This is a genomic window from Acinetobacter sp. YH16051, assembly GCF_013417135.1.
In the GTDB taxonomy this organism is placed as follows: Bacteria; Pseudomonadota; Gammaproteobacteria; order Pseudomonadales; family Moraxellaceae; genus Acinetobacter; species Acinetobacter towneri.
The window spans coordinates 1-57,671 of sequence record NZ_VPEN01000010.1; the positions used below are offsets into that span (position 1 = coordinate 1).

Below are 57,671 nucleotides of genomic sequence, written 5' to 3' on the forward strand. Positions count from 1 at the left end.
CCCTTCCCGAACTCAGAAGTGAAACCTCTTCGCGCTGATGGTAGTGTGGGGTTACCCATGTGAGAGTAAGTCATCGCCAGCTCATTATTCAAACACCCTCAACTAGCGTTGGGGGTGTTTTTTTATGTGGAAAAGAAAATATTAAGAAGAATAATCACATTTTATTGTGTTTAAAATAACAATAAACCCATAATTAATAAAATGTTTTAGACTAATGTTGAATTTTTATTTTTTGTGTTTTGTGTGAAAGTTACACAATCTACTTGAATGGCAAAAGTGGACATGGATGACTGATAAAAATGAAAGTCTTCACTGTAAAAATTGCTATTCAAGCTTACTGAAACACAAACTCACAGGAGGTGAGGAATGGCACATCAAGCAATTAACGTGAATGATGTCATCGATCACGCAAAATTCAAACCATTTCATTTCAATGTCGTGGCATGGTGTCTACTGATCATTTTATTTGATGGCTATGACTTGGCAATTAATGGGGTCGTTTTACCCTTATTGATGGATGAGTGGGGCTTGAGTGCTGTTCAGGCGGGGATGCTCGCGAGTACTGCATTGGCAGGTATGATGTTTGGCGCGATGATTTTTGGTTCTTTGGCCGATAAAATTGGTCGTAAGAAAGTCATCATGATCTGTATCGTTCTGTTTAGTGGTTTAACCTTTGCAGGTGGCTTTGCTTCTAATCCAACTGAGTTTGCAATTTTACGTTTCTTAGCGGGTTTAGGCATTGGTGGTGTAATGCCAAACCTTGTGGCCTTAACTTCTGAATATGCACCTAAAACCATGCGTAGCACCTTAGTGACTACTATGTTTAGTGGTTATGCTGTAGGTGGTGTAATGGCAGCCTTACTTGGCTCATGGTTTACCCCAAGTTTTGGCTGGGAAATCATGTTCTTTATTGCGGGTATCCCATTGTTTTTATTGCCTGTGATTTGGAAATTCTTGCCAGAATCTTTAACCTTTATTGTCAAAGAAAATAAGCAAGATCAAGCCCGTCCAATCGTAGCGCGTTTAGCACCAGATTTAAAAATTACCGAAGACACCACTTTTGAATTGTATCAGGTTGGTGTGCCTGAAGCTGCTAACGTGGTGAGCTTGTTCAAACGCGGTCGTGCAGTGAATACTTTATTGTTCTGGTTAGCGTTCTTTACTTGTCTATTAACCATGTATGCACTCAGCAGCTGGTTGCCAAAACTGATGATGGCGGCAGGCTATTCTATGGACAACAGCTTAATGTTCATGATGGTGATGAACGTAGGTGCAGTCGTTGGTATCGTGGGTGGTGGTATTTTAGCAGACCGTTTCCACTTAAAACCTGTATTGATGTTCTTGGGAATCATGGGTGCATTGGTGATGAGCCTCATGGGCTTCCAATCTAATCAATTCTTGCTTTACATCTTAGTATTCTTGGCGGGTGCAGCATCTATTGGTTCACAAATGTTGTTGTATAGCTATGTGGCACAATATTACCCACTTGCGGTACGCTCAACAGGTATTGGCTGGTCATCTGCCATTGGTCGTATGGGTGCGATTGTGGGTCCAATTTTAATTGGCGGCTTATTGGGTATGAATTTACCTGCACACTTCAACTTTATGGCAGTAGGTTTGCCAGTGTTGATCACTGCAATTGCGGTTGCCTTGATTATGAGTGAAGATGAAGCTGAGCAAATTAAAGCAGGCAAAGCAGTTGCTGCCAAAGCTTAAACTTGTAATGTGCTAAGTTCAAAAGTCCTCAACCTTGTTTGGGGACTTTTTGATTATGGGGTGTGTAAATAGAAAGTGATGATAGATAAAGTTATATACTCAAGACACAGATAAAAAGAAACCCCATCATCCTGACGGGGTTTCTTTGTATTTCGTGTTTAGGTATAACTCCTGTCGTACCTCACGATCCTGGTGCTCAAACCTATTATTGTTGTTTTCTGTTTGGGAAACATCCTGTCTCCTTATGCTTTAAAGAATACCGTAAGCTCAAAATACTGCCTAGCCTCATTTTGCTTCAGTGCATGTAAGCAAAAAATGACAAAGTGATGAATGATACTGACGCTGTTTTTGAGCAAACGATAAAATACCGAGCTTATTTTTGTCCATAAACAGGCGTATACTGATTGCGTGATTGGAGTAAATATGTCTGATTTAGCTGCAGCATCTCATGTTCAGTATGGTACTAAGCCGTTTAAAGCCATTCTTTTTTCGTTGTTTCTAGCGGGTTTCGCTTCTTTTTCGACCTTGTACTGTGTGCAACCGATGATGCCTATTTTGGCCGATTTTTTTACGGTTACACCAACCCAAAGTAGTTTCCCGCTGTCATTTTCTACTGTGGCTTTGGCGATAGGTTTGCTTTTCACAGGCTTTATTTCAGATCGTTTTGGGCGTAAACCTATTATGGTTTTGGCTTTATTTTTAGCTGCCATTTTATTAATTCTGAGTGCCTTACTTCCAATCTGGTCATTCTTTTTAACCACACGAATTTTTATTGGCATTGCTGTGAGCGGTGTTGCTGCGGTCGCCATGACCTATATTGGTGAAGAAATTCGACAGCAAGACATTGGTTTTGCCATGGGGCTGTATATTTCGGGTACGGCCATTGGTGGCATGGGTGGACGTTTAATTGCTGGGGTCTTGGTCGATTTTATATCTTGGCAAGCGGCAACCTTAATTATTGGGGGTTTGAATTTACTGATTGCAATCACCTTTTATACGTTACTGCCCGCATCGAAAAACTTTACAGCGTATCCGATTCGTTTCTCGCGGTTCAGAGATGCTTTTGTTGCCAATTTGGCAGATCGTAAATTAAGAATCCTGTTTTTACAGGGCTTTTTGCTGATGGGCTGTTTCGTCAGTGTTTTCAATTACATCAGCTATTATTTACTAGCTAAACCATTTGAGCTTTCCCAAGTTTGGATTGGGGTGATTTCAATTGCCTATTTGGCGGGTATTTATAGTTCACCGCGTGCGGCAAGCTGGGGCAATCGTATTGGACGTGAACGTGTGTTGCCTATGGTGATTGTCCTAATGTTGATCGCATTATGGTTGATGTCGATTGCACATTTAGCCGTCGTATTGGCTGCATTGGTGCTATTTACCTTTGCTTTTTTTGCCGCACATTCTACTGCCAGTAGTTGGGTGTCGATTCAAGCACTGCAGTATCGTGCAGTGGGATCATCATTATATTTATTTAGTTACTACATGGGTTCGAGTTTGCTCGGTAGTGGTAGCGGTCTGATTTGGGAACAATGGGGCTGGTCTGGTCTGACATGGGTGATGACTGCAGTCTTGGGTGTGGCGCTTTATGGTGCGTGGCGTTTAAAGATTAAACCAACAGCGCTGCGATAAGCATTCAGGATTATTGCTTTAGGCTTATCCCTTTATGCTTTTCTTATTCAGATACCAACTTAGGATATAAAAATAGTTTGCTGATTTTGTGTGTTTTTTAATCAAGCAAGATGAATGGAATTCATGCTAAAATAGTCGGCTTTCATCTTTGATCGACTTTTGATCTTCCACTTCCCAGCCGAGAATTGCAAGCCATGTCTACTGCTTATACTGCTCAGACCGCACCCAAAGCGTTGTTTGATTACGACAAATATTGGGCGTCATGTTTTGAGCCTGCGCCATTTTTGCCGATGTCACGCGAAGAAATGGATCAGCTTGGTTGGGATGCCTGCGATTTTATTTTGGTTTGTGGTGATGCTTATATTGATCATCCCTCTTTTGTATCGGGCGTGATTGGTCGTGTGCTTGAGGCGCAGGGCTTTCGTGTCGGGATCATCGCCCAACCAGACTGGACCAATGTGGAATCTTTTCGGGTACTAGGGAAGCCGACCATTGCTTGGGGTGTTACCGCGGGCAATATGGACTCGATGATCAACCGCTATACTGCAGACCGTAAAATCCGTTCTGATGATGCTTATTCACCAGACAATCAGCCGAATAAACGTCCTGACCGTGCGGCTACGGTATATTGTCAGCGTTGTCGTGAAGCCTTTCCAGATGTGCCTGTTTTACTGGGCGGGATTGAAGGCTCGTTGCGTCGTATTGCACATTATGACTATTGGTCGGATAAAGTTCGTCGCTCAATTTTAATGGATTCTAAAGCCGACTTATTGATGTACGGCAATGGTGAGCGTTCGATTATTGAAGTGATGCACCGTTTGGCCAAAGGCGAAAAAATCCACGAAATTACAGATGTACGTGGTACAGCATTTATTATTAATAAACATAACCGCGCGTCTAAAGCCAAATTTGTTGAAATTGCATCTAATGATGTAGACAGCGTGGGCCGTGTTGATCCAATCATCAACCCTTATGTGATGACCGAAGATTTAGACGGTTGTGAGATTGAAAAAGACAAGGGCAACAACCTCGCACAATATCAAAATTTCCAGAAAGATGTGGTCAGCAATCCAATTGTGCGTGAAGGTGATCAGCTAGATGCAGATACCCAGATTGTGCAATTGCAGCCTGCTTCAAAAGCAATTAAACACAAATTACCCCCACGTGAATTGGCAGTGATTCGTTTGCCTTCTTTTGAGGAAGTGGCGAATGATCCTGTGCTGTATGCGCATGCTAACCGTATTTTGCATTTAGAAACTAACCCGGGCAATGCGCGTGCTTTGGTGCAAAAGCATGGTGAACGTGATGTGTGGTTGAATGCACCGCCTATTCCGTTGACTACGGAAGAAATGGACTATGTATTCGATTTACCGTATGCACGTTTGCCGCATCCATCTTATGGCAATGCTCGTTTCCCTGCTTTTGATATGATCAAGTTTTCGGTCAATATCATGCGTGGTTGTTTTGGTGGCTGTACTTTCTGTTCGATTACCGAACACGAAGGACGAATTATCCAAAACCGTTCTGAAGAATCCATTTTGCGTGAAGTGGAAAAAATTCGGGATACTGCGCCTGGCTTTACTGGCATTATTTCAGACTTGGGTGGCCCGACTGCAAATATGTACCGTTTGCATTGTAAAGACCCTGAAATTGAAAAGAATTGTCGTAAACCCTCTTGTGTATTCCCGGGCGTATGTCAAAACTTACATACCGATCATGCACCTTTAACCCAGTTATATCGTAAAGCGCGTGAACTGAAAGGTATTAAAAAAATTCTGATTGGTTCAGGTTTACGTTATGACTTGGCAGTGTTGAACCCTGAATATGTACGTGAATTGGTGACGCATCATGTGGGCGGTTATTTAAAAATTGCACCTGAGCATACCGAAAAAGGCCCATTATCTAAGATGATGAAACCAGGTATTGGTACGTATGACCGTTTTAAACAAATGTTTGATCGTTTCAGTAAAGAGGCGGGCAAAGAGCAATATCTGATTCCGTACTTTATTGCTGCGCACCCAGGAACGACCGATTACGACATGATGAATTTGGCGTTGTGGCTGAAAAAGAATGGTTTCCGTGCCGATCAGGTACAGACTTTCTATCCATCGCCAATGGCGACCGCTTCGACCATGTATTACACAGGTAAAAACCCACTGGCCAAAGTGGCGCGTTATACCGAAAATGTGGATATTGTCAAAGGCGAAAAACGTCGTCGTTTGCATAAAGCTTTCTTACGTTACCATGATCCAAACAACTGGCCGTTGTTGCGTGAAGCCTTAAAAGAAATGGGACGTGCAGATTTAATCGGGAACTCTAAACAGCACCTGATTCCAACCTATCAGCCGCAAGGCACAGATGGACAGTATCAAACGGCACGTAAGAAAAACTCGACTGTCGCGGGTGATTCACAAAAACGTACGGGGCAAAGTGGTAATCGTGCTCAGAACAGTAATCGTCCGAAGAAAGGGCAAATATTGACTCAGCACACAGGTTTGCCGCCACGTGAAACAGGTGAAAAACGTCCATTTTCACACAAAAAATCTAAGCCAAAATCGAAAGCTTAGTACTTGAAGTTAAGATCCATCAAAAGGCGCTGCAGCGCCTTTTTTGTTTGCTTTTCATTTCATCGGAATTGTCCGACAATCGAATCTGTTAAGCATTGCTTTGTTATTTTTTTGCATGCTATACAGTATTCGTATCTAATGATAAAAACACGCTTAGATGCTACAGCACTTAGACAAAAGGCGGGCTTGTGAAACAAAATTTCTGTTTCTATGATGGTTTTGTCAATGTTTCATGTAGTTTCTTAAATGGAACGTTTAAATATAAAAGCGTGTTATATACTGATTTGATGAAAAAATCGGCATGAAGCCGAAACAACTATAAAAAATGATTTTAAGGATTGAATTATGACCATTTATATTTTGATTGGGGTTTTGATACTGATTTTCTTTCTCTTGATGGCGGTTAAGGGCTTGGAAAATAGAGAAAAACCTCAGGACAGTGCACTAAAGCAACGTGCAATTTTTAACTTAAATGAACAGCTGACGTATACACGTTTGCAGGAAATTTTACCTCAACATATCATCTTGGCGCATGTGTCTTTTGATGCCTTGCTGACCACGAAATTTTCACGTACTCGACATAAATACCGCAATATGATTGCCGATTTTGTGGTGTTGGATGCCAATCATCAGGTCGTTGCAATTGTAGCCTTAGATGATTTGTTGATGCTGAAACGTAGCCGCAATGCGCAATACCAAGATGAATTGTTGCGTTTGGCGGGTTATAAAGTGCTGCGTTATGAAGATGTGCCTGAATATCACGAATTACGCGAAGCTTTTGGGCAATCATCGTCATCTTATGCAGATTTAGAAGATTTGGATACTGCCTTAAAAAAGTATGAATTTTTAGCGCATTCTGTACGCCATAAAGTGAAGGTATTGGGCTAAACGCTTGCCGCTAAAGTCACTAGATAGACAATATGAATCAGCATGTCGCCATGACATGCTGATTTTTTTGGGCATGTTCCTGATCCAATCACATCTGTTATACGTTGGGTTGCTCTTCAGGTTTGACTGCAACCACAGTCATCTCAACTAAAACGTCAGGATGATATAACTTGGCTTCTACGCAGGTACGCGGTAAAGTTTGTATATCTGCCACCCAAGCATCCCAAACTTGATTCATTGCGGCATAATCGCGCTCAATGTTTTTTAGAAAAATCATCACCGACATGATGTGACTTTTATCTGTACCCGCATCTGCCAGTAAACGATCAATCAGGGCAAGTGTTTGTTGGGTTTGCCCCTCAATATCTTGTTGTGTGTCTTCTGCCAGTTGCCCTGCCAAATGGACTAAATTTCCAGAAATTGCAATTTCAGAATAACGTTTTTGAATATGTAGACGTTGAACAGCCATTGGGTGTAATCCTCGCGCCAAGCGATTAGGTATAAAAAGCGTGAGGTATTATAGAGGCAGGCAAGCACGTGGAAAATATGCAGGCAGCAGTCTGCTTAAAATAAAAAGTAGTTGAATGGAAAATACGAGGAAAAGAGAGATGCGGTATTAAAGCGGCGAAGTGCCAAGCGCAGAGTTGTCCTGTAATCTTCGGATTTGATCGTCACGCCAATCACAGGACAAGTATGCCAAAAGTAATGGTGATTTTTGACATCTCAGCGTATGTACGGATAAATACATCGCGCGCATAGATTACTCTAAAAAGCACAACTGTGAAGGGTAAATTGTCTTATTTTTATTCTTTTGGCTGAAATTTATACAAAAATAGCTTTAGTATTCATCGGTAAGCATTGCTTTGGCAGGCTGTCATGCCGTGCTGCGAGTTTATAGCTTTAATATCCGTGATATTTACGAGTCGTGATATTTACAGTAAAGACAGTTGTGCTTGTTCATCGGCAGAGCTGAGTTGATACAGACCGACCCCAATTAAACGGAATTGATCCTGTGCGGGAATATGCATTTCGTGAAGCAAAAGTTGCAGGACTTTTTCAAGATCGTTTTTGCTCTCAAGTGGCTGTTTAAAACTTTTGCTATGTTGTAAGACCTGAAAATTTTTGAGTTTCAATTTGGCCGATACGCCACGTGCAACATATTGTTTTTTCACTAAACTGTGCCAAACCTGATCAATCAAGCTAGACCAGTAAGCTGCACATTCGGCTAAGTTTAAGTCATCATCAAAGGTGATTTCTTTGGAAATTTGCTGGCGCTCACGTTCTGCCTGCACAGGACGTTCATCAATCCCTTGGGCAAATAAAAACAGGCGTTTTCCATATTTGCCAAAATGATGAATCAACAGGTTTTCTTCAATGTGTTGCAAATCGCCTAAGGTATTTAAATTCAAGCTTTTTAATTTTTCCTGCGTGACTTTACCTACGCCTGGAATTTTCTTTAAGGGTAAGTCCTGAATAAACTGCTGCACTTGACTGGGTTTAATCACGCAAATGCCATTGGGTTTATGCCAGTCCGAAGCAATTTTGGCTAAAAATTTATTCGGTGCGACACCTGCCGAGGCCGTTAAACCTGTACTTTGAAAAATATCTGCCCGAATCCGCATTGCGACTTCAGTTGCGCTTGGAATACCTTGTAAATTTTCGGTGACATCTAAATAAGCTTCATCTAAAGACAAGGGTTCAATAAGTGGTGTATAACGCTGAAAAATCTGATGAATTTGTGCGGAAACCTCACGATAGAGCGCAAAATTAGGCTCGAGCACCACCACCTGCGGGCAGCGTTTGCGGGCTTGTGCCATCGACATGGCAGAACGTAAACCAAACTCACGCGCAGGGTAAGATGCCGCAGCAATCACAGCACGAGGATGATGCGAAGCAATCACCACAGGTAAATGCTGCAATTCAGGACGACTGCGCAGCTCAACAGAGGCATAAAAGGCATCCATATCAATATGAATGATTTTCCGCATGGCACAAACTAGATGAAGCGTTTAGATTTCAACAGTATCGCATGTTTAGGAAGTCGGTTGTAGCATCGGAGCAAGCGGATAAGGCGTGTTGCTATTCAGCAAAATCACCTGTGTCGATTGCTGTTCTGCATAGTCGATCAAACGCTGTAAACTCCGTGGGCTATGGTCGGCAATGCGGGGCAAAAACTCTAAAGGGCGCGCTAAAGGCTGGAAAAAATTATCCCAATGAATTGGAATCACGACACGAGGGCGCAACGTTTCCACAGTTTCATCTAAATAATGCTGTTGAAAAGCAACCGATTGTTTAGAGAGCTGTGCAATCCCTAAAAATAAAGTATCTACCTGCAAGTGTTGTAATTGTTTAGAAATCGCGCCTGTACTGGCTTTGACTAAAATGTTCTGTTCAGGATGCTGAATGTAATAATCAAAACTGCCGCCTTCTTTAAATTCATAAAAACGGGCAGGTAAGGACAATGGTTGTTGAATTTGTTCACCTAAATCATTATTCACAGCGGTGGCAGGGGTATGCTGTGATGGAATAGCCGTAATCTTAAACTTTCCAATCTGTATTGGTTGGGCAGGATTGACAAGGCTTAATCGAGATTCAGGAATTGCGGCACCACGGGCAATGTTCAAACTACTTTCTGAACCGATGATTTGACTGTGTTTGAGTTGCTGCGCCAAAAATGGCAAATCTAGCGTGTGATCATAATGCGAATGGGTGATCAAAATCGCACGTGTGCGTTGTAATTGATGCTGTTGAATCAACTTGTGCAATAAGGCTGGTTGGCTGTCTAACTTGTTCCACATGACTTGTGCAAGAGAGGGGCGACTAAAAAATCCATCAATCAGAATTTGGTTTTCACCATCATCAAACAATAGGGTAGATACGCCAAAATAATGTACTTTTAAGTTGGCATTTGCGGTTTTTGTTGAATATTGCCATGCGGAAAATTGTTCTAGTTTGCCTGCGGGTTGTAATAGGTAAAGCAGTGCGAATCCTGCACAAATGCTGAGCGTAAGAGCAGCCCAAAGCAGCCCTTTCATAATTTTCATGACGGTACTTTTTTATTGTGATGCAGCTATCTTGTTATTTTTTCTGGTTCGGTTCAAGTCTTGTGGGTTGAATTGCGTTGTCTGTTAAAAAATGCTGCCATTGTTTGGTATTGCCATAAAAAACATTTAGGTCGACTGGGGTGTGAATACCTTTTATTTGACCCTGATTGGTATGTTGCCAAAATAACCATTTTGGCTGACCTGCCAGTTGTGGTTTACCCTGATATTCTCTGACCCAAAGTGGTGTTTGCTTAAAGCTTTCAGTTAATACCATATTGTAAAAGGCTTTAGATACATAAAAAATCGGTTGTTTTTCATAATGTTGATATAGCGCATCATGCATGATTTGAATTTCGCGCAGTAACTGTTCTTTGGTATAGGTATTGATGCAGTTGCTGTCATACTCCAAGTCAATTACAGGTGGCAAACTGTCGGATTTTTTTGGAACAGTCGCAATAAAGTTTTCTGCCTGAATTGCTCCATCACGGCATAAGCGATAAAAATGATAGGCGCCGACCAAAAAGCCATGTTCACGGGCTTTGAGCCAGTTATCCTGAAATTTACGGTCTTTAAAATCGCCCCCTTCGGTGGCTTTTAAATAGACAAAGGCATATTTTTGTGGGGAAATTTTATGCCACTGAACATCGCCTTGATGATGTGACACGTCAAATCCTTGAATCGGATATTCTTCGGTTGCCGCAGGTTGTTGGCGCAACACACCCAAATACAATAAAACCGCCAAAACAGCACTGCCAAGCATCGCAATGGTCATACGATAGTGCGGTGTAAAAGCTGAGTTTTTAGCTTGATTGGACGGTTTGCGCATGTTGAAAAAGCTTCGCGGAGCAAAGTCATATCATAACGTGCAGTGCGGTGTAGCACCATGCGCTTTCGGTAATGGCGTTTTAAACGGCCGTGTGTTTGGGGATATTCCAAAACACTAAAAATGCCAAAATATTTAATACACCCAAACAAATTAAAGTGGCATGAAAGGCACTGACTAACTGTCCTGCGCCGTAATAGGCACTAAACATATTCACCAAAGTACCTGCCAATGCCACGCCAATACTCATCGACAGCATCATAATCATGGATAAAAAACTATTGCCGCTGCTGGCATCTTGTTGAGGTAAATCTTTGAGTGTAAAGGTATTCATACCCACAAACTGCAATGAATTAAGCACCCCAAATATAAAAAAATGCAAGGCACGTAACCAAGTCGCAGTTTCAGCAGTGGTCAGCGCAAAACTAGCAATACACGCCCCGACCAATAACGTATTGGTCAGTAAAAACTGCCGATAGCCAAAACGTTGAATTAAAGGCCGAATAATTGGTTTAGATACCAAAGAACCGAGCACAGTCGGAATCATCATCAAACCCGTGAGAAACGGTTCAAAACCAAAAGCCACCTGTAGCATGATTGGCATGATAAAAGGCATGGCATTGCCCCCGAAGCGGGCAAAAAAGTTACCTAAAATACCAATGGCATATAAGCGATTTTTAAATAAATCGCTGCGAAATAAGGCATTTTGATGAGTATGGGCATGGCGGGCATAGCATGCTGCGGCAATACCGCCAGCCAAGATTAACGCTAAATTCCAAAGCAGATTATGTTGTGGGTTGGCAAAATTTTCGATGCCTAAAGATAAGCCCGCCATCGCCACAACTAATAGGATAAACCCGAGAAAATCAAAGTTTTTAACTTCAGTTTCAGTCACATTCGGCATGGCTTTAATACAAATCCAACAGCCCAAGATGCCCATAGGAATGTTGATCAGGAAAATCCAGTGCCACGTGGCGACTTCGACCAACCAGCCACCCAGAGTTGGGCCAATTAAGGGGCCAATCAACCCTGCCAGACTCATCAGGCTCATGGCAGATAAAAACTGGGTACGTGGAATGATTTTTAACATCGCCAAGCGCCCGACAGGCAAGAGCAATGCGCCACCAATACCTTGAATCACCCGATAAAACAGTAATTCATTCAGACTCGCTGCTGCAGCACAACCCAAAGAGGCAAGGGTAAAAATGATAATCGCTGCAAAATAGGTATTGCGTACCCCAAAACGATCTGCCAACCATCCACTTAATGGAATACACGCTGCCACCGAGAGCACATACGCCACCACAACACTGTGCATCCGCAGCGGGTCTTCCTGCAGGCTATTCGCCATTGCAGGGATTGCTGTATTCACAATGGTGGTGTCGAGCGCCTGCATAAAAAAGCCAATTGAAACCAGAAATACCAAAAGACGGTATTCAGGATGCAGGGCTTGATGGGTCGGTGTTTGGTTCATAACTCGGCAAAATGGACATTTGGTCTAGTTTAAACCATTTTGCAATCTAGCGGACTGCATCTATAAAAACATGAAAAGTGTTTGAAAATTCAAGGAAATGCAATGAAATTGTCATCTATTTGTCACCGATTATTCACTTTGAGTTTGTAAGTTGGGTGCATTTAGAAAAATGATGAGTAATTTATGAAAACGCAAATTTCTGCATTAATGTTGGCTTTATTGTCTGTGGGGATGGTGGGCTGTAATGATAATAATGATCCTATTCCTGTAAAAGAAGAAGTTGTTGAAGCAACACCTACAACAATTAGTTTGGAGCGTTTAGGGGAATACGATGCACAAGTTTTTGGTGCGAGTGCTGCGGAAATTTCTGCTTATGATGCTGAAAGTAAACGTTTATTTGTAGTCAATGCGAAAAATGGCGTGGTCGATGTACTGGATTTAAGCAACCCAAGTGCACCTGTTAAGCTGAACAGCTTGGATGCCAAGACTCATTTGGCGAATTCTGAAGTCAATAGTGTTGCGGTACATCAAGGTATTGTCGCTTTAGCTGTTCAGGCAACACCTAAAACTGATAAAGGCATCGTGGCATTTTTTAAAGCCAAAGACCTGAGCTTTATCAGCAAAGTTGAAGTCGGTGCATTGCCTGATATGTTGACTTTTACTCCAGATGGCAAAAAAGTCTTGGTTGCCAATGAAGGTGAGCCAAATGAAGGTTATAAGATTGATCCAGAAGGTTCAATCAGTATTATTAATCTAACTGACATCAACAAGCCTACTGTAAAAACTGCAGATTTTCAGGCATGGAATACACGTAAGCAGGAATTGCTTGATGCGGGCGTGCGTATTTTTGGGCCAAATGCGACTGTCGCACAAGATTTAGAGCCTGAATATATTGCGGTGAGTGACGATGGTAAAACTGCTTGGGCAAGTCTACAAGAAAACAATGCTATTGCTGTAATTGATTTGATTCAAGACCAAGTGGTCGATATTTTCCCATTGGGTTATAAAAACTTTGGCTTAGCTGCAAATGCTTTAGATGCAGGTGATCGTGATTGTGTTGTTGGTAAGCAAGACTATAACGGTAAAACGATTACAGCCTGTGCTAAAAATGAGGGGATGATTAATATTCAAGCTTGGCCAGGCTTATATGGCATGTATATGCCAGATGCAATTGCGCAATATCAAGCCAATGGACAAAGCTACTTGGTCACTGCCAATGAAGGTGATGCGCGTGAATGGTTAGTTGATGAAGACTTATATTTTGGTACGGATGAAATAACTCAGGGTTATGCAGAAGAAATTCGTGTTAAACACTTATTCAATAATAAAGGCTTCAGTACCAATGGCGATTATGCAGCGCATTTACGTCTATTAAAGTCAGGGGTTAAAGGCGCAAAGCTTGATTCAAACGTATTTAAAGCATGTACCACTACAGATGCCAATGAAGTTTGTGCAGATAATTTAATTAAAGATTCACAATTGGGTCGTTTGACGATTACTTGGACGCAAGGTTACAAGAAAGATACAAATGGTGAGCCTGTGCTAGACAGCGATGGTTTCATGACCTATGACAAACTATATGCTTATGGTGGCCGCTCGTTCAGTATTGTAGATCCTAAAACCAAAAAAATTGTTTGGGACTCAAAAAATGACTTTGAACGTAAAGCTGCTGAATTATTTCCAGAATACTTTAATACCAATCATGAAAAATTAAGTATAGATGATCGTAGTGACAATAAAGGCCCTGAGCCTGAAGGCATTGCTTTAGGTAAAATTGGTCAAAAAACTTTTGCCTTTATTGGGTTGGAGCGTATGGGTGGCATTATGGTGTACGACATTACCCAACCGACACAAGCATCTTTTGTTGAGTATTTTAATGATCGTAAGTTTGGTGAAACCCGTACATCTTTCGATGCAGAAGGTAATGAGGTTACCGTTGAAAATTCAAATCTCGGTCCCGAAGGTTTGATCTTTATTGCAGCCAAAGACTCGCCTAACGGCAAGCCACTGTTAGTTGTGGGTAATGAAGTCAGTGGAACTACTGCCGTCTACCAAATCAAGCTTAACTAACAGCATTGCAAAATTAGAAATCTATTAAAGAGGGCACTTTGGTGTTCTCTTTTTTGTGCTGTAAAAACCAATGAACAGTGAATTAAAAAAAGCGAGTCACCGACTCGCTTTCACTTTCATTTTTATTGCTATTTCATGTAGCTAAAAAAGTTCAACCCACAAAATGACGTGGAGAATCCAAATTCTTCAAGGCATTAATAATTTTATGGGAGTGGTTACACACGATCAGTTTAGCGCGGTGCTGTGGTGGTAAAAAACCTTCGTGTACCGCATGATCTAACTGCTGAATCAGCGCATCATAAAAGCCATTTACATTATATAAAATCATCGGTTTTTGGTGCTGATTCAATTGCCCCCAAGTGGCAATTTCCAAAATCTCTTCAAAAGTACCCAAGCCGCCTGGCAACGCCACAAAAGCACTGGCGCGATCTGCCATCATCGCTTTACGCTCATGCATGCTTTTGACTACGTGTAACTCGGTTAAATTACTGTGGGCAATTTCATAATCCAGCATAAATTCAGGAATTACTCCCACCGCTTGCCCACCATGTTGCACAACGGTGTCGGCAACCAAACCCATTAATCCAATACTCGCACCGCCGTAGACCATACCAAAGCCTTGCTCGGCCAGTTTTCTTGCCAGTTGTACTGCTTTTTCCTGATAAATCGGGTTATTGCCAGAGCGCGAACCACAGTACAGTGCCACCAAAGGTTGAGAGGTTTGAGGAGATGGATTATTGATATATTGGGTCATTCTTAATTCGCTATTCATTTATTTTCTTCACCATAGCATGTTCTTTTTGTTGGCTCTAGCTTAGTGCTCAAATATGACAAACCCGTCAGTATGCAGTGTTCAATTTGCAAAGATTTGTGAAAGTGCTGCATTGACGTGGATGATGTCGCAAAAAGGGGATGAATCTGAGCGCAAACTTTCCTATACTCAAAGCTTGTCTGACAACTATAGAATCGTCATGGACAGTGGCAGTAGTCGCACCGAACGAATATTTTTAAATTACATGCTGTGCCAACCAGAGCAAGCAAACTTATCTTTTCAGTGTCATCGCCGTGTGGCACGTTTGACCCATGATATTCAGGAGAAGAGTGCATGATCTTTGAATGGATGTCTGACCCCGCTGCGTGGGTTGGGTTATTGACCCTGATCGTACTCGAAATTGTATTAGGCATTGATAACTTGGTGTTTATTGCCATTTTGGCAGAAAAGTTACCGCCAGAACAACGCAATACGGCACGGGTGGTGGGCTTGCTTCTCGCCTTGGGGATGCGCCTGATTTTACTCGCCTCTATCGCGTGGGTCGTCACTCTGACCCAACCACTGTTTCATATTTTTGAACATCCTTTCTCTGGACGTGACCTGATTTTACTGTTTGGTGGTGTGTTCCTGTTGTTTAAAGGCACCATGGAACTGCGCGAACGCATTGAAGGCAAACCAGCACTAAAAGAAGAAAACCCTGTGCACGCGACTTTCTGGATGGTGATTGTGCAGATTGTGGTGCTAGATGCGGTGTTCTCACTCGACAGCGTGATTACCGCTGTGGGCATGGTGCAGCATTTATCGGTCATGATGATTGCGGTGATTATCGCCATTGGCATTATGTTGTGGGCCTCTAAAGCGCTCATGGACTTTGTCAATAAGCATCCTACCGTGGTGATTCTATGCCTGTGCTTCCTGATGATGATTGGTTTCTCATTGGTGGTGGAAGGCTTTGGCTATCACATTCCAAAAGGCTATTTATATGCCGCCATCGGCTTCTCGGTGATGATTGAATTCCTGAACCAAACCATCCGCAGAAATCAGGAAAAAACCGTGACCACCACCGATTTACGCTACCGTACTGCTTCGGCTGTGATGCGGATGTTAGGTGGCAAAAGTCAAAATACGACAGAAAGCAGTCATATCAACGAAGATGTTTTGGCTACCCGCGCCTTTGCTGATGAAGTCTTTGATGCTGAAAATGGCGTCTATCACAGCGTGATGGTACAAGGAGTGTTGGGCTTATCTGAGCGTCCTGTAAAATCGGTAATGACGCCACGTCCTGAACTGGAATGGATTGATTTAGACGAAGATGATGCCTCAATTCGCAGCCAATTATTAAGTATGACCCATTCACGAGTGATTGTGGCACGTGGTGAACTGGACAATATCTCAGGCATTGTCTTAACCCATAAAGTCATGAATCAATACATTGAAACAGGTGTACTGGACTTTGAAACACATTTGCGTGAACCCGTGATTGTGCATGAAAATGCCCAAGTTTTGATGGTGATGGAGCAATTGCGTCAAGCACCGCTGCAAATGGCGATTGTGCTGAATGAATATGGCTCGATTGAAGGCGTTGCCACACCTATTGATATTCTGGAAGCAATTGCAGGCGAATTCCCTGATGAAGATGCTCTCGAAGCCAGTGCTGAAAGTTTGGAAGATGGCACATTATTGCTAGATGGTTCCATTGATATTCGTCACGTATCTTTATTATTAGGTCGTGATTTGGTGGATGAAAGCGAGCAATATTCAACTTTATCAGGCTATATTTTATTCCATTTGGGGCGTTTGCCTGAAAACGGTGAAAAGCTGCTTTCCGATGGTTATGTTTTTGAAATTGTGACCATGGATGGACATAAAATTGAAAAAGTGCATTTGATTCAGCAGGAATCTTCAAGCGCATCATAAACTGAACGCCAAACTGCATTTCAGTCTTGTGCTTCCGCTAAAATAGCCTGCATTGTCAGGCTGTTTTGGGGCTGTTGCCATTGCAAATATAGACGAAGTGTCAACAGACCCTATTATTGATTTAAATTTCTGGAATTTTCTATGCATCACTTGGCATGTCCGTGCGGGCAAGGCGATTATCAATACTGCTGCCAACCTTTACACGTGGGGCAGGCACATGCAGAAACCGCGAGCCAACTCATGCGTTCACGCTATAGCGCTTTTGCCTTGCAACAAATTGATTATATTGTGCAAACTACTGCGCTAGGACAACAGGCAAGTTTGGATGTTGACGCAATTGCAGATTGGAGCAAGTCGAATCAATGGTTAAAGCTCGAAGTGCTGAATAGCAATGAAAAGTTAGATAAAAGCCATGCCCAAGTTGAATTTAAAGCCCATTACCATGATGCTAAGCAGGCGCAAATTCACCATGAAATTTCCCATTTTGTGCAACATCAGGCACGCTGGTATTTTCTAGATCCGACCACAGGGCAACAGCCGACCATGAAACAGCCGTGTATTTGTGGTTCGGGTAAAAAATTTAAGCAATGTTGTGCGCAATTTTTATAACTTTATCTTGGTTTTTCGCTTATTATAACGCGCATCTATTGGCCTAGTGAAAGAAGGGCAAGTCCATGTTGTTGTTGGTCATTTACTTAATCGCGATTACCGCAGAAGCGATGACAGGCGCATTGTCTGCAGGGCGTCGCAGCATGGACTGGTTTGGTGTCACCTTAATTGCCTGTGTCACCGCATTGGGCGGTGGTTCGGTGCGAGATGTATTGTTGGGGCATTATCCGCTGACTTGGGTCAAACATCCTGAATATTTGGTGCTGACCTGTATTGCAGCTTTTATCACCATTTTAATTGCCAAATGGATGCGTCATTTACGTTCCATTTTCTTGGTGCTCGATGCTTTAGGCTTAATTGGCTTCACTATTATTGGTTGTCAAATTGCTTTGGAAATGGGGCATGGCTTTGTGGTGTCTGCCGTTGCAGGCGTCTTAACAGGTGTGTCAGGTGGGATTCTGCGTGATATTCTGTGTAACGATGTGCCTTTAGTGTTCCGCCGTGAGCTATATGCCAGTATTTCTTTTGTGTCCGTGATTTGCTATTGGTTGTGTATCGAAATCGGTTTGTCGCTTGAATTGACCGTGATCTCAACACTTGTTTTTGGTTTTACTTTGCGTTTGATTGCGATTTATTTTGGCTTAGAAATGCCTAAATTTATTTATCAGGACGATGATGAACATTCAGCATCCTCTAAAGATGAAACCTAATTGGTTATAAGAATTGTATTGAATATCTAAATAGAAGCGAACCGATCACCAGATCGGTTTTTTAATGCTATCCACATCCTGTCAATTCATAGTATAAAAATACAACAGCAGTTGTGTTTTAGCCCATATCCTTTTAGCCAACTTAAAGAGTGTGTTATGGATTTAGTTTCGCGTGTGCAACGTCTACCCATTGGAAAATTCCACTATAGCCTACTGGTGGTGATTGGTCTGGGCTGGATGTTTGATGCCATGGATACAGGACTGATCTCCTTTATTTTGGCAAAAATGGCAGAAGACTGGAGCATGACCCCTGCCGAAAAAGGCATGGTGGTGTCGATTGGTTTTGTCGGAATGGCCATTGGGGCAGTCTTTTCAGGTGGTCTGGCCGATAAAATTGGACGTAAAACTGTATTTGCCACCACCTTGGTGATTTACAGTCTAGCTACTGCCGCTTGTGCCTTTGCACCGAATTTAACTTGGTTACTGGTCTTTCGCTTTATTGTCGGTTTAGGTTTGGGCGGGCAGCTTCCCGTAGCGGTGACGTTGGTCAGTGAATACATTCCTGCGCATGTGCGTGGGCGCTTTATTGTATTGCTGGAAAGTTTTTGGGGCTTGGGGTGGTTATGTGCGGCATTGGTTTCTTATTTTGTGATTCCAAAATTTGATTGGCATACAGCATTTTTAATCGGTGGTTTGCCTGCCTTATATGCCTTGGTTATCTGGAAAAAAGTCCCTGAATCTATCCCATATCTGATCAATCGTGGTCGTATTGCCGAAGCACATGCACTGGTACAAAAGTTTGAGCGTCAATGTGGGGTAGAAGTCATTGAACAGATTGAAGTTCAGCCTGTTGCCGCTAAACAGCATATCTCTTTTACCCAACTGTGGTCGGGGCCATTTGCACGCCGTAGTTTAATGCTGTGGCTGATTTGGTTTGGCATTGTCTATTCCTATTATGGCATTTTCACTTGGTTGCCTAGTCTGTTGGTGCAGCAAGGCTACAGCATCGTACAGTCATTTGAATATGTGTTGGGCATGATTTTGGCGCAATTGCCCGGTTATATTGCAGCTGCTTGGCTGGTCGAAAAATTAGGGCGCAAAGCCACACTAGCTGGTTTTATTGGCATGTGTGCCGTATCGGCTTATTTCTTTGGTCAGGCCGACAGTGTAGCGATGATCATGTTCTGGGGTTGTTTGATGTCGTTCTTCAACTTGGGCGCATGGGGTGTGCTATACACTTATACTCCTGAACAATATCCAACCAATATTCGTGCTTTTGGTTCAGGTTGGGCCTCGGCCATTGGACGCATGGGTGGTATTGTCGCTCCAATGGTGGTCACGCACATGATGGTTATGCAAAATGGCTTTAGTTATGTCTTTGTGATGTTTACAGCGGTTTTATTGGCCGTTGCCTTGGTGATTGTGGTGTTGGGTGAAGAAACCAAAGGCAGAACTTTAGAGTCGATAGGTTTGTAAAATAACCACCAGCCATCGTATATTTTGCATTGCTGTTTTTTATAAAATGAATATTTTTACGGCATAAGACACAAATTGTCGCAGAGCATCCTTACTAGCCCTTGTGCAGGATGCTGCTGCGGCATAGCATAAGCCGATTGATACAAAAACAAATGATTTAGGACGACAGGTTTTATGACAAGCCTTGCGCATCATGCAACAGAAAACCGTTCCGTAGCAGAATTTACTGAACGTGCATACCTTAACTATGCCATGTACGTGATTATGGATCGTGCATTACCCCATATCAGCGATGGTTTGAAACCTGTACAACGCCGTATTGTGTACGCCATGAGTGAGCTTGGACTCAAGCACAGCGGCAAACCGAAAAAATCGGCCCGTACCGTAGGGGATGTATTGGGTAAATACCATCCACATGGTGATTATGCTTGTTATGAAGCTATGGTGTTGATGGCGCAGCCGTTCAGTTATCGTTACCCATTTATTGAAGGGCAGGGCAACTGGGGGTCACCCGATGATCCTAAATCCTTTGCCGCCATGCGTTATACCGAAGCCAAACTATCGCAATATAGTGAAGTACTTTTGGCGGAATTGGGGCAAGGTACTTGTGATTGGCAAGATAACTTTGATGGCTCATTAAAAGAACCTGTCAATTTGCCTGCGCGTGTACCGAATATTTTGCTGAATGGCACCACAGGTATTGCCGTGGGGATGGCGACCGATATTCCACCGCATAACTTGCGTGAAGTGGTGAAAGGCACAATTGCCCTGATTCGCAACCCAAATTTAACCGATGAAAAAGTCGCAGAATATATTCCTGCACCAGATTTACCGACCAAAGCTGAAATTATTACCTCGCCTGAAGAATTGCTGAAAATGCAAAGTACAGGTCGTGGTAGTTACCGTATGCGTGCGGTGTACAGCATCGAAAAAAATGAAATCGTAATTACCGAATTGCCGTATCAGGTTTCGGGTTCAAAAATCATTACCCAAATTGCCGATCAAATGCAGGCGAAAAAACTGCCGTTGGTGAGCGATGTGCGTGATGAATCCGACCATCAAAACCCAACCCGTTTGGTGATTGTACTGCGTTCCAACCGTATTGATGCCGAAGCGGTGATGAGTCACTTGTTTGCCACGACCGATTTAGAATCGAGCTATCGTGTCAATATGAACATGATTGGCGCAGATGGTCGTCCGCAGGTGAAATCGATTCGTCGTATTTTGCTGGAATGGATTGAGATTCGTAAAAATACCGTCACACGTCGTTTGCAATATCATCTTAATAAAATCGAAAAGCGACTGCACATTTTGGCAGGTTTGCTGATTGCCTATTTAGATATCGATACTGTGATTCGAATTATTCGTGAAGAAGATCATCCTAAAGCCGAGTTGATGGCGCATTTTGGTATTGATGAAATTCAGGCCGAAGCCATTTTGGAGTTAAAGCTACGCCATTTAGCCAAGCTTGAAGAAATGGAAATTCGCCGTGAACAAGAAGAATTAGAAGCACGTGCTGCCATTATTCGTGAACAATTGGCGAATCCTGAATCATTGAAAAACTTAATTATCAGTGAGTTGAAAGAAGACGCGAAAAAATTTGGTGATGATCGTCGTTCACCGATTGTATTGCGTGCCGAAGCGACTGCAATTAATGAACAAGATATGCTACCTGCCGACCCTGTGACGGTGGTGTTGTCTGAAGCAGGCTGGATTCGTTGTGCCAAAGGGCATGAGGTCGATGCGGAAAATCTAAACTTCCGTGCGGGTGATCAATATCTCAGTCATGCACAAGGCAAATCCAATCAGCGCGTTTATATTTTAGATGATACGGGACGCAGTTATGCGTTGCCAATTAATAGCTTGCCTTCGGCACGTGGCTTGGGAGAACCATTAAGTTCAAAACTCGCTCCTGCCAGTGGCGTTGGCTTTAAACAGTTACTAATTGCCGATGATGAAGCTGAAATTTTAGCAGCCAGCAGTAAAGGTTATGGTTTTAAAACACAGGCCAAACAGCTAGATACCAATGCCAAAGCAGGTAAAGCATTCCTGTCTTTGCCTGAACAATCGACAGTGATGAATTTGCAAATGATTGAACACGCGAGTCATGTTGCACTGCTCAGTTCAGCAGGGCGTTTACTGGTGATTGAACTGTCAGAATTGCCAATTTTGAACAAAGGTAAAGGTAATAAATTGATACAACTTGAAGAAAAAGATCAGTTGGTGTCTATGTTACCTTTAAATTTAGATGAAGCAATTCAAGTATTTGCAGGACAGCAACAACTCAAACTCAAAGGCGACGATTTGCTGAAGTATGTGGCGAAGCGCGGCACGAAAGGTCAGCTCTTACCACGCGGTTACCAAAAAGCAAATAAACTGTTAATTCAAAGATAATACTAGCGTTTTTTAAGCAAAATACGTTATATATGGTTTATATTCGTGAAAATGGATGCAATACGGGACATAAACAAGCAAACAACGACGTCCTGTATTGAGAAAAACAGTTTAAAACTAAGGATTATTGATTGGAGAAATTGGCATTATGGAAAAGATTTGGTTTGCTGAATACCAAAAGACAGGGATTCCAGAAACTGTAGAACTGCCTGCAGAAAATACGTCACTCGTAGACATTTTTGAACGTAATTTCCAAAAATTTGGTTCACGTGATGCCTTTATCTTTATGGATAAGGTTTTAAGCTTTAGTGAACTAGAAGAAGCTAGCCGTAAATTTGCAACTTATTTACAAAGTTTAGGTTTGGCACCTGGCTCGCGTGTTGCGGTGATGATGCCGAACGTACTTCAATATCCTGTGGTTGCACTGGGGGTGTTCCGCGCAGGTTTAGTATTGGTGAACGTGAACCCACTTTATACTTCACGTGAGTTAGAGCATCAATTAAATGACTCTGGTTCTGAAGTTTTAGTCATTATTGAAAACTTTGCATCCGTTTATCAGGCGATTATTGGTAAAACTCCTGTGAAGCATGTTGTTGTTGCTTCTGTGGGCGATATGCTAGGTGCATTAAAAGGCACGTTGGTGAATTTTGTTTTACGTTCAGTGCGTAAGCAAATTCCTGCATGGAACATTCCGGGTCACGTTAAATTTAACGCAGCAATGTCTAAAGTAAGCCCAAGCAACTACAAACGCCCAAGCTTAACTTTAAGTGATACGGCTGTGTTGCAATACACGGGTGGTACAACAGGTGTATCTAAGGGTGCAGAATTAACACACCGCAACCTTGTGGCAAACATGCTGCAATGTGATGGTATTTTCCAGAGTAAATTCGGTGCACAAGATGGTCAGCCAGATGACCGTATTTTCTGTGCATTGCCGCTGTATCACATCTTTGCATTCATGGTGTGTGCGCTTTACGGCATGTACAAAGGTCAGGCAAACGTCTTAATTCCAAACCCGCGTGACTTACCTGCGGTGATGAAAGAATTACGCAAATATCAACCAACTTTCTTCCCTGCGGTGAATACTTTATTCAATGCGCTTGTGAACAATGAAGAGTTTAAACAGCTTGATCACAGCAAATTGAAAATGGCGATGGGCGGGGGTATGGCAGTATTACCATCAACTGCTGAAGCATGGAAAAAAGTGACAGGCACTAACATCATTGAAGGTTATGGCTTGTCTGAAACTTCGCCAGTTGCAACGGCAAACCCGCCTGCATCTGAAGAATTCACTGGCACAATTGGTATTCCATTACCATTAACTGAAGTGGCTATTTTGGATGATGACGGCAATGAAGTTGCACTGGGTGAGCAAGGTGAAATTTCAATCCGTGGTCCACAAGTCATGAAAGGCTATTGGAACCGTCCAGATGAAACCAATAAAGTGATGATTAATGGTTTCTTCCGTACAGGTGACATTGGTGTTATGGATTCACGCGGCTATGTGAAAATTGTAGACCGTAAAAAAGACATGATTTTGGTATCAGGCTTTAACGTGTATCCATCTGAAATTGAAGAAGTGATTGCGAAGCATCCGAAAGTATTGGAAGTGGCAGCCATTGGTGTACCAGATGAAAAATCAGGTGAAGTGCCAAAACTGTTTGTGGTGAAAAAAGATCCATCATTAACCACAGAAGAAGTATTAGCATTCGCTAAAGAGAACTTAACTGGCTATAAACGCCCGCGTTATGTGGAGTTTATGGATGAATTGCCAAAATCGAACGTAGGCAAAATCTTGCGTAAAGATTTGCGTAAAACTGCGTAATTCATTCTGCTTTGAAATAAAAACGCCCCCGAAAATTCAGGGGCGTTTTTTTATATGCTTAGAAAATTGATTGCTTCTTGTTCAACATAGATGAAGTATTAACAGACCCTACTCTTTCATCAGCCAACGGTCAAAGTAACGACGCCCAACACCCACAATACCCAAGAAAATAAACATCGCACCAAATTGGCGGCTAAAACCTGATTGATTAAAACTGCCATAACTTAAAATATTATCAATTAAGCAATACACCACAATCACAATAATCCAGTGCCAGAGCGGTAAGCGCTTAATCCCTACCGCATAAAACGCCACCCAAAGTACAACGAAGGTAAAAATGGTCGACCATACGTTCATGTTGGCGCAAATCACCATCAATAAAAATGCCACAATAGGCAACACAATTTTTAAAACACGATCCACTCGCAGTTGATGTTGGCGCTGCTTTTCAAGTACATCTAACATTTCCTTTTGATCTGGGCTGACCATAATGGATCCTTTATACAATTGCTTAAAACATGCTATTTAACAAAATTTATTCAAGAAATGCCATGTTATGATAAGTTCTCAATACAGTTTATGAGAAAAAATTGATGCAAAGCATAAGTGGAATTGTTTATCTAATTATAATTGCTTGCTTATTGCCGTATGTCTTTGCTGTTGTCGCAAAAATGGCAGGCGGCTTTAAACGTGAAGATAACCAAAATCCACGTGAATTTTTAGCCAAAACCACAGGTTTTGCTGCACGTGCTAACGCCGTACAGCAAAACAGTTTTGAAAGCCTGCCTTTATTTATTGCTGCAGTGCTCATGGCGGAATATATGGTCATCCCACAAGTGGTGGTGATGATGTTTGGTATTGCTTATATTGTGCTGCGCATTATTTATGGAATTTGTTATTTAGCCAATTGGGCGACGCTGCGTTCAATTGTTTGGATGCTGTCTTTACTTTGTCCAATTTGTATTTTGCTGATGGTGATTAAACTGACCTGATCAAGTCATGTCTGAAAATATGTATTTTTGCCTTGCAGATGTATAATCGCGCAGTAATTCAGGACAGAAAACCGTTATAATTGACGCGGTTTTAAAAAGATTTAACTTGTTTAAGAGTGATGCTATGAGCTACAGCAATATCCCTGCGGGTAAAGATGCACCAAATGACATCTATGTGATCATTGAAATTCCTGCCAATGCAGCGCCAATCAAATACGAAATTGACAAAGATTCTGATGCATTATTTGTAGACCGTTTCATGGGTACAGCAATGTTCTACCCAGCGAACTACGGTTATGTACCAAATACACTTTCATTGGATGGTGATCCGCTAGACGTATTGGTTGTGACCCCACACCCAGTAGAGCCAGGTTCTGTGATTCGTTGCCGCCCAGTGGGTAAATTGAACATGGAAGATGACGGTGGTGTTGATGCGAAATTGGTTGCCGTTCCGCACGAAAAATTAACCCCAATTTATAAAGATGTTCAAGAATATACTGATCTTCCACCATTATTGATCAGCCAAATTGAACACTTCTTCCAGCACTATAAAGACTTAGAGCCAGGCAAATGGGTTAAGTTAAGCGGTTGGGAAGGTGCTGATGTTGCAAAACAAGAAGTATTGAACTCAATTGAAGGCTACAAAGCTGCAAATCCATAATTTGCGTGGCCTGTTCAGCGTTCAAATGAAAGCTGAAATGTAAAAAACCTGCACATATTCTGTGCAGGTTTTTTTATTGGGTTTGCTATTCCGAGAAATTAGAATAATTTCACTGGAATATCTAACCAGATACGCCATTCATTGGTATCATTCATATAAATAGATTTGTAGCTATCATTTGCACGGTAATATGAGTGACGTACGCGAAGGCTCGCGTCTTTCGCAAAACCAGATTGAACTGTATATTTCACTTGATTAAAAAATTCACGTTCTTGTCCTTCTTGCTCGTTGCCAAGAACATCAATATCCCATCCATAGACAAATGCAGAAGTCCAGTTTAAACCTGCTAAACCGTGATTCTTAAAGTTATAATTATATTGTAGGCCAAGTGATTTTTCATCTTTGCCGATAAAATCTGAAAGATAAGAGTTCGGTAGGTAAATACTTTGTGCACCGTCAGCGTTGTTGCCATAATCGTAGCCTAAGCTGCCAGTATTTTGTTGATAAGCAAGCATTACGTTATGTACATCTTTACTATACGTACTAGAAATCGCCCAAATAGAGTTCTGTTTATCTTCAGTCAAAGTCTCAATATTTGATAAGCTACCAGCTTCGAATTCAGTATGATAACCACTAAAGCTATGAGTTAAAGTGCTTTCATTTGCCAAAGCATAGCTATAGTTGGCATTGACATAATGACGATCTAATTTATCTTTAACGTCAACACCATAATAAGATGCATTTAAGTCATCATTGAAGGTGTATTTTGCACCCCAAACTACAGCACGGTCTAATTTATTACCATCTGAATTGATTTGGCTTGAATATTGGTTCTCAGTAAATTTACCTGCAACCAAGTTTAAGTTATCAATTTCATTGCTTTGAACAAGTACACCTGTGAAATATTCAGGTACTAAGCGGGCAGTGTTGCTAGCTAGGACAGGTAAATCTAAAACTTGTGTACCGTAAGTTGCTGTAGTATTCGAGATACGTGCTTTGACATAAGCACCACCACGCGCCCAATGGTCATAAGCAGAGCCATCATTATGTGTTGGAATCATTCCGTTGCCCGTATGCGCATTTTCGCCTAGCTTGAATGAAGCATCACCAATAATCCCTGCACCAAAACCGACTACACCTTTGGTAAAGCCTGAATCTAATTTTATGATTGCTGTTTGTGCAAATGAACTGGTATCTGTATCAGGGGCTACATCTTTATAGTCACGAGCTAAATAGCCTGTACGGAATAAAACCGAACCGTTTGCGTCTTCTACAAAGCCTTTAGATTCACTTTGTTCGCTAGCAAATGCAGTTGAAATAAGCGCTGCGTTGATCAATAACGCAAGTGTCAGTTTTTTAGATTTCAGCATTGGGAGAGAGCCTCATGCAGTAAATGTGTAGTTGAAACGTAGCCGAATTGTATCGCTATTTATGCGCGAAAATATCACTTTTAAAGCACTTATGACACTAAAGTTAAGCATTTTTTCGATAAACTGTGGGGTCATTAAAAATATCGACTTTTCAAAAGTTGAATAAATATTTTATTTTTTAGTAAAAACATAAACATATTTAAAACTTACTGAGTCACTGAAACATAGCCAAATACAGCGCATCTGCAACTTGTACATTAAAAATACAGTTTATTCAATTTTTCAACAGCTTGGTGTGTGATCAAAGCGCATAAGGCACAGCATAAATTTTAAAATAGGGTGAAGTTTTTCCTGTGAAATGGTTATCTATGAAGTCGAATTTTGGGCAAGAGATAAGTGGGGAAATAAATTTATGAATCTTTATTTGAATTAAGAGTATAAAAATTACATTTTATTTAAGCTTTGAGTAATAGCTTTTGGCTATTACGGATTTCATGTGAAACATCGGTGTTTAGTTTTGGCATTACGATGAAAACAGAACTGTTTAAGCAGATATTTTATACATAACTTTTATATGGTCTTTGGCTTGCGAAAATTAAAATTGATCTATCGTTTTGGTCATTGAATTATTTTTGATGTGAAGATTGAAGTGTCGCGTCGTATATTGATGTCAAATTTTGGTGCAGAAATCTAGTGCAGTTTAGGACAGGATTTCTGTCTGTTCACTGAGTTTTGATAGTTGATGGCGTAAGGATGAACAGAGGATAGGCATGACTTTCTATTTTTTGATCAGGATAGGCTTGTGATTCTTGACTGCACTTTTTTAGGTATGTGATTTAGCTTTATTGCTATGCAAGGATGCAAAAAATAATCATAGCACTGTGTAAATTCATGTTTAAAGTGCAGTGGTTATAAGACGAGTATTGATGCAAATCAAAATTCATTCCAATCAAAATAAAAAACACACTAAAAATAATTGATGTATAACAATAGTTTAAATTTATATCTATTGCTTTTAAACGTAAAATTGCTGTTCTGAATTTCATCGTTGGCATAGAGTTTGCAATTCCTTCATTGAGTCAAAAAAAATAGACAAAGGCATCTCATCCGATGCAGGGGGAATCTAAAATGAAATTCGTACTTCAAACACTTTCTTTGGCGATGTTCGCAGCCACATCAAGTCTCAGCTTTGCTGCAGAAAATGCGACAGGCATGTCGTTTAGCGGGACAGCAGCCTTAACCAGTGATTATCGCTATCGTGGTTTAACTCAAACCTTTAATGATCCCGCAGTGCAAGCAGGTTTTGCTCTCAGCCATGATTCTGGCGTGTATGCAGGCGTGTGGGGTTCCAATGTCGATTTTGGTGGTACGGCACATTTAGAGCTTGACCCTTATATGGGCTATACCACAAGCCTAGATTATTTTGCCAGCAAACCCATTTTGGATGTGGGTTTTTGGTATTACGCCTACCCAAGTGAGAGCGATTTAAACTGGCTCGAAGCTTATGCAAAATTAGGTTTTAGTGATATTTTGTTTAAAGATGCCAGCTTATTAACAGCCATTAACTACAGTAATGATTTCTTAGGTGGTGACACCGATGCTTGGTATTTCAATGCCACTTATACCGCACCCATTGGAAGTACCGGCTTTTCTGGGGTTGCTGGATTAGGTTACACCCAAGCAGATGACTTTGATTTTGGCGGTGGAAAAGACAGCTATGTAGATTGGAAAGTCGGTGTAAGCTATAACTTTGCTTCAGTTGAAGGTTTATCTGCTGAATTGGCTGCTGTAGGAACTGATATTGATACCGATGGTTTTTCGCATGCGGCAAAGCGTGGCGTTGAAACAGGAGCTGTATTTACTTTAACTAAAGCCTTCTAAAGATACGGCTACGACGATAAATAAAAGCTCCAGTTAGGAGTGAAACTTAAAACAATAAAAACAACTCGCCCATTGTACAGGCATGGCAATGGGCTATTTTCATCTCTTAGACTTTTAATCAGATTCTTAATCGAACTCTTAATTAGACTTTCAATCAGGCTTCATGGGCACGATAAGACAGTGCTTCACTCAAATGTGGACTTTGAATCTGTTCACTTTGGGCTAAATCTGCAATGGTGCGTGCCACTCGTAACACCCGATGATACGCACGTGCCGATAAGTTCAAACGCTGCTGCGCAATGGCTAAAATATTTTGCGCAGTATCATCTAAATGTGCAAATTGCTCTAATTGTTTGGGACTGAGCGCCATGTTTAAACACTCTTGGCGTTGCAATTGTCGTGTATATGCTTGAATGACACGGCTTCGCACGGTTTCAGAATTTTCCACTGGTCGGGTATCCTGTAATTCATGTGCTTGCAGAGGTGGTACATCAATGTGTAAGTCGATACGATCCAATAACGGCCCTGAAATACGGTTTTGATAGCGTTTAATACTTTCTGCAGAACACTGACAGCGCACATCTTGATTAAAAGCATAACCACAAGGGCAGGGATTCATGGCAGCAATCAGTTGAAAGTTGGCTGGAAAGGTAATTTGCCGAGAGGCGCGGGAAATCACAATTTCTTTGGACTCTAAAGGTTGGCGCAGCACTTCTAACACTTTTTTATCAAATTCAGGCAATTCATCTAAAAATAAAACGCCTAAATGCGCCAAGGTAATTTCACCGGGTTTGGGATATGAGCCTCCACCGACCAAGGCTACAGCAGAAGCGGTATGATGTGGGGCGCGAAAAGGACGCTGTCCAAACGTATGCGGGCTATTGGCCACTGAATAGATACTGGCAACCTCTAAATTTTCCTGCATATTCAATGGCGGTAAAATACTGGAAAGCCTAGATGCCAATAAGGTTTTACCTGTACCGGGTGGGCCTTTGAATAGCAATGAATGTCCACCAGCAGCTGCTATTTCCAAAGCACGTCGTGGGCGCAATTGTCCTTTAACATCGACTAAATCAAATGCGGAATGTGATAACTGTGGCTGGGCAATTGCGGTGACTTTATCTAAAGGCTGGCTTTGTGCCAAATGTTCGCAAACTTGTTTTAAATGTGTGGCGGCAAAGACTTCAAAGTCAGGCAATTGAGCAGCTTCTTGTGCATTTTGTTCAGGTAAAACCAAACAATGCTGTGCCTGTTGGCAGGCAATCGCAATACTGAGTGTACCTGTGGTAGGGCGCAATTGACCATCTAAAGCCAATTCTCCAATAAACTCTAAACCTTCAGTGCTTTGTTCGGGCAATTGTCCCGAAGCAATTAAAATGCCTAAAGCAATGGCTAAGTCCAAACGTGAACCATCTTTGGGTAAGTCGGCAGGTGCTAAATTAATGGTCAGACGTTTGGTTGGAAATTGAAAACCACTGTTAATAATGGCAGAGCGTACCCGATCTTTACTCTCACGCACGGCAGCTTCGGCTAGACCGACAATGGTTAAAGAAGGTAAGCCTTGACTCAGATGGACTTCGACTTCAATTGCAGGGGCGTGCAAGCCGAGCAGCCCCCGCGTATACACTTTGGCAAAAGACATTTTTATGATGATCCGTTTTGGTGCGTTATTTTTATAATGTTTGGTTTTTGTATTTATGCACTCAATTGGTGCTTATTTTTGGAGTTGGATTTTCTGTTCTAGTACTTCAACCTGTTTTAACAATTCATTTAAACGTAAGTTGGCATTATTGAGCGCAGTACGTTGGCGGTCTAGCTCATCTTGCGAGACCAAATCCATTTTGGTGACCGCCTCATTGAGCAAAGCACGTAAATTATGTTCTAAATCTTTTTTAGGTTGTTCAACTTGTTCCAAAATGGCTTGTAATAAAGTTTCAATCATTGTTGTTTCCACAAAGATGGAGAAAATGGAGGCAGTGTAGCACTGGTCTTGAATAGACTATAGCATTTCAGACGAAATATGGATTTATTCGATGAGTAAAATCGTAAATCTTCTAGTAAATATGTCTATTTTTTGAAGATCAAAACCATATAAATGTATAAAATAAGGTATAAAGAAAACTCATGTCACGGTTTCTAATTTCCCCCGACCTTAGAACTTTGGCATGGAATTTGAACATAAAACCTTACTGGTGAATTAAGCCGAAGGAAAACACACATGAAGCTCGTAACTGCAATTGTAAAACCCTTTAAATTAGATGATGTGCGTGAAGCATTATCTGAAATTGGTGTTCAAGGGATCACCGTAACAGAAGTCAAAGGCTTCGGTCGCCAAAAAGGTCATACCGAACTTTATCGTGGCGCCGAGTACGTCGTTGACTTTTTGCCTAAAGTTAAAATTGAAATCGCAATTAGCGATGAAATGGTGGATTCGGTGATTGAGTCAATCACTCGTGTTGCTAGTACAGGCAAGATTGGTGATGGCAAAATCTTTGTTACTAACCTCGAACAAGTCATCCGTATTCGTACAGGTGAAACGGGTGCAGACGCTGTTTAAGAAAATGGCACGAAGTTTGCTGAGTACCTAATAACTCACAAAAACAAAGGTCGGGGGACACAAATGAAAAAAATGCTACTCGCGCTGAGTCTATCAGGCGCACTTCTTGGTGGTTCTGTTGCTTGGGCTGAAGAAGCCGTAACAGCCACCGCACCAACTTCAGATGTTGCAGTGCTTGAAACTGCCGAAACATCTCCTATCGAAACAACAAATGCAACAGAAGTTGCAGCTGTAGCAGAAGTCAGCACGCCCGAAGCTGCTGAACCTGAAGCTGTATTAGATACAGGCGATACCGCTTGGATTTTAGTTTCGACTGCTTTAGTTTTACTCATGACCATTCCTGGTTTGGCACTATTTTATAGCGGTATGGTACGCAAGAAAAACGTACTCAATACTATGGCTTATAGCTTTGTAGCAGCAGCCGTGGTCAGTATTGCCTGGGTGGCAGTGGGCTATAGTTTGGCTTTTGGTGAAGGTAATGCCTTTATTGGTGGTCTAGACAAAGTCATGCTGGCAGGCATTGGTACCGATGCGCTCAGTGGCAGTATTCCTGAAATTCTATTTGTGATATTTCAAATGACCTTTGCCATCATTACTGTGGCAATTATCAGTGGTTCAATTGCAGAACGAATGAAGTTTGGTGCCTTTGTTGCCTTTATCGCGATTTGGGTGGTTGTGGTCTACGCACCAATTACCCACTGGGTATGGGGTGGTGGTTGGTTAGGCAATGATGGCGCACTCGACTTTGCTGGTGGTACTGTTGTTCATATTAACTCGGGTGTTGCAGGTTTGGTTGCTGCATACATGTTGGGTAAACGTATGGGCTTGGGCCGTGAATCTATGGCCCCGCACAACCTGACCTTGACTGTACTGGGTGCAAGTTTACTTTGGGTGGGCTGGTTTGGTTTCAACGGTGGTTCTGCTTTAGGCGCGAATGGTGCAGCGGGTTATGCCTTAGTTGTGACTCAAGTGGCAGCCGCAGCCGCAGCAATTGCATGGCTTGTGGTTGAAAAACTGGTACGTGGTAAAGGTTCTGTATTAGGTGCTGCATCGGGTGCTGTTGCAGGTTTGGTCGTCATTACGCCAGCAGCAGGTTTTGTGACTGTCGGTGGTGCATTAGCGATGGGTTTAATTGGTGGTGTGGTCTGTTTCTGGGGGATTACTGCCTTAAAACGCGCCCTGAAAGCCGATGACTCTTTAGATGCCTTTGGACTACATGGTGTAGGTGGTATTGTTGGTGCAATTTTAACCGCCTTTTTTGCCAGCGAGTTTATTATGGGCGATGCTGCACCAAGCAACCTAATGAGCCAAGTTTGGGTGCAAGTTGAAGGTGTGTTAGCGACTATTGCTTACTCAGCTGTACTGACTTTCATCATCTTAAAAGTAATTGATCTAACAATCGGTATTCGTGTGGCTGCAGAAGATGAGCGTATGGGACTTGACTTAAGCCAACATGGTGAGCGTGTCGAATAATCCACACAGCACATAATCAATATATTGTGTAAAACAGCCCTTTGGGGCTGTTTTTTTTCTATATATTGCGTAAAACTCTACAAAGTTGAGAAATTTTGCTACACTGCATTTTCATTCAAATTTGTGCAATTTAACCGCTATGCATTGTCCATTTTGCAACGCTGCAGACAGTAAAGTGATTGACTCACGTTTGGCGGCAGAAGGCTGCCAAATTCGCCGACGTCGTGAGTGTATTGGCTGCGGTGAACGCTTCACCACTTTTGAAAGTTATGAAGTCGTCATGCCACGTGTGATTAAATCGGATGGGAAAAGTGAACCCTTCGATGAAGCCAAGCTACGTCGTTCACTGATGCATGCTTTACAAAAGCGTCCTGTGACCCAAGAGCAAATAGAAACTGTACTCAGCGACATCCAATTACAAATTCGCCGTTTGGGTGAGCGCGATGTGAAATCACGTACCATTGGTGAAATTGTCATGCAGGCCTTATTTGCACTGGATCATGTGGCGTATGTCCGTTTTGCTTCGGTGTATCAAGACTTTCAGGATGTCGAAGCGTTTCGTCGTCAAATTGAACAAATGCAGTTACGTGAGCAATAAATCCTCATGTCAGCAAAAAGCACACAACATCTGAATATGACTGAATCTACTTCCAATTTACCACCCGACGATCTTTTTTGGATGCGTCGTGCTATTGAATTGGCACGTTTGGGGCAATACAGTACCAAACCTAATCCAAATGTCGGCTGTGTGATTGTTAAAGATGCGCAATTATTGGGCGAAGGTTATCATCCGCGTGCAGGACAACCGCATGCCGAAGTCTTTGCTTTGCGTCAGGCAGGTGAACAGGCACGTGGTGCAACTGCCTATGTAACTTTGGAGCCGTGTGCGCACTATGGACGCACACCACCTTGTGCCAAAGCATTGGTTGATGCAGGCGTGGCTAAAGTGGTGGTGGCATGTCCAGACCCAAATCCATTGGTGGCAGGCAAGGGCGTTCAGATTTTACAGGATGCAGGTATTCAGGTTAGCGTGGGCGTGGCAGAAGCTGAAGCAGCGCAGTTAAATGCAGGCTTTTTAAAAGCCATGGCTACAGGCATGCCTTATGTGCGTTTAAAAATTGCTTCTAGTTTGGATGGTCGTACGGCAATGGCTTCGGGTGAATCCAAATGGATCACAGGCACGGCTGCACGTGCCGATGTGCAGCATTGGCGGGCAATTTCTGCTGCAGTATTAACGGGGATCGACACGTTACTGGCCGATGACTGTCTGCTTAATGTACGCCACTTAGAGGGTGTAGATGACATCCACAGCGTAGTACAACCCAAACGGATTATTTTAGATCGCCAAGGTCGTTTGCCTTTGAGCGCACAAATTTTGCAGCAGCCTGAAACGGTGATGGTGATGGGACCGTATCGTGCAGAGTTGGCTGCTTTGGGCGTGTTACAATTGGAACCGCAACCTTTAGCCACCTTACTTGCCCAATTGGTACAGCAACATCAAATTTATGATGTGTTGGTTGAAGCGGGTGCAACCTTATCGACCGCTTTCTTACAGGAAGGTTGGGTTGATGAAGTGATCAGCTATGTGGCACCTACATTGTTAGGGCGCTCGGCTCGTGCCATGTTTAATGCAGAATTTGAACAGATGGCAGAGCAACTTCGATTTAAACTTTGCGATGTCACTCAATTGGGTGATGACGTGCGCCTTAGGTTAATTCCTTCTCAAGAGACACTATGAGTTCAGAGTCAACGGTTTATCACAAACGTCGTCATGCGGCACGCACCACTGATGAATACTTATTCCATCAGTTAGTGCCTTATTTGGGCAATAAACGCCGTTTACTGCATCTGATTTTAGAAGCACTTGAACAGACAGGAACGCTACATCCTAAAAATGGTCGTGCACCAATTTTTGCCGATTTTTTTGCAGGTTCAGGAGTGGTATCACGTTTGGCGCGTCAAAATGGTTATCGGGTGATTGCCAATGATTGGGAACCGTACAGCCATGCCTTAAACCATGCGATTTTGGCCTGCACTGAAGCGCCCGCGTTTAAAGAATTAGGCGGCTATCAAAAAGCCATTGATTATTTGAACCGTTTGCCTGAAGTAAAAGGCTGGGTGACGCATAATTTGTGTCCGCGCAATGACGAGATTTATGACCCAAGTCGTGACCGTTTGTTCTTTAAACGTCGAAACGGCATGCGTATAGATGCGATTCGTCAGCAAATTGCCACGTGGCAAGCGCAGGGTGCAATTGATGATGTTGAGATGTCAGCATTATTGGCACCGTTGCTGTACTCTGCCAGTTTTGTCAGTAATACCAGTGGAGTGTTTAAAAGCTTCCACCATGGTTGGGGCGGTAAAACTAAAACTGCACTAGAACGAATTGAATCGTTATTGTGGCTCACTCCAAGCCGTTTTTGTGAAATTGGCGATGCCAGTAAACCTGCTGCAGAAATGTGGTGTGTCGATGCACAGCATCTGGCCAATCAAATGAGTGGTTTTGAGGTCGATGTTGCGTATTTGGACCCTCCATATAACCAACATGCCTATAGCAGTAACTATCATGTTTTAAATGCTTTAACGTTGTGGGATCAGGTCGATTTACCCACCCCAGACACCAAAGGCTTTAAAAGTGGTATTGACCGTGCATGGCGTAAGGAACGTCCAAGTCCATATAACTCTTCCAAGTATGCCAAAGAGGCTTATGAAACCTTATTGGAAACCATCAATGCACGTTTTATTCTGACCAGCTATTCTACCGATGGTAATATTAGTGCCACAGACTTGTTGCAAGCCAATTTAAAACGCGGTCGAGTGACGTTATTGACGCAAGATGTTCCGCGTTATCGCGTGAGTAAACAGCGTCAGTCCGAGCGTGCGCGCGTGCTGGAATTTATTGTGATTACCGATACGCATGCCAAGTCAGGCCCACCTATTCGCCAGTTGTTAGGGCAACTTTACCATTTTGCAGAATTGGGTGGTGTAGATACCTCAGGTGTGAGTACCCAATTGGCGTTGTGGTAAATCCACAAATCCTCAGTGAATGAGAGAAAAGATTATGTTTACAGGCATTATTGAAAGTTTAGGTAAAGTAGAAAGCCTGCAAAGTGTGGGCGGTGATGTACGTTTGCGTATTCAGACCGATTTGGATATGTCGGATGTGCATTTGGGGGATTCAATTGCCACCAATGGTATTTGCCTGACTGTGATCGAGTGGGGCGACAATTGGTATGCCGCAGATGTGTCCCGTGAAAGTTTGAACCGTACCACTTTAGGCACATGGAAAGTGGGTCAGCCTGTCAATGTCGAAAAAGCCATGTTGCCGACCACACGTTTTGGTGGACATATCGTAAGTGGCCATGTTGATGCAGTCGGTGAAATTACGCTGGTACGTGAAGATGCACGTTCAATTTACTATGAAGTGACTGCACCTGCAGAAATTGCCAAATATTTGGCAGAAAAAGGTTCGGTGACCGTCGATGGCATCAGCCTGACCATTAACCATTTACGCGGCAGTGTTATCAGTCTGAATTTAATTCCACACACGGCAGAGCGTACCAATATTGGCACATGGAAAGTTGGCAGCAAGGTCAATTTAGAAGTGGATGTCTTGGCGCGTTATATTGAGCGTTTGCTCTTGGGTGATAAAGCTGCAGAAACTACGCAGCAATCTAAAATTAGCATGGAATTCTTGGCTGAAAATGGCTTTTTAAAATAAGCACAGAGCCGAATGAAATTTAAACAGTCTGATTGAAAAATTAGACTGTTTTTTTGTTTTTAGGGATAATTAACGAGATAAAGATGTTTTTTTCATCATAAACACCCCTTTGGCTTAATGTAAATGATTGATTTTTTAATGAATTTGGAACACTGGCTGCCATTATTACTCGATAATTATGGTCTGTGGATCTATGCCATTTTGTTTCTGATTATTTTTGCAGAAACAGGTTCTGTGTTCATGTTCTTTTTACCAGGCGATAGTTTGCTGATCGCAATTGGTGCCTTATGTTCCACCACTGACGTGGTGCATTTGCACTATATGGGGATTTTGCTTTTTGTCGCGGCAGTCTTGGGATATAGCGTCAACTATTACACTGGACGAATTCTAGGGGTGAAGTATTTTCATCAACATTCACGTTATTTCAAACCTGAATATATTGTCAAAACCAACCATTATTTTATGAAACATGGTGGCAAAACTATTTTAATGGCGCGTTTTATACCGTTTGTACGCTCATTTGCACCATTTGCTGCAGGATCAGGGCACATGCCTTTGGCGACCTTTAGTTTTTATAATGTGGTGGGTGCTGCCGTATGGATTTTTTCTTTAATGGCAATAGGTTATGGCTTGGGTAATATTTTGTCTTGGTTGGGTGATTGGATTTAAATTCCTCATTTTTTCTATTTTCTTATTCTAAATCCACCGCGATAACTAAAAAAGTGGATTGATGGCCACAAAAAAAGCCCACCGTGTGGACTTTTGATATTGTTCAGTTTTAGTGTTTGGTGACAATTAATTCTGTGCCACCCAGGCGCGGGCTAAAAGTATCGTTACTTTGAATTGAAAACTCCCCCTTTTCCGCTTCTTTAGACAAGTACATGCTTAATGATTGGAAATCTGCACGACTGATCCATAAATCCTGAGCACGAATACTCCACTGTTCGCCCGTATTAAGATGGTCGATTTTGCCTGAAATTTTCGTCAAGATATCCATTTGAAACCCATGATTGCAAAAGTCATTAAAGGAGATGAAAGTTGAAAATTCAACTTTTTCTGGATGACTATCATGTGACAAAATTATTTCATTTTGATGACATTGGGCTTAAGACTTTGGGCTAATTGGGGATAAAAAGTAAAATTATTCTTTAGAAAAATTTGAATTTTTTAAGATATAGTCAATTTCTTCTTGGGCTGCAGCATGTAGTCGCGCACGAAAGATCGTTACCGCCTGCTCAATTTGAGTTTCGGCTTCTAGCTCTAAACGCAAACGTACACTTTCAAGTTCAGAAACAATTTGATCATCACTTACCGCAGTTGCGGCTTGATTAAAAGTCACTGCAGGTAATTCAGGATTTTGCTCATAACGTGCAGTATAGTTTGAAATTTCCTGATCCAGACTTTGACGCATCAACTCAAGTGCTTGAGTTTGTTCTGCAAAGCGTTGCGCTTCATCTTGCTGTAGCTGTGCAGCATAAGCGGCTTGTTCTGCACGTTGCTGTTCTAATTTGAGTTCGAGTGCCAATTGGCGACGTTGCCGTGCTTCTTCAATCAAACGTGCTTTCAGGTCAGCATAGGCTTGTTCAATTTTTTCCTGTGATTGTTGCTGAGCGCGCTGATCTTCTGCAATCCAGTTGTGTAATTGCGTTTCAGGTTGCAAGACCTCACAAATTCGATGCAGATCATCCATAAATGTCTGGCGCACAGCCTGAGGCGCGGTTAACCAGCGCTGTTTAAAATCTGAGCCGACATTTAAAGTCACCGCATCTCTCCTTATTTTGAGCAGTATTTTTAAAAAAACGTTTTAAAATTAAAGCTTAAACGTCTGTGGTTCTATGCCCAAACGTCGATATTGTTTGAATTTTTCACGTCCAAGCACTTTAGCTGCTTCGTGATTTTCAATAATCTCAATAATGTGACTAAATTTTGCATAGGCTTCAAGTGCCTGACTGTTAAAATTAAACACAATCCAGTCCGATTGCTGCGGTAATTCGGCAGAAATACATAAGCTGGCCTGTGTTTGGTTAATGCCATGCGGAATAAAACTGCTGGCATCAAAACTCCACAGACGCTCATCCAATGTTTGCTGTAACTCTGGGTCAGGGCAATGCAACCAAATGCGCGCCTGCTGCCGCAGTATTTTGCGGCATAAACGGCAAGTGCTTTCCACTTGCCGTTCAGGACTTTTTTCAAACAAATAAAAGCTGACTTTAGCCATTATTGCTTGCACGTTGTGCGAGGAACTGCATCAATAACGGTACAGGACGACCTGTTGCGCCTTTATTGCTGCCTGAATTCCATGCAGTGCCTGCAATGTCTAGATGCGCCCAGCGATAGTCACGGGTAAAGCGTTGCAAGAAGCATGCTGCAGTAACTGAACCTGCTTTAGGCCCACCAATATTGCCAATATCGGCAAATGGTGAATCCAGTTGTTCTTGGTAATCGTCAATCACGGGCATACGCCATACACGGTCAAATGCAGTGTGTCCCGCAGCATCCAATTCCGCCGCAAGTTCATCATCTGGGGTAAACATGCCTGTCAGTACCGAACCGAGTGCAACCACGCAAGCGCCTGTTAAAGTCGCAATATCAATCACCAAAGCAGGGTTGAAGCGTTTCACATAGGTTAGGGTATCGCACAGCACCAAACGACCTTCGGCATCGGTATTTAAAATTTCGATGGTTTGGCCGCTCATACTGGTCACAATATCACCCGGGCGAGTGGCTTTGCCTGACGGCATATTTTCTGCAGCGGCAATCGTGCCGACCACATGGATAGGTAAACGTGCTTCACACAGCGCGCGCATGGTGCCTAAAACTGAAGCAGAACCACACATATCAAATTTCATTTCATCCATCCCTAAGCCGGGTTTGAGTGAAATGCCGCCTGTATCAAAGGTGATGCCTTTACCAACCAATACCACAGGTGCTTCATCACGCTGTGCTTGGTATTCGAGGCTAATAATGCGCCCTGGACGATCTGAACCTTGACTGACTGCAAGGAAAGCGCCCATGCCTAATTCTGCCATTTCTGCTTCATCTAAAATGGTGACTTTGAGTAGGTCTGGATATTCTGCCGCAAGTGCTTGAGCTTGTTCTGCCAAATATTCAGGGAAACAAATGTTGCCCGGACGGTTGCCCAAGTCACGTGCCATGTTTTGACCCGATTGCATGGCTTCAATCAATTGAAGTTGATCTGCGCTGAGTGGGCTGTTATTGGCAATGAAATGGATTTGTTCAAGCTGAAATTCATTCTTTTTGCTTTTGTATTCATCAAAAGCATAGGCTGCTTGGGTCAGGCTGAGTGCAAATACATAATGCAGCTCGCTAGGCAGGGCAGACAAGTCAATGCTGATCTGTTTAAATTTTTTTTGTGAAGATTTGATAATGCTTTGTGCAATTTTTGCCAGCTTTGCGGCTGGTAATTCTGCGGTTTTACCCAAACCGATCAGGTTGCTATTGGCGCATTCAGCAACGCTAGCCACCAAACTTAAACTTTCATTAAAGCCTGCTTTAAATTGTGTCGCTTGAATAATGCTGTCTAAATCCTTGATTTGATAAGCAGCAGTTGCCTGTGGCACCTGTTCTGCAGCCACTAAAATTGACAAAGATTCACTCGCGCTGTGTTCTTGGAATGCGGGACTTAAGCTAAATTTAATCACTGGATTTTATGCCTATCTAAATGTGCAAACTATGCAACCATTGAAACATTTTTATGCGTCGAGTTTCAATGTATAACAAGGCGATAGGTTTTATATTTTCAACATTCAGGTAAACTAACGCGAATTGGATTCCCTCACATTTTGGAAGAAATAATTTGATTATTCGGCGTTATTTGGTCAAGCAAGTTGTGTCGACATCCTTGGTTGTGATTGCCTTACTGACTTTGATCATGATGGGTGGTCGCTTGATCAAGTATTTTGGCGTGGCGGCACAAGGGCGTCTGGATGCGAGTATTTTATTCAGCATCATTGGCTATCGCTTGCCTGAATTTTTGACGCTGATCTTACCTTTGGGTTTCTTTATTGGCTTGATGTTGGTATTTGGTCGTTTATATGTCGACCATGAAATGGCAGTGCTCAACAGCAGTGGCGTGAGTCGGCATCAATTGGCACGTTTATTGGTGCCAATGACGCTGGTATTTCTAATTGTCCAAGGCTTTTTAATGCTGTGGGCATCACCGTGGGGATTGCGTCAGTTTGAAGCATTGACCACCAGTCAGGCGGTACGCACAGGTTTTGATTTGGTGCGACCCAAAGAGTTTATTTCTTCAGGGCCATATACCATTTACGCAGGTGATCTATCTGAAGATCGTAAAAACCTGAAAGATATTTTCTTCTATCAACGTGCAGAAAAAGCAGGTCGTCCTGATGTCATGATTCTGGCAAAAGAAGCGACACGGGTAGAGCTGGAAAATGATCCTGCCAATGTGGTGGATTTGGTCGAAGGGCGTCGTTATGAAATATTTCCGGGCACAGCCAAATATTCACAGGCAGAATTCCAAAGTTATCGTTTACGTTTAGAGAATGACAAAGAAGCTAAATTTGAAAGTGCCGAAGTAGAAGCCTTAACCACCTCGCAACTTTGGAAAAACCGTGCAGACCCTGTGGTCGCAAGTGAACTGGGATGGCGTATTTTTGTGCCTTTTGCGATTGTGGTGGCGTTGTTTTTAGCCGTGGCATTGTCAGAAGTTAGTCCGCGTCAGGGGCGTTATTTAAAACTGTTTCCTGCCTTGTTAATTTTCGCCAGTTTGATTGTGGCGCTCATGGCGGTTAAAACCCGTATCAGCAAACAAGAAATGGGCATGATTGCTTATCCGTTGGTGTTGTTGGCTTATGCGATTGCGGCAGCCTTGTTCTCACGTAAACAAAAACTAGCACCTAAAATTAAGCAGCAAATTCAGCGAGTGAGGTCTTAAGATGTTGGCACGTCGTATAGTTGCAAAACACGTCACCAAGACCACTGCACTGGCTATGTTTGGTGCAACGGCAATTTTGTCTGGTTTGCAGGTGTTGTTTACCTATTTAGGCGAATTGGGTTCACTCAATGAAAACTATAGTGCATGGCAGGCATTGCTGTATGTATTGTGGGGTGCGCCAAATTATCTCTATGAAATTTTGCCGATTTCTGCCTTGATTGGCGCAGTGTTAGGCTTGGGTACGTTGGCATCCAACAGCGAATTGATTGTGATGCGTTCTGCAGGGATTAGCCTGTGGCGTATTGTGGGATGGGTGATTCGTTCCGCCATGGTATTGGTACTGCTGTCTTTTGTGCTCAGTGAATGGGTGATTCCATACACCAATGAACAAGCCAAAAGTGTTAAAAGTCACCGTAGCGTCGCTGAGCTGGGTGAAGTTCGTGGCTATTGGTCGCGCGAAGGCAATCGTTTTATTTATATTGACTACGCCAATGCCCAAGGGCAGCTCAAAAATGTACAAGTGGTCGATTTTGATGATAACTATCGCTTGCGTGGTACATTGTCTGCAGATCAGGGACAGTTTATTAAAGACGGTAGTTGGTTGCTCAATCAAACTGAACAGATGGATATTTTGCAGGCGGGCAACGCGACTTTAGCTAAAAACAGCGAACAGGCTTTGGCTTTAGCATTGCAACCGAAATATGTGCACATGGTCACCATCGACCCTGAAGATTTATCCCCAAGTCAATTGGTCAGTTTCATGAGTTATATGCATGAATACAGCCAAGTACCCAAAACCTACCAACTGGCGTTCTGGCAAAAACTTGGTGCACCCTTTGCGCTGATTGCTTTGGTGGTGATTGCTTGCTCCTTTATTTTTGGGCCGTTACGTCAGCAATCTATGGGTTTCCGTTTGGTGATTGCTTTATTTGTGGGCTTAACCTTCTTTTATTTACAGGATTTCTTGGGCTATGCCAGCTTGGTCTATGCACCATCGCCTGCGTGGTTCGTATTTATTCCTATTATTCTGATGTTTGTCATCGGCGGTTACTTACTGCATCGTGCGCGTTAAGTGCGGGCCGATGCTGCTGCTTTTTCCGTATGATTGGGTAAACCTATCTGAATCAGTGGCGGAAACCATCTTCTGAACATAGAGTCTTGACGCAAAATTCGTTAAGATAGCATGATTAATTTGTAGACGAAAAAGAGTATTGATTATGGCGGATGCAACTGCTGGCAAAATCCCTCACGTATTGGTGATTATGGATGGTGTGGGTCATCGCGAAGCGGTCGAAGACAACGCGTTTTTAGCAGCGAAACGACCAAATTTGACTGCTATGCAGGAAAAGCATCCGCATGGTTTGATCTCTGGTTCAGGTGAAGATGTGGGCTTGCCAGATGGTCAAATGGGTAACTCTGAAGTTGGTCACATGAACTTGGGTGCAGGACGTGTGTTGTACCAAGACTTTACCCGTATTACCAAAGACATTCGTACAGGCGCTTTCTTTGAACATGAAGTGTTGGTCGATGCGGTAGAAAAAGCCAAAGCAGCCAACGGTGCAGTGCATCTGCTTGGTTTATTGTCTGAAGGCGGTGTGCATTCGCATGAAGATCATATCGTGGCGATGGCAGAATTGGCATTAAAACGTGGTGCAAAAGTTTATCTACATGCCTTTTTAGATGGCCGTGATACGCCACCCAAAAGCGCGCAGCCTTCTTTGGAAAAATTGGACGCATTATTTGCACAATATCCAAATCAAGGTCGTATTGCCAGCCTGATTGGTCGTTACTATGCGATGGATCGTGACAACCGTTGGGATCGTGTAGAACAAGCCTATCGTTTACTTACCGAAGGTGAGGCAGTACGTACTGCGGCAACCGCGATAGAAGGCTTGGCAGCGGCTTATGCGGCAGAGGAAAGTGATGAGTTTGTGAAAGCCACCCGTATTGGTGAAATTGCCAAAATTCAAGATGGCGACAGCGTGGTGTTTATGAACTTCCGTGCTGACCGTGCGCGTGAATTGACCAAAGCTTTTGTGGAACAAGACTTTGCTGGTTTTGAACGTAAAGTTGTGCCGCAATTGTCTAAATTTGTGATGCTAACCCGTTATCAAGCCAGCATTGCTGCACCAGTGGCGTACATGCCAGAAGATTTGAAAAACTCCATTGGTGAATATTTATCAGACTTGGGCAAAACGCAATTGCGTATTGCTGAAACTGAAAAATACGCACACGTGACGTTCTTCTTTAGTGGTGGCCGTGAAGATGAATATCCGGGTGAAAAACGCATCCTGATCCCATCGCCAAATGTAGCAACCTATGACTTAAAACCTGAAATGAGCGCTTATGAAGTGACTGATGAACTGGTTGCAGCCATTAACTCAGGTGAATATGACTTGTTGGTGGTGAACTATGCCAATGGCGATATGGTCGGTCATACTGGTGTGTTTGATGCAGCTGTCAAAGCAGTTGAAGCGGTAGATACCTGCTTAGGTCGCGTTTATGAAGCGGTGATGGCGAAACAAGGTCACATGATTATTACAGCTGATCATGGTAACGTCGAGCAAATGCAAGACTATGACAGTGGTCAGGTACATACTCAGCACACCACTGAATTGGTGCCATTCATTTATGTAGGCCCAACTCAGGCCACCATTTTGGAAGGTGGTGTGTTGGCAGATGTTGCACCAACTTTATTGAATTTGATGCAATTGCCAGTGCCAGCAGATATGCAAGGTCGCAACTTAATTCGCTTACAGGCATAACCCTCGATACAGGTAGATGATGGAATGACGGCTCACAAAATTTATGCGGTTGTGTTGGCAAGCGTGTTGTGTGCCAGTCATTCGAGTGTTTGGGCTGCGCCAGATTGGGAGTTCGATGGCCCTACACTACAACAGGACTATGTCGATGTGCCTGTAGAGTCGATACAGGAATTTGTGCAAATCTATGGCATTGTCAAAGACAACTATGTGACTGAAAAAAGTGATGATGCCTTGTTTCAGCAAGCCATTCGTGGCTTGGTGAGCGGTTTAGATCGTTATTCACGCTATTTAACTGCTGAAGAATATAAACAACTTTTACAATATACCGAAGGTGACTTGGCCTCGGTTGATTTTACTTTGCGCTATGACGCTGCCCAGCAACATTGGGTCATTCAAAATTTAAGTGCCAATGCCGACTCGGCTAAACAAGGGCTGAAGAATGGCGACAGCCTATTTAAAATTGATAACCAAGAACTGAAAAAGCTGAGTGCAGATCAGGTCAATAACCTGCTCACAGGCTCAGTGGGATCGACTGTAAGCGTACAACGTGCAGCCAATCAGCCTGAAATTATGTTGGTACGCAACAAAAAAGTAGAAACCGATATTCAGGCGCAGATGCTTTCTAATCAGGTCTTGTTGTTAAAAGTACGTGTGTTTCAGCAAGACACCGCCAATGAAATTAAACGCTTAATTGAAGAACATAGCACGCCACGCTTAAAAGCCGTATTGATTGATCTGCGTAATAACCCAGGAGGCTTACTGTCTGCTGCGGTGGAATCTGCCGATTTATTTTTAAATCAGGGTGTGATTGTATCGACCAAAAGTCGTTCTGAAGGCGATCAACAATTTCAGGCGTTACCTAGCTTTGAATTTCAAAATTTAAAAGTCGGAGTACTGATTAATCATCGCTCTGCATCTGCGGCAGAAGTCTTTACCGGTGCTTTAAAAGACCATTCACGCGCTTGGGTGATGGGCGAAAAAAGTTATGGCAAGGGGGTGGTGCAAAAGCTGTTCCCACTTAGCGATGGTGCTGCCTTACAAATGACGGTTTCGCATTATTACACCCCACGCGAGCAAATGATTGAAGGGGTTGGGATTCAGCCGAATCAGCAATATATTCAAAGTCCTGAAATGAAAGAAGAGGCTTATCTTGAGCATGTGGCAGATTTACTGCTGAGCCGCCGTTAAGTCTCATCTGAGTAACACGTATTTTTAGACAGTCTTCATTGTTTAGCGTTTACTCATCTTCAGTATCTAATCCAAACTTTTTCAGACGATAGCGCAAAGAACGGAAAGACATGCCCAATTTTTTTGCTGCCAACGTACGGTTCCAGTGGGTCAGGTGCAGCGCATTCAGTAAAATGTCTTTTTCTACTTTTTCCAAGTAGGCTTCTAAACCTTCTTCAGGCAGTCTGCGTCCTGTCAGCAATACATCTGTCACGATCTGCTGTGGTGTTTCTGCTGTAGGTTGTGATTCAGTGGTTGCTGTATTGCTCATACTGAATTGGCGCAAGGGTGCGGTTTGTAAGTGTTTGAGATCAATAACATCATCATCACTCAGGGTAATGGCACGTTCAATAATATTGCGTAACTCACGCACATTACCCGGATAGTACTGTTCTAATAAAAATTGCTGGGCACGAGGTGTCAGTTGTTTGGCAGGAATGTCCCATTCTTGTGCAACTTTTTGAATGAAGTGGTCTGCCAATAACAGAATATCTTGTCCACGTTCACGCAAGGCAGGCAAGACCAAATCCATCACGTGAATACGGAAGAATAAATCCTGACGGAAACGTCCTTGCTGAACCAAACTTTCTAAGTCCTGATGACTGGCGCTGATCACACGAAAATCGACATCAATTTCACTATCTGAACCCACAGGACGGATGCGCTTTTCCTGAACGGCACGCAGCAGTTTGACTTGCATGCTCAGTGGCAGTTCGGCAATTTCATCTAAAAATAAGCTGCCACCATGTGCAGATTGAATCAGACCTTGTTTGTCTTGAGTCGCTCCTGTAAAGCTACCTTTTTTGTGTCCAAATAGCTCGCTTTCCATGAGTTCGGTGGGGATTGCACCACAGTTAATTGCAATAAATGGTCCTTCGTTGCGGTTACTTAAACGGTGAACCAAATTGGCGACAACTTCTTTCCCCGTACCCGATTCGCCTGTAATAAATACAGGCGCTTGCGAGCGCGCAATTTTTTTGATGGTACTGCGCAATTGTTGAATAGGCAAAGACTGCCCAATCAACATTTTATATTCAAGCTGATCTTGGCTGTGATGATCGGTGGTGTCGAAAGGTTTATTCAGTGCTTTTTCAAGGAGTTGCTGTAAATGTATTTGATTGACAGGCTTGCTGACAAAGTCAAATGCACCTGCTTTTAAAGCAGCAATCGCAATATCCATATTGCCGTAGGCGGTCAATACGGCAACAGGTACATTCGGATATTGTTCGGAAATCCATTCAACCAGTTGCAAGCCATTGCCATCGGGCAGGTTTAAGTCGGTTAAGCAAGCATCGTACTGATGTTCTGCCAATAATTGCTTGGCTTGTGCTAAACGATACGCGACATGGGTTTGAATCCCCATACGTGCCAAAGTCATCTGCATGAGGGTACAAAGGTCTTCTTCGTCATCGACCAATAAAACCAAAGGTTGAACAGCGTGCATATTTTCCCCAAAACCACACAAAATTAAATCAAAACCACAGCAACAAGATTGATCCAATATCAATCGCGTTTATTCAATGGCACGTAGACATTTCATCCTGAAACATGCGCCTTGTTCTTGTTCTACATAGCTCAGCTTGGCTTGATTCGCCTCGCAAAAACTATGCGATAGATACAATCCTAAACCAGTTCCATTGATTTCGGTACTGAAAAATGGCTGGAACAGATAGAGGAGATCTTGACTGGCGACACCTGCACCAAAATCCCGCACATCAATATAAATATAAGTTGTTTGCGGGTAGACCGTAATCTCAATGGGCTGCTGTGCAGCATTGTGTCGAATGGCGTTACGAATCAGGTTAATCAGCACTTGGCGAAACTGTGATTCATCAAACTGGATGCTCAGTGGTTCGGTCAGTGTAAGCTGAATTTGACTCGCTGCATCAGGTAAATCTTCCTGAATGAATTGTGGCAAAAATTGATTGAGCTGAATCGCGACAGGCGTGGTTTGTTTATTTTTGACCATACTCAGCGTGTCGTGAATAATCTTATCAATCCGTGTCGCTTGTTTGCTGATCATGTCCGACAGCAATTGTTGCTGTGCAGCATCACTGCCTGTAAATAAATTGTTGGCTTGTACAATGGCTGCCAACGGGTTGCGAATTTCGTGCGCAATACTGGCAGAGAGTTGTCCTAAGGCGGCTAATTTGAGTTGCTGGACTTGCTGATTGATTTTACGTCCATCCTGCAGCGCCAATAAAGTCAGCGTTTGATGTGGCACTTTGAGTTTTTGTACCTGAATATGCACGTGAAAATTGCTGAGTTGTGATTCAAACTGAAATTTTTCACCATCTTGTAACTGGTCAAATTTGAACAGATCAAATAAATCGGGCTGAATTTTATACAGTGGATAGGTTGAGTGTGCGTATTGTGCAGGAATACCCAATAAATAACAGGCCGCAGGGTTGCTTAAAACCACATGACAATTTTCATCTAGCACCAAATAACCCATTTCCGTTTGTTCTAAAATATACCGATTAATATTTTGTAGGCGGTGCAGTTCTAAAGATTGCGAAAAGTTGAGATTTTCTAACAGCTGAAAGCGTCGTACCGCAATACGGCCACTGCCATAGACCACCCAAAATAAAAATGCCAGCAGGGCACTATGACCAATATTATTCAGTGAAGAAAAGGCCAGTAAGCTGCCAACAAAATGTTGGTAAATCACCATAATCATGGCAATGAGGGTGATGGCTAAGGCTTTACGTTTTTGCAGCAATAACGATGCCGCAAAAATCGTGATCACAAACAATAAACTTAAATAGAGGTTGGGTCCATCGGTTGCAAAAGTCAGGCTACTCAGCGCAATAATATCAACCGCAAAAAATAGAGTCAGTTGTTGGCTGCTTTTGAAGGGAATATATTTATAGCTGATCAGTTGCACACAGCTAAACACAAAATAGCAGACCAGTGTATACAGATATAAACCAGGGTGCTGATACTGTGAACCAAGCTGCTGAAAGGTGAGTAGGGTAATTAGCAGTAAACAAAACGCAATTAAAAGCCGATACGCACCATACCACATGCCAAGATGATACTGATTTAACTCAGAATGTTGTTTTAAATCTGGCATAGGGTCATCGTCTTATATACGGATAAAATGCACAACAAGCACACAGTAAAGATTAAGGCTTAATCAATCCATAACGAATCGCAAGGTGCGTGAGTTTGACATCACTATCAATATTTAATTTTTCAAAAATACGGTAACGGTAAGTATTCACCGTTTTTACACTAACAAAGAGTTTATCGGCAATTTCCTGTGCGCTGATACAGTTCACTACCATCATTGCCACCTGCATTTCACGTTCTGACAGACTATCAAAAGGGGATTGTTGCGTGTCAGATAAGTATGAACTGGCCAGTTGCTCGGCAATATCGGCACTGAAGTATTTGCCGCCCTGCATGACTTTTTTGATGGCACGTACCATTTCACTGACAGGTGCACCTTTGGTGATGTAGCCTTTTGCTCCCGCCTTGAGCAGTAAAGATGGGTACGGTTCTTCTGCCAAACCACTAACCGCCAAAACTTTAGTGTCGGGTGCAGTCTGCAACAAGCGACGCGTGGTTTCTACACCCCCAATGCCAGGCATGTTCACATCTAATAACACCACATTGGGATGATGCTGACGTACTAAGGTAATCGCTTCTTCACCAGATTCAGCCTGTCCAATCACCTGTACATCGGCATGGTCTTCGAGCATACGGCAAATCCCAGTACGTACCAATTCATGATCGTCCACTACTAAAACTGTGATCACCTACACTCTCCCTTTGAAAAAATCATCTTTTTTGTTACATAAAGCAAAATTAGCTTGCAATGAAACGACAAAATTAGCAATGCTATTCTTAATCCAGAATGAAAAGTTCTGCACAATATCCCGGCAAAAACTATTCATTGTTGTATTTTTTATTAAATGTAAGGCATATTTGAGGTAATACGCAAATGTATCTTACCTCCCTGAGTTGAGTAAGCAGTCGTGAAAAATTCTAAGAAGTCGTTAATGCATGTGCTGATCGCATCTATGATGCTCAGCCTAAGTTCTGTCAGTTTTGCTGAACTTGTCATCAATCCTTCCTCTGGGAGCGACGGTCAGGCGACATTAAGTTGGTCTTCAGAGCAAGCCGATCAATTCTTAAATGGTGACCTAGCAAGTAGCAGTGCGAGCGCTCAGGCTACACCAGACACTTATGTTGCAGAGCCCACACCGCCAGGTTCAACCAAAATTACCACAACTGTACGTAGTAGCAATGGTGTTGCACCCGCGTCTACTACGCCAAAAACTGTCCGTATTTTAGATACTTCTGCTTATAGCAGCCAGCCTTCTGTTAATGCTCGCGCAGCTTTAGTGATGGATGCGCAAACTGGTGAAGTACTGTACAGCAAAAACACAAACGTAGCATTGCCAATTGCTTCAGTGACTAAAGTAATGACTGCAGTGGTCACCTCAGATGCCCGTTTGAATATGTCTGAACAAATTACCTTACAATCAATAGACTTTGCAGGTGCTGCAGGCAAAAACTCAAGTTCCACTTTACGTGTGGGTGACAAGCTCAACCGTGCCGAAGCATTATTATTTGCTTTAATGAAATCGGAAAATCCAGCAGCAGCAGCCTTAGCGCGTACCTACCCAGGGGGCAAAAGTGCCTTTGTTGCAGCCATGAATGCAAAAGCACGTGAATTGGGCATGAATGCTACCCGCTTTACCGAAGCTACAGGTCTAGACCCGCGTAACGTTTCTTCTGCACGTGATTTGGGAATTTTGGTGAGTACTGCCTCGCAATATGGTTTGATTCGTCAATTCTCAACGACGCCAACGTATGACTTTAACTTAGGTTATCGAGTCTTGAAATCTAATAATACCAATGCGTTAGTGCGTAATGGTGGCTGGAATATCAATCTGTCTAAAACAGGATATATCAATGAGGCAGGGCGTTGTGTGGTGATGCACACCACTTTAAATAACCGTCCTGCAGTGGTGGTACTTTTAGGTGCAGACACCTCACAAGCACGTACCAATGATGCAACCCGTTTAATGAGCTGGGCAAGTCAGTTGCCAAAACGTATTTAAGCGAACATTCAGCTTTAATGGTGTGATTCTCACGATTAAGGCTGAAAAATCTGAACAGAAATATAGACAAGAAAAAACCCTGCCAAAGCAGGGTTTTTTTAATGACACTTCAAATTTTACATATTTGAAAGAATCGAGTCTTTTACTTGTTGCATGGTGGCATCAATTGACAACATAACAGCATCTGCACATTGTTTCATGGCTGTGTCAGGGTCTTTTAGACCGTTACCTGTTACGGTACATACGATCACAGAACCTTCTTTGATTTTACCCGCTTTGATGTCGCGCATTGCACCACCAATAGACGCAGCAGATGCAGGCTCAACAAATACGCCTTCATACATAGACAGCATACGTTGTGCTTCTAAAATTTCGGCATCGGTCAATTCATCAAACCAACCTTCTGAATCACGTACCACTGCTTTAGCATGGTTCCAGCTTTGTGGGTTACCAATACGGATTGCAGTTGCAACAGTTTCTGGGTTTTCAACAGGCGCACCACGTAAGAATGGCGCAGCACCAGACGCTTGATAACCGACCATGATTGGACGGCCTTCAGGGTTTGGGCCTGTGAATTTGTCAGTAGCTGCGTCATATACCACCTGCTCGAATTGATCTGCAGGTTGGTTGGCAACTGCTTCGGTATATCCCATCCAGTGAGCAGTGATGTTACCTGCGTTACCTACTGGTAAGCAGTGGTAATCTGGAGCACGACCTAATTCATCTACAATTTCATAAGCGATGGTCTTTTGACCTTGTAGGCGGTAAGGGTTGATTGAGTTCACAATCGTTACAGGTGCTTGGTCAGCCACTTCTTTAACGAGACGCATACCATCGTCAAAGTTACCACGAATTTGCATGGTGATTGCACCGTACATCATCGCTTGTGCCATTTTGCCCATGGCAATTTTGCCTTCTGGAATTAAAACGAATGCTTTAATGCCAGCACGGGCAGCATAAGCTGCAGCCGCAGCAGAAGTGTTACCTGTAGATGCACAAATAATGGCTTTTGAACCTTCTTCAACTGCTTTAGTAACTGCCATGGTCATACCACGGTCTTTAAATGAACCTGTCGGGTTTAAGCCTTCATACTTCACATAAATTTCAACATCTTTACCAATAATGCGTGGAATATTCTCAAGCTTAATCAGTGGCGTGTTTCCTTCGCCTAGAGAGATTGCACGTGTGGTTGCAGACACTGGTAAACGGTCACGATAACGGTCAACTAAACCAGTATAACGATTGGCATTCGACATGATGATGTTCCAATTGTGTGTAGAGCTTGGCAAGGGGAAATACTCCCCTTCACCCGATTAATTATCAAGCGATTCTAAACGAATTCGTACAATTTCGCCATGAATGGTTGGCAATGCTTGAATTTGTTGTAACGCTTCATCCATTTTCGATTCTAGGACTGGGTCAGTCAGAATCACGATAGGAATAAGGTCTTTTAAGCGTGATTGCTGCATGATGGCATCAATACTGATTCCCGCACGGCTTAAAATGGTGGTTACATCGGCAAGTACGCCAGTTTGGTCTTCGGCATTAATGCGAATGTAGTAACCCGTGGTCATTTCTTCACGGCTTAAAATTGGCAAGTCGGTTAAGGCTTCAAATGCCAATTGCGGAATTGTACCTGCGCCATCTTCGGTATAAGAAATGTCACGGACAATATCAACGACATCTGCAACTACTGCAGAGGCTGTTGGGCCTGCACCTGCACCTGCGCCATAATAGAGCGTTGGACCAACCGCATTGGCTTGTACCAAGACCGCGTTTTTCACGCCATTAACATTGGCAATCAATTCTTCTTCAGGAATTAAAGTTGGGTGAACACGCAATTCAATACCTTTATCGGTACGACGGGCAATCCCCAAGTGTTTGATGCGGAAACCGAGTTCTTCGGCATATTTCACATCTTGTGCGGTCACTTTGCCAATACCTTCGGTAAAGACTTTGTCAAACTGTAGTGGAATACCAAATGCACATGAAGCCAAAATAGTCAGTTTGTGTGCAGCATCAATACCTTCGACGTCAAAAGTCGGATCGGCTTCGGCATAGCCTAACTCTTGCGCTTCTTTCAGTACATCTTCAAATGCACGACCTTTTTCACGCATTTCACTTAAAATGAAGTTGCCTGTACCGTTGATGATGCCTGCCAACCATTCAATTTTGTTGGCAGCCAAACCTTCACGGATGACTTTAATAATTGGAATACCACCTGCAACCGCAGCTTCATAGGCAATTTGTACGGCATTGTCTTCAGCTGCTTTAAATAGCTCATTGCCGTGTTCTGCAAGTAGGGCTTTGTTGGCTGTCACTACTTGTTTGCCGTGCTTCATGGCTTCCATGATCACGTCATAAGCAGGGTGAATACCGCCCATCACTTCAACCACCACGTCTACATCGGGTTGACGGACAATGTCCATCAAGTCGGAGCTTTGCTTGACCGATTCAGGCAAGTTTAGGTCAGGACGCGGACGACGTGTTCCCACATAAGTGATTTCAATTTCACGACCGGTGCGACGTCTAATCTCAGCAGCATTTTCTTTTAATAGTTTAAGGGCACCACCACCCACAGTACCAAGACCGAGGATTGCCAGACGAACTGGTTTCACGTCACACTCCATATTTTAATAACTTTAAGCAAGCCTAGATCATAGCTAAAAAAACGCGCTGACTCTAGGGCAGATCTCACTTATCTTCACAGTATAAAAAAAAGTAAAATAACGCATAAAAAATCGTTATTTATATTGGCTTCATAGATGCTACGTCTTGGTGTATTGGGATGATGCAGCATCCACAGATCCGCTATTTTTATTTGTCTAAGCGCTTGATCAATTCAGCGGTAGACAGATAGCCGCCTAAATATACGCCTTCGGCATTATAAATCGCAGGTGTGCCATTGACGCCCATATTTAAGCCCAATTGATACTGAGCACGAACAGGGTTTTTACAGTTGGCAGGTGCAATTTGTGCGCCATTCATGACCTGATTAAAGGCAGCGTGACGATCTTCGCTACACCAAATTGCTTCCATAGCAGGCATGTGCTGTTCACCACGCGGCCAAGCAATGTAACGGACTTCAATGCCTTTACCATTCATTTCATCCATTTGTTCATGTAGACGATGGCAATATGGACAGCTGACATCGGTAAATACATAAATGACGTGTTTGGTTTTGCCTTTGGCAGGGAATACCAATAAATCTTCCTGTTTTAATTCAGCAAAAATTTTCTTGTTCACGCCTGCTTGCAGGTTTTCACTGACGTTATGTAGTTCTTTGTCACCTAAACGGATCACATCGCCCTGAATAATGTATTTGCCATCACTGGTGGCATAGACCGATGACATGCCTTCAAGACTCACCCAAAATAAATTTGGAACTTCAGTGGCTTTAATGTCGGTAATTTTGGCGTTGATACCTGCAGTTTTAAAATGTTGCTGCAAGGTTGTACTTAAACGCTGTTGTACATTGCGTTCAATTAGGGTTGATGCTTCACCCGTTGCAGGCGCACTGGCGGTGAGTGTGGTTTGCTTTTTATCTTCATTGTTTGCATTTGAACATGCGGTGATTGCAAAAGCACTTGCCAGTGAACAGGCAATCAAAAGTGTCGAGCGGGTAAATGTCATAAACAACCCTTTCTTGTTGGCATAAAAAATAGAGCGTTAGCATAACAAAAAATATTCGTGATCGTTAGGGTCTGTTGCCATTTCATAAATGGCTTACGTTCATAGATGAAGTGTCAACAGACCCTATGCTTCTACGTCGTTTTTGTTTTTTTAAGCCCGTGGATGATGTTGGGCATGCAATTGCTGCATACGGATTTGTGCAACGTGGGTATAAATTTGTGTAGTGGATAAATCGCTGTGCCCGAGCAGCATTTGTACCACACGTAAATCTGCCCCATGATTGAGTAAGTGTGTGGCAAAGGCATGTCTTAACGTGTGTGGCGATAACTCGGCTTGAATGCCTGCTTGCAGGGCATAGCGTTTAATGGCATACCAAAAATTTTGTCGGCTCATAATGCCGCCATGCACCGTTAAAAATAGATAATCGGTGGCACTTTTATACAGTTGCGGACGCGACTCGGTTAAATATTTTTCTATCCATTCACAAGCGACTTGTCCCATAGGCACCAAACGCTCTTTATTGCCTTTACCTACAATTCGTAAATAGCCTTGTTTTAGGTTGATTAATTCTAAACGTAAATTCAGCAATTCCGTCACTCGTAAACCGCAAGCATATAAGACTTCAAGCATGGCACGATCTCGTAATCCGAGTGCAGTGTTGATGTCAGGAGCGTGAATTAAGGCTTCAACATCGGCTTCGGATAAATCTTTGGGTAAGGCACGACCTAATTTTGGGGTTTTATGCGCAGCAACAGGGTTGTCAGAGCGCAGTTTGTGCTCTCTTAAAAATTTATAAAAAGAACGTAGTGCAGACAGGCAGCGTGCAATAGAGCGGGGGCTTTTTTGTTGTTTGGTGAGTTCGATGAGTACATCTGAAATATCGTCATGATTCCATTCAGGCATGGGTTTGCTGACATAGTCACTGCATTGAATTAAATCGGACAGATAGGCATTGCGGGTATGCGGGCTGACACTTTGCGCGATTAAATCGTTGCGATAGCCTTCCAAAAAGCTCAAAGCTTCTGGAATTTGTATTGCAGCAGGAATACGAGGTTTTTTGTTCAGCATAGGAATCACAGACGAAATCACAAAATTAATTGAGAAATTCGATAATAAGCAGCGTTATTTTCTACTCTAATCCAATTCAGCAAGGCTGTCGATGTGATATAAAGCATTTAAATGTAAGTCGACCTTATTTGTTAATTGTTCTCATTTGCATGTTATAATATGCAAAATGGTATAGGAATTTCACGGTGCGTTTGTCAGAACTTAAAGCAAAACAAACAGCCATCATCCGTCAGGTATTACGTACTGCCGATGGTGGAACATCCCTTAGTGACTTAGTGGCAAACCGCTTAGAAACACTGGGTTTTGTGCCGGGTACGCAGGTGCAGGTGATTACCAAAGGTATTTTTGGTGGTGATCCAATCTTGATTCAAGTGGGATTTACCCGTTTTGCTTTGCGCAAAGTAGAAGCTGAACGCATTGAAATTGAACAAGGGGTGTCCGCATGAGCGATGCCTTACGTATCGCACTTGTAGGGAATCCAAACTGCGGTAAAACATCTTTATTTAACCATTTGACAGGGACACGTCAAAAAGTTGGCAACTACGCAGGCGTGACCGTAGAGCGTAAAGTCGGGCAATTCACCTTGCCTTCGGGACAGGCGGTGCGGGTGTTGGATTTGCCCGGAACTTATAGTTTAGAAGCCACCAGTCCCGACGAAGCCATTACTCGAGATGTGGTACAAGGCAAAATAGCCGAAGAAGGTCAGCAAGATGCCTTTCTTTGTGTCGTGGATGCCACCAACCTGAAATTGCATTTGGGCTTGGTTTTGGAAATGATTGCACTGGGTCGTCCGATTTTGTTGGTACTCAACATGATGGATGAGGCGCGTCGTCGTGGCATGCAAATCAACACGCAAAAATTGTCTGAGCGTTTGGGTGTACCTGTGGTGGAAACCGTGGCAGTGCGTGATTCAGGTATTCAAAACTTAATGCATGCCTTAGATCAGGGCAAATTTGCTGTTCCGCAGACAGAATTGACAGGCTTAACAGGCAGTCAGCATCAACGGGTTCAAACCATTTTGCATGATGTGGTGCACTTTGTAGATCAAGAAGACAAACGCTCCGACTTCCTCGATAAAATTTTTTTACATCCTGTATTCGGTTTAGTCAGCCTTGCGGTGATGATGTTTGTTGTCTTCCAAGCGGTATTTGCTTGGGCTGCACCGTTTATGGATGGCATCGAAAGTTTATTTGGCTGGCTAGGTGAAGTGATTGGCGAAAACATTAGCCATCCCTTGCTGAACAGCTTGATTGTGGATGGCATTATTGCGGGCGCAGGCGGTGTGGTGGTGTTCTTGCCGCAAATTTTAATTCTGTTCCTGTTTATTTTAATTTTAGAGGAATCGGGTTATTTGCCACGTGCCGCATTCTTGCTCGATAAGCTGATGTTTAGCGCAGGTTTGAGTGGTCGTGCCTTTATTCCATTGCTGTCTAGTTTTGCCTGTGCAGTGCCGGGCATTATGGCAACACGTAGTATTGCTGACCCACGTGATCGTTTAACCACGATTATGGTTGCGCCGTTAATGACTTGTTCTGCGCGCTTGCCTGTATATGCCTTACTCATCGCAGCATTCATTCCCAATCAAACTGTATGGGGCATGTTTAATTTACAAGGTCTGGTCTTGTTCGGTCTGTATATGGCAGGCATTGTGAGTGCCTTGGGCGTATCTTTTGTGCTTAAATTTTTGCAAAAAGATAAATCTGAGCATGTCTTGTTGATGGAACTACCAAGTTACCGTTTTCCAGACCTAAAAAGTGTTTGGATTGGTTTGCTAGATCGCGCCAAAATTTTCTTAAAGCGTGTCGGTGGCATTATTTTTGCACTGTCGATTTTATTGTGGTTCTTGTGTACGTTCCCGCAGCCGCCTGAAGGCGCGACCATGCCTGCAATTGACTATAGTTTTGCAGGGATGCTGGGGCATGTATTACAGCCAATTTTTGCTCCTGTGGGCTTTAACTGGCAGATCGTGATTGCCTTGATTCCTGCGATGGCAGCGCGTGAAGTGGTGGTGGCTGCATTAGGCACAGTCTATGCCTTATCTGCAGTGGATGAAGATGCCATGTCCCAAGGTTTGGCTGCTTTAATTAGTGGTGGTGGTGAACTGGGCTGGTCATTGGCAACGGGTTTATCGTTATTGGTGTGGTTTATTTATGCACCGCATTGTTTGGCAACTTTAGCAACGGTAAAACGCGAAACAGGATCATGGCGTACGGTCAGTATTATGACCTGCTATCTATTTGGTTTGGCTTATTTCATGTCATTCCTGACTTATCAAACGGCATCGTATTTGTTGGGTTAAGGCACATGCCTGACCTACAGGAGTAGATGAACATGGTTGAAATTTTAATTGTTGCTGCATTGGTACTGTGGAGTGCTGTAGTAGTCTTTAAAAAAGTCTTTCCCAAGACTTCTG

Annotated in this window: 51 protein-coding genes (1 of these 51 running past the window's edge); 30 read left to right on the forward strand and 21 right to left on the reverse strand. The window is 42.8% G+C overall.

Features of this window, described 5'->3' with window-relative positions:
* Positions 1-366 precede the first annotated feature (366 nt).
* The 4 genes from FTV41_RS09555 (at position 367) to FTV41_RS09570 (ending at position 6,803) form a co-directional block, all read left to right on the forward strand.
* Complete coding sequence (locus tag FTV41_RS09555; protein WP_096902259.1) at positions 367-1,716, forward strand: MFS transporter; 1,350 nt, start codon at positions 367-369, stop codon at positions 1,714-1,716.
* 423 nt (positions 1,717-2,139) lie between these two features.
* Positions 2,140-3,348 (forward strand): MFS transporter, encoded by a 1,209-nt coding sequence (locus tag FTV41_RS09560; protein ID WP_179996477.1) that lies wholly within the window; start codon positions 2,140-2,142, stop codon positions 3,346-3,348.
* 194 nt (positions 3,349-3,542) lie between these two features.
* Positions 3,543-5,915 carry a YgiQ family radical SAM protein gene (locus FTV41_RS09565; RefSeq protein ID WP_179996478.1) on the forward strand — a complete coding sequence of 791 codons (2,373 nt, stop codon included), beginning with the start codon at positions 3,543-3,545 and terminating at the stop codon, positions 5,913-5,915.
* A gap of 345 nt (positions 5,916-6,260) precedes the next feature.
* Positions 6,261-6,803: a DUF2726 domain-containing protein gene (locus FTV41_RS09570; RefSeq protein ID WP_179996479.1), complete on the forward strand. Its 543-nt coding sequence runs from the start codon at positions 6,261-6,263 to the stop codon at positions 6,801-6,803.
* Between the two features lie 97 nt (positions 6,804-6,900).
* Here the strand turns inward: FTV41_RS09570 and FTV41_RS09575 are convergent, their stop codons facing one another.
* The 5 genes from FTV41_RS09575 to mdtD all read right to left on the reverse strand — a co-directional run bounded on the left by FTV41_RS09575 (position 6,901) and on the right by mdtD (position 12,144).
* On the reverse strand, positions 6,901-7,272 hold the full coding sequence (locus FTV41_RS09575; protein ID WP_179996480.1) for a RidA family protein: 372 nt from the start codon (positions 7,270-7,272) through the stop codon (positions 6,901-6,903).
* 463 nt (positions 7,273-7,735) lie between these two features.
* Positions 7,736-8,791 carry a DNA polymerase IV gene (dinB, locus tag FTV41_RS09580; RefSeq protein WP_096902254.1) on the reverse strand — a complete coding sequence of 352 codons (1,056 nt, stop codon included), beginning with the start codon at positions 8,789-8,791 and terminating at the stop codon, positions 7,736-7,738.
* Positions 8,792-8,836: 45 nt separating this feature from the next.
* A complete protein-coding gene (locus tag FTV41_RS09585) occupies positions 8,837-9,847 on the reverse strand; it encodes an MBL fold metallo-hydrolase (RefSeq protein ID WP_179993468.1) in 1,011 nt (336 codons plus the stop codon).
* A gap of 34 nt (positions 9,848-9,881) precedes the next feature.
* Entirely contained in the window at positions 9,882-10,619 is a 738-nt protein-coding gene (locus FTV41_RS09590; RefSeq protein ID WP_368779695.1) for a GH25 family lysozyme, read from the reverse strand.
* A 133-nt stretch (positions 10,620-10,752) separates the two neighbouring features.
* Positions 10,753-12,144 (reverse strand): multidrug transporter subunit MdtD, encoded by a 1,392-nt coding sequence (gene mdtD, locus FTV41_RS09595; RefSeq protein WP_179989005.1) that lies wholly within the window; start codon positions 12,142-12,144, stop codon positions 10,753-10,755.
* A 183-nt stretch (positions 12,145-12,327) separates the two neighbouring features.
* On the opposite strand from mdtD, the gene FTV41_RS09600 reads away from it, so the two are divergent.
* The gene (locus FTV41_RS09600; RefSeq protein ID WP_179989004.1) at positions 12,328-14,214 is read left to right on the forward strand and encodes a choice-of-anchor I family protein; all 1,887 of its coding nucleotides are present in this window, start codon (positions 12,328-12,330) and stop codon (positions 14,212-14,214) included.
* A gap of 151 nt (positions 14,215-14,365) precedes the next feature.
* Here FTV41_RS09600 and FTV41_RS09605 read toward each other — a convergent pair whose 3' ends face one another.
* A complete protein-coding gene (locus tag FTV41_RS09605) occupies positions 14,366-14,986 on the reverse strand; it encodes a TIGR00730 family Rossman fold protein (protein ID WP_096902251.1) in 621 nt (206 codons plus the stop codon).
* A 55-nt stretch (positions 14,987-15,041) separates the two neighbouring features.
* On the opposite strand from FTV41_RS09605, the gene FTV41_RS09610 reads away from it, so the two are divergent.
* The 7 genes from FTV41_RS09610 to FTV41_RS09640 all read left to right on the forward strand — a co-directional run bounded on the left by FTV41_RS09610 (position 15,042) and on the right by FTV41_RS09640 (position 23,917).
* Positions 15,042-15,323 (forward strand): hypothetical protein, encoded by a 282-nt coding sequence (locus tag FTV41_RS09610; RefSeq protein WP_096902250.1) that lies wholly within the window; start codon positions 15,042-15,044, stop codon positions 15,321-15,323.
* Positions 15,320-16,903, forward strand: coding sequence for a TerC family protein (locus tag FTV41_RS09615; protein ID WP_004975629.1), 1,584 nt, complete (start codon positions 15,320-15,322; stop codon positions 16,901-16,903). Before FTV41_RS09610 ends, FTV41_RS09615 begins: the two co-directional genes overlap by 4 nt.
* A 141-nt stretch (positions 16,904-17,044) precedes the next feature.
* On the forward strand, positions 17,045-17,512 hold the full coding sequence (locus FTV41_RS09620; protein ID WP_178865910.1) for a YchJ family protein: 468 nt from the start codon (positions 17,045-17,047) through the stop codon (positions 17,510-17,512).
* A gap of 65 nt (positions 17,513-17,577) precedes the next feature.
* A complete protein-coding gene (locus FTV41_RS09625; RefSeq protein WP_004975638.1) occupies positions 17,578-18,222 on the forward strand; it encodes a trimeric intracellular cation channel family protein in 645 nt (214 codons plus the stop codon).
* A 156-nt stretch (positions 18,223-18,378) separates the two neighbouring features.
* Entirely contained in the window at positions 18,379-19,698 is a 1,320-nt protein-coding gene (locus tag FTV41_RS09630; RefSeq protein WP_179996481.1) for an MFS transporter, read from the forward strand.
* A gap of 174 nt (positions 19,699-19,872) precedes the next feature.
* A complete protein-coding gene (parC, locus tag FTV41_RS09635; protein WP_179996482.1) occupies positions 19,873-22,092 on the forward strand; it encodes a DNA topoisomerase IV subunit A in 2,220 nt (739 codons plus the stop codon).
* Between the two features lie 148 nt (positions 22,093-22,240).
* Positions 22,241-23,917, forward strand: a complete 1,677-nt coding sequence (locus FTV41_RS09640; protein WP_179996483.1) for an AMP-binding protein — start codon at positions 22,241-22,243, stop codon at positions 23,915-23,917.
* Between the two features lie 108 nt (positions 23,918-24,025).
* Here FTV41_RS09640 and FTV41_RS09645 read toward each other — a convergent pair whose 3' ends face one another.
* Positions 24,026-24,406 (reverse strand): hypothetical protein, encoded by a 381-nt coding sequence (locus FTV41_RS09645; RefSeq protein WP_004975646.1) that lies wholly within the window; start codon positions 24,404-24,406, stop codon positions 24,026-24,028.
* A gap of 104 nt (positions 24,407-24,510) precedes the next feature.
* Between FTV41_RS09645 and FTV41_RS09650 the strand changes: the two genes are divergently transcribed.
* Positions 24,511-24,909: an MAPEG family protein gene (locus FTV41_RS09650; RefSeq protein ID WP_096902243.1), complete on the forward strand. Its 399-nt coding sequence runs from the start codon at positions 24,511-24,513 to the stop codon at positions 24,907-24,909.
* Between the two features lie 124 nt (positions 24,910-25,033).
* Positions 25,034-25,570: an inorganic diphosphatase gene (ppa, locus tag FTV41_RS09655; protein ID WP_019838157.1), complete on the forward strand. Its 537-nt coding sequence runs from the start codon at positions 25,034-25,036 to the stop codon at positions 25,568-25,570.
* A 98-nt stretch (positions 25,571-25,668) separates the two neighbouring features.
* Here the strand turns inward: ppa and FTV41_RS09660 are convergent, their stop codons facing one another.
* Positions 25,669-26,940, reverse strand: coding sequence for an OprD family outer membrane porin (locus tag FTV41_RS09660; protein ID WP_179996484.1), 1,272 nt, complete (start codon positions 26,938-26,940; stop codon positions 25,669-25,671).
* A 1,128-nt stretch (positions 26,941-28,068) separates the two neighbouring features.
* On the opposite strand from FTV41_RS09660, the gene FTV41_RS09665 reads away from it, so the two are divergent.
* The gene (locus tag FTV41_RS09665) at positions 28,069-28,821 is read left to right on the forward strand and encodes a TorF family putative porin (protein ID WP_179996485.1); all 753 of its coding nucleotides are present in this window, start codon (positions 28,069-28,071) and stop codon (positions 28,819-28,821) included.
* Between the two features lie 154 nt (positions 28,822-28,975).
* Here FTV41_RS09665 and FTV41_RS09670 read toward each other — a convergent pair whose 3' ends face one another.
* Positions 28,976-30,463, reverse strand: a complete 1,488-nt coding sequence (locus FTV41_RS09670) for a YifB family Mg chelatase-like AAA ATPase (RefSeq protein ID WP_179996486.1) — start codon at positions 30,461-30,463, stop codon at positions 28,976-28,978.
* 72 nt (positions 30,464-30,535) lie between these two features.
* Entirely contained in the window at positions 30,536-30,763 is a 228-nt protein-coding gene (locus FTV41_RS09675; RefSeq protein ID WP_154321151.1) for an accessory factor UbiK family protein, read from the reverse strand.
* A gap of 276 nt (positions 30,764-31,039) precedes the next feature.
* On the opposite strand from FTV41_RS09675, the gene glnK reads away from it, so the two are divergent.
* From glnK to FTV41_RS09710, 7 genes are all read left to right on the forward strand, one after another.
* Positions 31,040-31,378 carry a P-II family nitrogen regulator gene (gene glnK / locus FTV41_RS09680; protein WP_004650081.1) on the forward strand — a complete coding sequence of 113 codons (339 nt, stop codon included), beginning with the start codon at positions 31,040-31,042 and terminating at the stop codon, positions 31,376-31,378.
* Between the two features lie 63 nt (positions 31,379-31,441).
* Entirely contained in the window at positions 31,442-32,851 is a 1,410-nt protein-coding gene (locus FTV41_RS09685) for an ammonium transporter (RefSeq protein ID WP_179996487.1), read from the forward strand.
* A gap of 139 nt (positions 32,852-32,990) precedes the next feature.
* Positions 32,991-33,449 (forward strand): transcriptional regulator NrdR, encoded by a 459-nt coding sequence (gene nrdR, locus FTV41_RS09690; RefSeq protein ID WP_004975665.1) that lies wholly within the window; start codon positions 32,991-32,993, stop codon positions 33,447-33,449.
* Positions 33,450-33,485: 36 nt separating this feature from the next.
* Entirely contained in the window at positions 33,486-34,589 is a 1,104-nt protein-coding gene (gene ribD / locus FTV41_RS09695) for a bifunctional diaminohydroxyphosphoribosylaminopyrimidine deaminase/5-amino-6-(5-phosphoribosylamino)uracil reductase RibD (protein ID WP_179996503.1), read from the forward strand.
* Positions 34,586-35,878 carry a DNA adenine methylase gene (locus tag FTV41_RS09700; RefSeq protein WP_096902236.1) on the forward strand — a complete coding sequence of 431 codons (1,293 nt, stop codon included), beginning with the start codon at positions 34,586-34,588 and terminating at the stop codon, positions 35,876-35,878. The genes ribD and FTV41_RS09700 overlap by 4 nt, the downstream gene beginning before the upstream one ends.
* 34 nt (positions 35,879-35,912) lie before the next feature.
* The gene (locus FTV41_RS09705) at positions 35,913-36,572 is read left to right on the forward strand and encodes a riboflavin synthase (protein WP_104852910.1); all 660 of its coding nucleotides are present in this window, start codon (positions 35,913-35,915) and stop codon (positions 36,570-36,572) included.
* Positions 36,573-36,695: 123 nt separating this feature from the next.
* Positions 36,696-37,241 carry a VTT domain-containing protein gene (locus FTV41_RS09710; protein ID WP_004975673.1) on the forward strand — a complete coding sequence of 182 codons (546 nt, stop codon included), beginning with the start codon at positions 36,696-36,698 and terminating at the stop codon, positions 37,239-37,241.
* 109 nt (positions 37,242-37,350) lie between these two features.
* Here FTV41_RS09710 and FTV41_RS09715 read toward each other — a convergent pair whose 3' ends face one another.
* The 4 genes from FTV41_RS09715 to FTV41_RS09730 form a co-directional block, all read right to left on the reverse strand.
* The gene (locus FTV41_RS09715) at positions 37,351-37,569 is read right to left on the reverse strand and encodes a hypothetical protein (protein ID WP_004975675.1); all 219 of its coding nucleotides are present in this window, start codon (positions 37,567-37,569) and stop codon (positions 37,351-37,353) included.
* A gap of 144 nt (positions 37,570-37,713) precedes the next feature.
* Positions 37,714-38,334 carry a hypothetical protein gene (locus FTV41_RS09720; protein WP_004975677.1) on the reverse strand — a complete coding sequence of 207 codons (621 nt, stop codon included), beginning with the start codon at positions 38,332-38,334 and terminating at the stop codon, positions 37,714-37,716.
* A 48-nt stretch (positions 38,335-38,382) separates the two neighbouring features.
* Positions 38,383-38,790, reverse strand: a complete 408-nt coding sequence (locus FTV41_RS09725; RefSeq protein WP_179996488.1) for a DNA polymerase III subunit chi — start codon at positions 38,788-38,790, stop codon at positions 38,383-38,385.
* The gene (locus tag FTV41_RS09730) at positions 38,783-40,231 is read right to left on the reverse strand and encodes a leucyl aminopeptidase (RefSeq protein ID WP_179996504.1); all 1,449 of its coding nucleotides are present in this window, start codon (positions 40,229-40,231) and stop codon (positions 38,783-38,785) included. The genes FTV41_RS09725 and FTV41_RS09730 overlap by 8 nt, the downstream gene beginning before the upstream one ends.
* A 158-nt stretch (positions 40,232-40,389) precedes the next feature.
* Between FTV41_RS09730 and lptF the strand changes: the two genes are divergently transcribed.
* The 4 genes from lptF (at position 40,390) to FTV41_RS09750 (ending at position 45,443) form a co-directional block, all read left to right on the forward strand.
* The gene (lptF, locus tag FTV41_RS09735) at positions 40,390-41,490 is read left to right on the forward strand and encodes an LPS export ABC transporter permease LptF (protein ID WP_004975682.1); all 1,101 of its coding nucleotides are present in this window, start codon (positions 40,390-40,392) and stop codon (positions 41,488-41,490) included.
* A gap of 1 nt (position 41,491) precedes the next feature.
* Complete coding sequence (gene lptG, locus FTV41_RS09740) at positions 41,492-42,562, forward strand: LPS export ABC transporter permease LptG (protein ID WP_179996489.1); 1,071 nt, start codon at positions 41,492-41,494, stop codon at positions 42,560-42,562.
* Positions 42,563-42,707: 145 nt separating this feature from the next.
* Entirely contained in the window at positions 42,708-44,255 is a 1,548-nt protein-coding gene (gene gpmI, locus FTV41_RS09745) for a 2,3-bisphosphoglycerate-independent phosphoglycerate mutase (RefSeq protein WP_179996490.1), read from the forward strand.
* Between the two features lie 24 nt (positions 44,256-44,279).
* Positions 44,280-45,443 (forward strand): S41 family peptidase, encoded by a 1,164-nt coding sequence (locus FTV41_RS09750; protein WP_179996491.1) that lies wholly within the window; start codon positions 44,280-44,282, stop codon positions 45,441-45,443.
* Between the two features lie 49 nt (positions 45,444-45,492).
* Here the strand turns inward: FTV41_RS09750 and FTV41_RS09755 are convergent, their stop codons facing one another.
* From FTV41_RS09755 to FTV41_RS09765, 3 genes are all read right to left on the reverse strand, one after another.
* A complete protein-coding gene (locus FTV41_RS09755) occupies positions 45,493-46,926 on the reverse strand; it encodes a sigma-54 dependent transcriptional regulator (RefSeq protein WP_179996492.1) in 1,434 nt (477 codons plus the stop codon).
* A gap of 69 nt (positions 46,927-46,995) precedes the next feature.
* On the reverse strand, positions 46,996-48,558 hold the full coding sequence (locus FTV41_RS09760; protein ID WP_179996493.1) for a PAS domain-containing sensor histidine kinase: 1,563 nt from the start codon (positions 48,556-48,558) through the stop codon (positions 46,996-46,998).
* Between the two features lie 52 nt (positions 48,559-48,610).
* On the reverse strand, positions 48,611-49,246 hold the full coding sequence (locus FTV41_RS09765) for a response regulator (protein WP_004975702.1): 636 nt from the start codon (positions 49,244-49,246) through the stop codon (positions 48,611-48,613).
* Between the two features lie 219 nt (positions 49,247-49,465).
* Here FTV41_RS09765 and FTV41_RS09770 point away from each other — a divergent pair, with 219 nt between their 5' ends.
* Positions 49,466-50,557, forward strand: a complete 1,092-nt coding sequence (locus FTV41_RS09770) for a serine hydrolase (protein WP_168525662.1) — start codon at positions 49,466-49,468, stop codon at positions 50,555-50,557.
* Between the two features lie 116 nt (positions 50,558-50,673).
* On the opposite strand, the gene thrC is transcribed toward FTV41_RS09770, so the two are convergent.
* From thrC to xerD, 4 genes are all read right to left on the reverse strand, one after another.
* Positions 50,674-51,813 carry a threonine synthase gene (gene thrC, locus FTV41_RS09775; RefSeq protein WP_104852917.1) on the reverse strand — a complete coding sequence of 380 codons (1,140 nt, stop codon included), beginning with the start codon at positions 51,811-51,813 and terminating at the stop codon, positions 50,674-50,676.
* 57 nt (positions 51,814-51,870) lie between these two features.
* Positions 51,871-53,175, reverse strand: coding sequence for a homoserine dehydrogenase (locus FTV41_RS09780; protein WP_004975708.1), 1,305 nt, complete (start codon positions 53,173-53,175; stop codon positions 51,871-51,873).
* A gap of 199 nt (positions 53,176-53,374) precedes the next feature.
* The gene (locus FTV41_RS09785; RefSeq protein WP_179996494.1) at positions 53,375-54,190 is read right to left on the reverse strand and encodes a DsbC family protein; all 816 of its coding nucleotides are present in this window, start codon (positions 54,188-54,190) and stop codon (positions 53,375-53,377) included.
* 150 nt (positions 54,191-54,340) lie between these two features.
* A complete protein-coding gene (gene xerD / locus FTV41_RS09790; protein ID WP_004975712.1) occupies positions 54,341-55,258 on the reverse strand; it encodes a site-specific tyrosine recombinase XerD in 918 nt (305 codons plus the stop codon).
* A gap of 185 nt (positions 55,259-55,443) precedes the next feature.
* Between xerD and FTV41_RS09795 the strand changes: the two genes are divergently transcribed.
* The 3 genes in view from FTV41_RS09795 to FTV41_RS09805 are tightly spaced (at most 32 nt apart) and all read left to right on the forward strand, a layout consistent with a single transcriptional unit that may run on beyond the window.
* The gene (locus FTV41_RS09795) at positions 55,444-55,704 is read left to right on the forward strand and encodes a FeoA family protein (protein WP_004975713.1); all 261 of its coding nucleotides are present in this window, start codon (positions 55,444-55,446) and stop codon (positions 55,702-55,704) included.
* Positions 55,701-57,557 carry a ferrous iron transporter B gene (locus FTV41_RS09800; RefSeq protein WP_179996495.1) on the forward strand — a complete coding sequence of 619 codons (1,857 nt, stop codon included), beginning with the start codon at positions 55,701-55,703 and terminating at the stop codon, positions 57,555-57,557. Before FTV41_RS09795 ends, FTV41_RS09800 begins: the two co-directional genes overlap by 4 nt.
* A gap of 32 nt (positions 57,558-57,589) precedes the next feature.
* A protein-coding gene (locus tag FTV41_RS09805) for a DUF6587 family protein (protein ID WP_154321146.1) crosses the window boundary here: on the forward strand, positions 57,590-57,671 show its 5' portion. It continues 170 nt past the right edge of the window; 82 of the gene's 252 nt are visible here — the first part of the coding sequence; it begins with the start codon at positions 57,590-57,592; its stop codon lies off the right edge, out of view.

Excerpts from the sequence above, each read along its gene's own strand:
- FTV41_RS09750 (WP_179996491.1), top strand. The coding sequence starts at position 44,280 with ATGACGGCTCACAAAATTTATGCGGTTGTGTTGGCAAGCGTGTTGTGT.
- FTV41_RS09660 (WP_179996484.1), bottom strand. The coding sequence starts at position 26,940 with ATGCTGAAATCTAAAAAACTGACACTTGCGTTATTGATCAACGCAGCG.
- lptG (WP_179996489.1), top strand. The coding sequence starts at position 41,492 with ATGTTGGCACGTCGTATAGTTGCAAAACACGTCACCAAGACCACTGCA.
- FTV41_RS09760 (WP_179996493.1), bottom strand. The coding sequence starts at position 48,558 with ATGCCAGATTTAAAACAACATTCTGAGTTAAATCAGTATCATCTTGGC.
- nrdR (WP_004975665.1), top strand. The coding sequence starts at position 32,991 with ATGCATTGTCCATTTTGCAACGCTGCAGACAGTAAAGTGATTGACTCA.
- FTV41_RS09555 (WP_096902259.1), top strand. The coding sequence starts at position 367 with ATGGCACATCAAGCAATTAACGTGAATGATGTCATCGATCACGCAAAA.
- xerD (WP_004975712.1), bottom strand. The coding sequence starts at position 55,258 with ATGCTGAACAAAAAACCTCGTATTCCTGCTGCAATACAAATTCCAGAA.
- FTV41_RS09625 (WP_004975638.1), top strand. The coding sequence starts at position 17,578 with ATGTTGTTGTTGGTCATTTACTTAATCGCGATTACCGCAGAAGCGATG.
- FTV41_RS09645 (WP_004975646.1), bottom strand. The coding sequence starts at position 24,406 with ATGGTCAGCCCAGATCAAAAGGAAATGTTAGATGTACTTGAAAAGCAG.
- FTV41_RS09640 (WP_179996483.1), top strand. The coding sequence starts at position 22,241 with ATGGAAAAGATTTGGTTTGCTGAATACCAAAAGACAGGGATTCCAGAA.
- glnK (WP_004650081.1), top strand. The coding sequence starts at position 31,040 with ATGAAGCTCGTAACTGCAATTGTAAAACCCTTTAAATTAGATGATGTG.
- mdtD (WP_179989005.1), bottom strand. The coding sequence starts at position 12,144 with ATGAACCAAACACCGACCCATCAAGCCCTGCATCCTGAATACCGTCTT.
- parC (WP_179996482.1), top strand. The coding sequence starts at position 19,873 with ATGACAAGCCTTGCGCATCATGCAACAGAAAACCGTTCCGTAGCAGAA.
- FTV41_RS09565 (WP_179996478.1), top strand. The coding sequence starts at position 3,543 with ATGTCTACTGCTTATACTGCTCAGACCGCACCCAAAGCGTTGTTTGAT.
- FTV41_RS09650 (WP_096902243.1), top strand. The coding sequence starts at position 24,511 with ATGCAAAGCATAAGTGGAATTGTTTATCTAATTATAATTGCTTGCTTA.
- FTV41_RS09560 (WP_179996477.1), top strand. The coding sequence starts at position 2,140 with ATGTCTGATTTAGCTGCAGCATCTCATGTTCAGTATGGTACTAAGCCG.
- FTV41_RS09585 (WP_179993468.1), bottom strand. The coding sequence starts at position 9,847 with ATGAAAATTATGAAAGGGCTGCTTTGGGCTGCTCTTACGCTCAGCATT.
- FTV41_RS09600 (WP_179989004.1), top strand. The coding sequence starts at position 12,328 with ATGAAAACGCAAATTTCTGCATTAATGTTGGCTTTATTGTCTGTGGGG.
- FTV41_RS09800 (WP_179996495.1), top strand. The coding sequence starts at position 55,701 with ATGAGCGATGCCTTACGTATCGCACTTGTAGGGAATCCAAACTGCGGT.
- FTV41_RS09570 (WP_179996479.1), top strand. The coding sequence starts at position 6,261 with ATGACCATTTATATTTTGATTGGGGTTTTGATACTGATTTTCTTTCTC.
- FTV41_RS09615 (WP_004975629.1), top strand. The coding sequence starts at position 15,320 with ATGATCTTTGAATGGATGTCTGACCCCGCTGCGTGGGTTGGGTTATTG.
- FTV41_RS09715 (WP_004975675.1), bottom strand. The coding sequence starts at position 37,569 with ATGGATATCTTGACGAAAATTTCAGGCAAAATCGACCATCTTAATACG.
- dinB (WP_096902254.1), bottom strand. The coding sequence starts at position 8,791 with ATGCGGAAAATCATTCATATTGATATGGATGCCTTTTATGCCTCTGTT.
- FTV41_RS09670 (WP_179996486.1), bottom strand. The coding sequence starts at position 30,463 with ATGTCTTTTGCCAAAGTGTATACGCGGGGGCTGCTCGGCTTGCACGCC.
- ppa (WP_019838157.1), top strand. The coding sequence starts at position 25,034 with ATGAGCTACAGCAATATCCCTGCGGGTAAAGATGCACCAAATGACATC.
- FTV41_RS09785 (WP_179996494.1), bottom strand. The coding sequence starts at position 54,190 with ATGACATTTACCCGCTCGACACTTTTGATTGCCTGTTCACTGGCAAGT.
- FTV41_RS09755 (WP_179996492.1), bottom strand. The coding sequence starts at position 46,926 with ATGCACGCTGTTCAACCTTTGGTTTTATTGGTCGATGACGAAGAAGAC.
- ribD (WP_179996503.1), top strand. The coding sequence starts at position 33,486 with ATGACTGAATCTACTTCCAATTTACCACCCGACGATCTTTTTTGGATG.
- thrC (WP_104852917.1), bottom strand. The coding sequence starts at position 51,813 with ATGTCGAATGCCAATCGTTATACTGGTTTAGTTGACCGTTATCGTGAC.
- FTV41_RS09685 (WP_179996487.1), top strand. The coding sequence starts at position 31,442 with ATGAAAAAAATGCTACTCGCGCTGAGTCTATCAGGCGCACTTCTTGGT.
- FTV41_RS09610 (WP_096902250.1), top strand. The coding sequence starts at position 15,042 with ATGACAAACCCGTCAGTATGCAGTGTTCAATTTGCAAAGATTTGTGAA.
- gpmI (WP_179996490.1), top strand. The coding sequence starts at position 42,708 with ATGGCGGATGCAACTGCTGGCAAAATCCCTCACGTATTGGTGATTATG.
- FTV41_RS09590 (WP_368779695.1), bottom strand. The coding sequence starts at position 10,619 with ATGACCATTGCGATGCTTGGCAGTGCTGTTTTGGCGGTTTTATTGTAT.
- FTV41_RS09575 (WP_179996480.1), bottom strand. The coding sequence starts at position 7,272 with ATGGCTGTTCAACGTCTACATATTCAAAAACGTTATTCTGAAATTGCA.
- FTV41_RS09665 (WP_179996485.1), top strand. The coding sequence starts at position 28,069 with ATGAAATTCGTACTTCAAACACTTTCTTTGGCGATGTTCGCAGCCACA.
- FTV41_RS09700 (WP_096902236.1), top strand. The coding sequence starts at position 34,586 with ATGAGTTCAGAGTCAACGGTTTATCACAAACGTCGTCATGCGGCACGC.
- FTV41_RS09725 (WP_179996488.1), bottom strand. The coding sequence starts at position 38,790 with ATGGCTAAAGTCAGCTTTTATTTGTTTGAAAAAAGTCCTGAACGGCAA.
- FTV41_RS09710 (WP_004975673.1), top strand. The coding sequence starts at position 36,696 with ATGATTGATTTTTTAATGAATTTGGAACACTGGCTGCCATTATTACTC.
- FTV41_RS09620 (WP_178865910.1), top strand. The coding sequence starts at position 17,045 with ATGCATCACTTGGCATGTCCGTGCGGGCAAGGCGATTATCAATACTGC.
- FTV41_RS09630 (WP_179996481.1), top strand. The coding sequence starts at position 18,379 with ATGGATTTAGTTTCGCGTGTGCAACGTCTACCCATTGGAAAATTCCAC.
- FTV41_RS09705 (WP_104852910.1), top strand. The coding sequence starts at position 35,913 with ATGTTTACAGGCATTATTGAAAGTTTAGGTAAAGTAGAAAGCCTGCAA.
- FTV41_RS09675 (WP_154321151.1), bottom strand. The coding sequence starts at position 30,763 with ATGATTGAAACTTTATTACAAGCCATTTTGGAACAAGTTGAACAACCT.
- FTV41_RS09605 (WP_096902251.1), bottom strand. The coding sequence starts at position 14,986 with ATGAATAGCGAATTAAGAATGACCCAATATATCAATAATCCATCTCCT.